Raw genomic sequence first — 55,353 nt, forward strand, 5'->3', positions numbered from 1 at the left:
GGCTCCCTCGTTTGAAGTTTGCAACAACCTCAATCTGGCACAATGCGATGCCGTTGGGGGCCGTCCACCCCATCACCCCTGCGTTCGTGTTGAACATAGGAGTTACACCGGCTGTGCCGACACGCACGCACAGAGGTTATGGATTCCGGGCCTGCCCCTTCATCGGCTTCGCCGACGAAGGGGCATCCCGGAATGACGAACGTTGAGGTGGTCGCTGACCATCAATTCGTCAGCGGCAGGATTTCGTCGCCTTTGAAGTAGGTGAAGATGTAGTCTTCGGGCGACAGCGCGTCGTGGTTGTCCTTGGTGAAGGGCTTGCTGTAGCTCTTGATCAGGCCGTCGTAGCTGCCGATCTCGTAGAAGCCGTCGCGGATCTTGGTGCCGTCGGTCGAGCCGGCCTTGGCGATCGCCAGCGCGGTGAGATGCATGGCGTCGTAGGCGTTGGCAATGCCGACGGCGGGGGTGACGTCGGCGGCCGATTTGATCTGCGGATACTTCGCCTTCAGCGCATCGAGCACCGCCGCCGCCTTCGGGCTGGGGTTGCCGGAGAAGCTGAAGGTCTGGATGAAGTGCACCTTCTCGGCGCTCGGCCCGGCGAGTTCGGTGAAGCGGCCGCCGGCCGGCCCCCAATGCGACACCACCGGAACGTTCCAGCCCATGCGGTCGAGCGACTTCACCACCTGCGCCGACGGGGCGACGTTGGCGACCATGAACAGCGTATCCGCGCCGGCGTCCTTCAGCCGGGTGAGCTGCGGCACCAGATCGACGTCGCCGCCTTCGAATTTCTCGACGCCGGCGTTCGGCATGTTCTTCGCGGAGAGTGCCGCCTTCAGTCCGGCCTCGTTGGACTCGCCCCAGGGATTGTTGATCAGGATCATGCCCGGCTTCTTGGCCGCGTACTTCTTGACCGCGTAGTCGACCAGCGCGACATCGACCAGCGCATCGACGGCGGAGACGCGGAACACGTAGTTCTCGGCGGCGCCGTTGCGGGTGATCGGCGTGCCGGCGGCCCAGACGCCGACGAACGGAACCTTCGACTGGTTGGCGAACGGCACGATCGCCATCGACACCGGCGTATCGATGCCGCCGAAATACGCCACCACTTTCTCGCGCTGCACCAGCTCGCGCGCCGCGATCACGCCCTTGGCCGGGTTGCTTTCGTCGTCGCGGACCACCAGCTCGACCTTCTTGCCGAGCACGCCGCCCTTGGCGTTGATCTCGTCGATCGCCAGCGACAGGCCGCGGACGATCGCCTCGCCCGACTTGGCCGATTGGCCGGACATCGCCGCGACCAATCCGACCTTGACGGTCTCCTGCGCAAAGGCCGGCACCGCGGCCAGCGCCAACGACGTTGCGCCTGCGGCAATCAGCAAGCGGCGCGAAATTCTCGGCAATGCGAACATGCTCACGGCCCTCTCCAATGGATGCGAGCTGGAGCTAGCAAGCGGTGTGCCATGTGACGGCAGAGCGGATTCGCAGCGAACACGCCCAAAAGCCCGTGAGATCGCAGCTTCCACGCTGGAGGCTGCTCAACATGCAGACAGCGGCCGCCCAAATCGTATACAATCTAAGCTAGGAACGAATACGATTTCTGGCACCGGGCTTGCTTGACCGGGCGTCAGGCAAAACAAGGAGACCCGCTCATGCCCCAAGCCCAGACGATTCCGGCGCCCGCCCGGAGCGACGACACGGCCGCCGCGGCGGCGCTGGTCGAGCGCTTTCTGGTCGCGTCGATGGTTCCTGATCCGGAGACGGCGGCGACCTTCATGGCGTCAGACGTCGCCATCACCTTCACCGGCGGCCGCAAGTTCACGCATCCGCGTGACGCCACCGCGTTCAACGCCAAACGCTACAAATGGGTGAAGAAGAAGATGGAGCGCACTGACGTCGCCCCCGGCGACAGCGAGACGGTCGTGTACAACACCGGCACGCTGTACGGCGAATGGCCCGACGGCACGCCGTTCGAAGGCAACCGCTATGTGGACCGTTTCGTCGTCCGCGGCGGCAAGATCGTCAAGATGGACGTCTGGAACGACAGCGCGGAGCGGCTGCTGACGCAGCGGGGGATCGAGGCGTAGGAGACGTTGGACGCATGCGCTTGAGTGGGACGAGAAACTCTCCTCGTCATTGCGAGCGAAGCGAAGCAATCCAGAAACGCCGTGCACGGCGCTGGATTGCTTCGTCGGCTTCGCCTCCTCGCAATGACGAACTGAGAGGCACTACGTCCTTCTCGAAGAAGCCTTCTTGCCCTTCACCTGCGCGGCATCCTTCACGTACGGCTCCAGGATGTCCTGGATGTCGCGCTCCGGCAGGGGATGTTCGAAGATCATCGCGCGGTCGGCCACCGCGTCGAGATGATGATCCATCAGCGTCATGGCCGCGGGAACGTCGTTGGATGACAGCGCCGCGATCAGGGCGCGATGCTCGCTGACCGCGCAATCCGACGAATGCGGCCGGCTGAACCGGGCCAGGATCAGTCCGCAACGCGACGCAACTTCGCTGACGTAGCGTGCGAGCACCGGATTGCCCGTCATTCCCGCAAGCTTGATGTGAAAGTCCGTCGCGAGCCGAATCGACAGCGGCACATTGCTGCCGCGCGCCTCTTCCTCGGCATCGACGTGTTGCTTCAGCTGCTTGATCTGCTCGCGCGTCAGCCGGCCGGCGAGCCGCGCCACCACCAGACGCTCGAGGCCGATCCGCACGTCGAAGATATCACGCGCCTCGTTCCAGCTCGGCGTCGCCACCGCCGCGCCGCGATTGCGCCGCAGCTCGACCAGGCCTTCGGCCGCCAGCCGCGTCAGCGCCGCGCGTACGATGGTGCGGCTGGCGCCGAACTTCTCGCCGATCGCATCCTCGGGCAGCTTGGCGCCGGGCTGCAGCGCCTGCTCGATGATGGCGTGCCACAGCGCCTTGTAGATCACTGCGCCGCGATCGGGCGCTGCTTGCTTGTCGGCCATGATGTTCTATGCCGCTGGACTGTTCGGATGAATTGCCACAGCCGCGATCCGAACGCAATTTGCGACGCGTAGCAAGCCTGATGCGCGATGCGGCAGATGCCGCAAAAATGCGATCGACACGCACGGCGCTTTGCTGCCATGGTCGAGGGCAAAGACACCAACAAGGAATGATGCGCGATGACGAGTGCCCGCCCCGCCGACCCCCGCAACACCTGGGCGCAGCTGTCGCAGAGCGAGCGTGACGCGGCCTATGACAACAACAGCGCGGTCAAGAACAGCCCGGAACTGATCGCCGAGCGCAACGCGTCATCGGCCAGGACGCGTGCGAGTTTGAAGTCGGTGCTCGACCTGCCTTACGGCGATCGCCCGAACAACAAGATCGACCTCTATCCGGCAGCCGAACGCGACGCGCCGTGCCTGGTGTTCTGGCACGGCGGCTATTGGCAGAAGAATTCGCGCGAGCTGTTCGCCATGCTGGTCGAAGGCATCGCGGCGCACGGCTGGTCGGTGGCGATCCCGGGCTATTCGCTGGCGCCGGACGTGACGCTGACCACGATCGTCGACGAGAGCCGCGCGGCGCTCGACTGGCTCGCGGCGCATGGTCCGGAGCACGGCGTCGCCGGTCCGGTCGTCACGTCGGGCTGGTCGGCCGGCGGTCATCTTGTTGCGATGACGCTGGATCATCCGCTGGTCACCGCCGGACTGTCGATCTCCGGCGTGTTTGATCTCGGCCCGATCCGCGACACCGGGCTCAACAAAGCGCTGCAGCTCACCGACGACGAGATCGCCAAGCTGTCGCCGCTGCGCCTGCCGGTGATCGACAAGCGCCTCGACCTCGCCTACGGCGCTAACGAGCTTCCGGCGCTGGTGCTGGATTCGACGAACCTGCACGCGCAGCGCGACGCCGCCGGCGCACCGGGACGGCTGCTGCCGCTCGCCGGTCACGATCACTTCTCGATCCTCGCCGAACTGCGCAAATCCGACGGCGCGCTGGTGAAGGCGGCGCTTGAACTGGTTGACTAAGAGCCCAAACGCTCCATTGAAACGATGGCGCCGACGTCACCTGAAGCGCTGAATCGCCATCCTAAGCGTCTGACTCAAAACTAAAGCCGACTGATCAGCCACATTTTGCGGTCGGCTAATCAGCTCACAAACTCCGTCATGGCCGGGCTTGTCCCGGCCATCCACGCCTTTGCTGCGTTTCCTTCAGCAAAGGCGTGGATGCCCGGCACAAGGCCGGGCATGACGCGTGGATAGGAAAGTGCCTGATTGCAAAGGCCGCATTTTCGGCCAGGCTCTGAGGTGCGCGCGCCTCAGAGTGACGGCAGTGAATATATCGCCGGCAGGATAACTGTTGTCGCGTTACGGCTTCAGTGCCGCGGCGTTGATGAAAACTTCGCCGCGCTCGACACGCACCGGATAGAGCCGTAGCGGCCGGCTCGGCCAGCCGTCGGAGATGGCGCCGTCGACCAGGCTGAACGAGGCGTCGTGGAGCGGACAGGCGAGCCGGCCGTTGACGACGCGTCCGCACGCCAGGTCAGCTTGCTCGTGCGGACACGCCCGCTCGCAGGCGGACACCACTCCACCAACCGAAACCAAGGCGAGATCGACACCGGCAACACGCACCGCGACGATGCCGGCTTCTGCCAGCCGCGGAAGGCTGCATACCGGCAGCCACTGCTCCCGTGACCGCGAGAGATCGGCCGCCCAGTCGTCAGCCACCGAGATACGCCTTGCGCACATGCGGGTTGGCGATGAGTTCCGCGCCGCTGCCCGACAAAACGATGCGGCCGCCCTCGAGCAGATAAGCGTGGTCGCACATGTCGAGCGCCGCAAACGCATTCTGTTCGACCAGCAGGACGGTCGTGCCATTGTCGCGGATGCGGCGGATGATCGCGAAGGTGCGCTCCACGATGTTCGGCGCCAGCCCGAGCGACGGCTCGTCGAACATCACCAACCTCGGCCTGCTCATCAGTGCGCGTCCGATTGCCAGCATCTGCTGCTCGCCGCCGGACAGCGTGCCGGCCGCCTGCTTGCGGCGCTCGGCAAGCCGCGGAAACTCCCCATAGATCCGGTCGCGGTCGGCTGCGACCTCGGAGCGGTCGCTGCGCAAGTAAGCGCCCATGTCGAGATTCTCTTCGATGGTCATATGCGGGAAGACGCGACGGCCCTCCGGACAATGCGCGATGCCGGCTTTCAGAATCCGCGGCGGTCGCGCGCCGGTCAGCACCTCGTTGTCGAACCGCAGCGCGCCGGCGCGCAGCGGCACCAGGCCGGAGATGGCGCGCAGCGTCGTGCTCTTGCCGGCGCCGTTGGCGCCGATCAGCGCGACCAGCTGACCGGCCTTGACCTCGAAGGTGATGCCCTGCAGCGCGGTGACGCCGCCATAGCCGCACTCGGCGTTGATGAGCTCAAGCATGCTTCACCCCTTGGCCGAGATAGGCTTCGATCACGGCGGGATCGTTGCGGATCACGTCCGGCGTTCCTTCGGCGATGATCCGCCCGTAGTTCAGCACGACGATCCGATCGGACACACTCATCACCATCGGCATGTCGTGCTCGACCAGCAGAATGGTGATGCCGCGATCGCGGATCTTGCGGATAAGCTGCACGAAGGTGTGCGTCTCAGACGCGTTCATGCCGGACACCGGCTCGTCCAGCAGCAGCATCGACGGCTCGGCGGCGAGCGCGAGCGCGACGCCGACCAGCCGTTGCTCGCCATACGACATCGACCCCGCAAGATCGTTGGCCCGACGACCAAGGCCGACCCACTCGACCAGCTCGGCGGCCTTCTCCCTCAGCTCCGCCTCCACCCGCCGCACCCGCGGCAGGCCGAGCACCGATGGCAGCACGCCGACGCGGCCGCGGCGATGCAGCCCGATCAGCACGTTGTCGTAGACAGTGTCGTTCGGAAACACGCTGGTGCGCTGGAAGGTGCGGATCAGGCCGAGATCGGCGATCGCCTGCGGCTTCATCCCGCGCAGCGACTGGCCGCGATAGGTGACGTCGCCGTGGGTCGGCGTCAGGAAGCCGGTGACGACGTTGAACGCCGTGGTCTTGCCGGCGCCGTTGGGGCCGATCAGGCTGACGATCTCGCCCTCGCCGACCGAGAACGTCATGTCGGAGATCGCAACCAGACCGCCGAAATGCATCGCGACTTTTTCGACGCTGAGCGCGGTCTGCACCGCAGGTTGCTTCAAAGCTGCTGCAGCCCCCATCACGCGCTCTCCTCGACGCCGCGCTTGGCAAAGCTCGGCGCAGTCGCCGGCCTCATGCGCGGAAACCACTGCACCAGCGCCGGCACGATGCCGCGCGGCATGATGAACAGGATGACGATCAACGCGCCGCCATAGGCGATCCATTGCGCCTCGGGTGCCATCACCGGCCGCAGCGCCACCGGCATCAGCCCGAAGATCAGTCCGCCGACCACCGGCCCGGCCAGCGTGCCCTTGCCGCCGGCCACCACCATGATCACCATCGTCACCGTATTGATGAAGGTGAACACTTCGGGATCGATGATCTTCATGTAGTGCGCGTACAGGCTGCCGGCAGCACCGCAGATGCCGGCCGAGACCACGGCGGCGAGCGTCAGCGTCTTGGTGACGTCGATGCCGATCGACACCGCCAGCGTCTCGTTCTCCATCAGCCCGCGCATCGCCCGGCCGACATGCGAATGCACCAGCCGCGCAATCAGGAGATAGCAGGCGACGGCCACGCCGAGCACCAGATAGTAGTTGTGCAGCTTGGTGCGGAAAATGAACTCACCGAGGCCCGGAAAGCCGACCTGCATCGGCGGAATGCTGGTCAACGCCAGCGGTCCCTGGGTCAGTTCGACCCAGTTCAATGCCACCAGCCGGACCACTTCGGCGAACGAGATGGTGACGATGACGAAATATGCGCCGCGCACCCGGAACGACAACCGCCCGACCAGATAGCCGCACAGTCCCGACACCAGCACGGCGATCGCGAAGCCGGCCAGCGGCGGCCACGGCTCGTGCACGATTTGCAGCCCGAACGGCAGGCTGACGCTGAAGCCGAGCGAGGTCAGCGCGCTGACATAGGCGCCGATGCCGAAGAAGGCGATATGGCCAAGACTGAGCTGGCCGGTGAAGCCGAGCAGCAGATTGAGGCTCATTGCCCCGATCACAAAGATCCCGGTGGTGATCAACGCGTTGAGCAGATACGGATCGCTCAGCCACATCGGAACGGAAGCGAGTGCAGCGATGACGACGATCGACAGCAGCAGTCTCATCCGACGCGCTCCGCACGAGGAAACAGCCCGGTCGGGCGGAAGATCAACACGGCGATGATGATCAGGAAGCCCATCGCGTCGCGATAGCCGGACGAGATGTAGCCGGCGCCCAATTCCTCAGCGAGCGCCAGGATGAAGCCGCCGATCACGGCGCCGGTGATGTTGCCGAGTCCGCCGAGGATGACGATGGCGAATGCCTTGACGGCGGCGAGATCGCCCATCGACGGGTAGACCACATAGACCGGACCAAGCAGCGCGCCGGCCGCGGCGGCGAGGCTCGAGCCCATCGCGAAGGTCGAGGTGTAGATCAGATTGACGTTGACGCCCATCAGCGCCGCCGTGTCCTGATCCTGGAACGTCGCGCGCATCGCGCTGCCGAGCCGGGTGCGGTTGATCAGCACGTAAGTCAGCACGATCAGCGCGCCGGCGGCGAGCAGCACGAACAGCCGCAGCCACGACACCGAGACCGGGCCGATCTCGAGTGGAGCATCCGGAAACGGCGTCGGCACGGATTTGGCGACGCCGCCCCACACCCACAGCGTCGCCGACTGCATCGCGATCCATGCACCGATCATCACCAGCATGGTGGTGTCGATGTCGGAGCCGCGCAGCGGTCGCAGCAGGGTCAATTCGACCAGGGCGCCGAGCGCCCAGCCGCTGGCGATCGCCAAAGGCAACGCGACGAAGAAGTTCAGTTCAAACTTCTGCACCACGATGAACATCACATAGGCGCCGAAGGTGTAGAGAATGCCGTGCGTGAAATTGACGACATTCATGATGCCGAAGATCAGCGTGAGGCCGATGCCGAGCAGCGCGTAGGTGCCGCCGAGCACGAGCGTGTTAATGAGATGCTGGAGAAACTCGCCCAAGGTCGATCCTCACGGCTGCAGGGAAAGACGAGGCGCTGGTCGCGCCTCGCCGGGTTCTCGCGTCGCGATCAGAGGTCCTTCATGCCGACTTTGCCGTCAGCGATCTCGATCAGGTACACGTTGGGCTGGCTCTGGCCGCTCTCCTTGCCGGTGGGGCCGGACTTCTGGAACGCGATGTCGCCGTTGAGGCCCTTCAGCTTGATGTCCCACAGCGCCGCCTTGATCGCAGCCGGCTCGGCCTTGCCGGCCTTCTCGATCGCCGCCGCCGCGGTGCGGATGCCGTCATAGCCGCGGAAGCTCTCGGTGCAGCCGGCGAAGTCGAAGCCGCGCTTTTTCCATTCGGAGACGAAGTACGTGGTCGCTTCCGGGTTCGGCGTCTTGTCCGGGAACCACGGCAGGAAGGTCGTCAGATGCATCGTGCCGTTGGCGGCAGCGCCGGCCTGGGCGATGATCTGGTCCGGGTTCTGCGAGCCGCCGGTGGTGATGATGCGCTTTTTGAGCCCGAGCGCGGCGGCCTGCTTGAACAGCAGCGTCAACTGATCGACCGCAGCGGTGACGATGATCGTCTCGGAATCCGAGCCCTTCAGCTTGGAGAGCTGCGCGCTCATGTCCTGCGCACCCTGGTCCATGGTCTCGACCAGGCCGACCGCGATGCCCTTCTCCTTCATCATCTTGCCGAAGTCCTCGGCGGCGCCGCGGCCCCAATCATTGTTGATGACCAGAAAGTCGACCTTCTTCAGGCTGAGTTTGTCGACGATCTTGGCGAAAGCCGCGGCCTCGATCGCCGACGGCGGCGAGATGCGGAAGATGTAGGGATTGCCCGTCGTGGTGATCTTGCCGGACGACGAGGTCTCGACGATCATCGGCACTTCGTATTCCATCAGCTTCGGCATCACCGCCAGCGTCAGGCTGGAGCCCCAGGCGCCCATCATCACCGGCGTCTTGTCGCGGGTGATCAGCTTCTCGGCGACCGCCGCCGCTTCGGTCGGGTTGCTCTTGTTGTCCTCGATCACCAGTTCGATCTGCTTGCCGAGCACGCCGCCCTTGCCGTTGATCTCGTCGGCGGCGATCTTGGCGCCGTTGACGACGTAAGTGCCGGACGCGGCGAAGGCGCCGGTCAAGGGCTCGTTGACGCCAATCTTGATGGTCTCGGCCGAGGCTGTGCCCATCAGCACAGCCGTCGCCAGCGCGATCAGTGAAGCAGTCCGCAGGTGTCGCATCATTCTCGTTTCTCCGTGATCGGTGTTGTTTGAGGACGCCATTCGCGGCATCCGTCCTTGCAACTTGCGCGCCGCTAGTGGCGCGATGGTCCTCCCAGCCAGCGCGGCAAACGCGCGCGCAGCACGGCGAGTAGCAGCGTCAGCCCGTTGAGCTGGTGACTTGCGGCGACGGCAGAGATGCTCTGACCCGACAGCCTGCGTTCGAGATTGCCGGCGAATTGCTCGACTAGGCGCCGCGCCAGATCGCGCACCAGGCCGCTGCGCCCGACCTGCGCCAGCAGGCCGGTGAGCGTGTAGCCGATGCTCAGCTCGACGCGCGTCGCCTGGCCGCCCTGCAGCGGCGTCAGCCGGTAGCGGATTTCGCCTTGGGTCGATGACCGGCTGCGGCGATCATTGCCGGCGCCGATGATCCGGCCCGACAGGCCGTCGGCCGAACGCTCGACGCGCGCCACCCCGGCGAACTGCGCGGCGATCGGCCCGACCTGCACGCGGATCTCGCCTTCGATCCGCGCCGGATCGGCGGCGTTCGTCAGCGTCACCCCCGGCAGGCACGCCGCAACGACGGCCACGTCGATGAACAAAGCGGCGACCTGCGCCGGCGGATGCTGCACCTCGAACGCCTGCTCGATCGTCGCAGCCGGGGTGAAGTCGGCGATGGTGATGCCGGCCGCGGGCGCCGCAGCGGCCGGCACAGCCGTCGCGGCACGTCCCTCGGTCGGCGTCGCGCCGTGACCGGAGCCGACCGGACCCAGCGCGGTGTGGCCGCCGCCGAGTTCGGGCGCGATGCCGCGCGCGCGGCGATCGGCGATCACGGCGGTCACCGCGCGAATGATGCCGACATAGCCGGTGCAGCGACAGAGATTGCCGCTCATGCCGACTCGAATGGCGCGGTCGTCCGCCTCCGGCAGCCGCAGCACCAGATCGCGCGCCGACACCAGCATGCCGGGCGTGCAATAGCCGCACTGCAGCGCGTGCTCGCGCGTGAAGGCGGCGCGCAGCTCGGTGGCGATCTCGTCGTCGTCGAGGCCTTCGATGGTGGTGACGGCGGCGCCGTCGCAAGCCGCCGCGAAGGTGATGCAGGACCGCGCCGGCACGCCGTCGATCAGCACGGTGCAGGCACCGCAGACGCCGTGCTCGCAGCCGAGATGCGTGCCGGTGAGATCGAGATGATCGCGCACGACATCGGCGAGGCTGGTGCGCGGCTCGGCAGAAAGATCGACCGCGCGACGATTGACTGTGAGCGCCAGCGTGCTCATGCGGCCTCCTGCAGCGCGCGCTTCAGCACGGTGAGATGGATGTGGCGGTGAACGGCGTCGGCGATGCCGGCTGCGCTCAGCAGTTGATCGGCAACCCGCGCGTCAAATCGGGTCTTGTAGTCGGCGGCGATGCGGCCGCCGAACAGTTCGGCCGGCTGCGCGATCAGGATCGGCGCGGCGTCGATCGCGCCGATGACAATCCGCGCGGTGCCCGCGGCCGGGTCGATCAGCACCGCGCATTGGCCGTGCGCGAACTCGCCGGTCTTGCGGCAGGTCTTGACGTAACCCCACTGCGCCGTCGCGGCGCGCTTGGGCACGTGGATTGCCGTGAGCAGTTCGCCCGGCTTCAGGCAGCTCTGCAGCGCGCCGGTGATGAAGTCGGCCAGCGCGATCTGGCGCGTGCCCGCGGCGCTGCGCAGCGTCACGCGCGCGCCGAGCGCGGTCAGCGCCGATACCCAATCCGCCGCCGGATCGGCATGCGTCAGCGAGCCGCCGAGCGTGCCGCGATTGCGCACCGCGCGATAGGCGATGTTGGCGGCGACGCCGCGCATCGCGCCGCGCGTGACGTCGGGGACGCGGCCGTCCTCGATATCGGCGTGAGTGATGCAGGCGCCGAGCACCAACTCGTCGCCGCTGATCTCCGCCTGCTTCAGCTCGGCGATCGCGGTGATGTCGACGATCTGCTCGGGCTGCGCAAGCCGCAGATTGAGCATCGGCCCGAGCGACTGGCCGCCGGCCATCACCTTGGTGCCGTCATGGCCACCGAGCAGCGTCAACGCTGCTGTGAGGTCGCGCGGACGCGCATAGTCGAACGCAACGGGCTTCATGCGGCCGCCCTCCCCGCATCGCGCGCGGCGATCAGCGCTTCGACCACGCGGAACGGCGTGATCGGCGAGCGCATCAGCTCGGTGCCGAGCGGGCGCAGCGCGTCGTTGACGGCGTTGGCGATCGCGGCCGGCGGAGCGATCGCACCGCCCTCGCCGATGCCCTTGACGCCGAACTTGGTGTAGGGCGACGGCGTCTCCATGTGATCGAGCCGCGGCGCCGGCACTTCGGTCGGTCCTGGCAGCAGGTAGTCGGCGAACGTCGTCGCCAGCGGCTGGCCGGCGGCGTCGAACGGCATCTCCTCGTACAGCGCGGTGCCGATGCCTTGCGCGAGGCCGCCATAGATCTGGCCGTCGACCACCAGCGGGTTGAGCAGCACGCCGCCGTCCTCGACGATCACGTAGTCGAGGATCTCGACATTGCCGAGATCGGGATCGATCGCCACCACCGCGGCATGCGCCGCGTAACTGAAGGTGCCGCTGTCGCGCTGCGGCTTGAATCCCGAGGTGACGTCGAGGCCGCCCGGATCGACATCCGGCGGCAGATCCTGTGGGCGGCGATACCAGGTGTGCGCGATCTCGCGCAGCGTCACGCTGCCGGTGCTGCCGCGGACTTCGCCATCAACGAATTCGACCTCGGCGACGTCCTGTTGCAGCAGCTTGGCGCCGATCCGCTTGATACGATCGCCGAGATCGCCGCAGGCGGTCGCAACCGCGCCGCCGGCCATCACCGCGCAGCGCGAGCCCCAGGTGCCGGTCGAATACGGCGTCATCGCCGTATCGCCGAGGATGATCCGCACCTTGGCGACGTCGATGCCAAGCATCTCGTGCGCCACCTGCGCAAGCGTAGTTTCCATGCCCTGACCGTGCGAATGCACGCCGACGCGAAGTTCGAGGCCTCCGTCCGGCGTCAGCCGGGCCGTCGCCTGCTCATGGCCCGGCACCATCGGAATGCCCCAGCCGGCGTACACCGAGGTACCGTGGGCGGCCTGTTCGCAATAGATCGACAGGCCCAGGCCGATCCGGCGGCCGTCCGGCTCGCCGCGCTGCTGACGCGCGCGCACGGCATCGATGTCGATTGCGCTCAGCGCACGGTGCACCGCCTGTAGATAGTCGCCGCTGTCGAAATGCTTGTTGGTGATGTTGTTGAACGGCATCTGTTCGGGCGGCACCAGATTGCGCAGCCGCACCTCACTCGGCTCCAGCCCGGCTTCGGCGGCGACCAGATCGAGCATCAGTTCGAGCGCGAAGCAAACGCCGGTGCGCGCGACACCGCGATACGGCAGGATCGGGCATTTGTTGGTAGCGACGGAGTACGTGCGGCAGCGATAGGCCGGCATCACATAGGGCCCGGGCAGGATGCTGGCGACCTGCGCGGCCTCGAGGCAGGCGGAGAACGGATAGGACGAGTACGCGCCGGAATCGACGGTAGCCTCGCAATCGATGCCGCGCAGCTTGCCGTCGCGATCGGCATAGAGCGTGATCTTGTAATGATGCTCGCGGCAATTGGCGCTGGCGGTGAGATGCTCGCGGCGGTCCTCGATCCAGCGCACCGGATGGCCGAGCCGCATCGTCAGCCACGACAGACAGACTTCTTCCGGCAGCAGAATGCCCTTCTGGCCGAAGCCGCCGCCGACATCGGGCGAAATCACGCGGATGCGGCCCTGATCCAGGCCGAGACATTCGGCGAGGCCGGTGCGGTTGATATGCGGCATCTGCGCCGAGGTGGTGACGATCAGCTGATCGACGCGGTGATCGTAGGTCGCGACCGCGCCGCGGCCCTCCAGCGGCGCCATGCACTGCCGGGCCGTGGTGATCTCGCGCGACACCTTGATCGGCGCGTCCAGAGCGGCGCTGATATCGACTTCGAAATTGGTTTCGAGGAAGACGTTGTCGCCCCAATGCTCGTGCACCAGCGGCGCGCCCGGCGCGCGCGCCTGCAGCATGTCGGAGATGGCCGGCAACTCTTCGAGGTCGAGCACGACCGATGCCGCGATATCTTCGGCCTCGGCGCGGGTCGGCGCCACGCACATCGCGATCATCTCGCCGACCTGGCGGACCTTGCCGCTTGCCAGCACCGGTTGTTCGGAGATCTTGAAGCCCGGAAGTCCGGACACCGCGCGGATCGGGTTGACATCGACGAGATCGGCGGCAGTGAACACCCGATCGCGATACGCCTTCGGCACGTGAATGCCGCGGATACGCGCATGAGCGACCGGACTGCGCACGAAGGCGACGTCCTGCATGCCCGCGAGACGGACGTCGGCCACATACTGACCGCGCCCGCGCATCAGCCGGTCGTCCTCCTTGCGCGGCAGCCGTGCGCCGACGCCCTGCCCGCTGCCTTGATGCTTGTCGACGCGTCCGTGCAACTTATCTTCTCCGAGGCAAGACGAACTAATCAAGAGAGCGCCCTCTCCCCGTCATTGCGAGGAGCGAAGCGACGAAGCAATCCAGCTCCGAGCACTGGGCTCCTGGATTGCTTCGCTTCGCTCGCAATGACGGGGAGATGCAGCATCTACTCGCTCACGTTCGTTATTTACGCAGCCACCGCTTCCGGCAAAATCGACGCGTCGGCGTCGTAGCGGATGCCGGCGCGGAGGCAGAACACGGGCTGCAGCAGGCTGTCGGCAATCACTTCGGTGCTTTCATTGTCGCGCAGCACGTAGCGGCCCGGACGCTGCGTCAGCACCGAGACGTCGGCGTCCATGCCGACCTTGAGAGCACCGATCTCGTCCGAGCGCGCGATCATCTTGGCCGGATTGGCGGTGACCATCGGCACCACCTGTTCGAGCGACAGACCGAGCGCCATCATCGAACTCATCGCCTGCACCAGGCTGAACTTGGCCTGGCCGGCGAACGGATGGTTCTCTTCGTCCTCGTGCTGATCCGGCGTGCCGGCCGGCGCCGGAACGTGGGTGTTGTAGCCATGGATGTCGGCGCCGAGCGTGTTCGGCACGATGCCGCCAGCGATTGCCATCTTGGCGAGGCGATAGGAGAAGTGACTGCCGTGACCGACGTCGACCTTGAGGCCGCGATCGAGCGCCGCCTGAATCACCGGATGAACATCGCCTTCGCGATTGATGAAGCCGCCGGGATGCCGCGTGAACGGATGCGCCAGCACGTCGCCTTCCTTGAGCAGCGGAATGACGCGCGTGAGGATCGTATCGGCATCCTCGCCATTGGCGCCGCTTTCCGGCAGCCCCCAGAGCTGGCCGAAATGCACATAGACCGGCAGCTCGGCCTGTCGGCCGATCTCGGCCGCCATCTCGATAACGCGAATGCCCCAGCGCGCGAAGCCGCCGATTTCGGCGTGAGCCTTGATGCCGCGCACGATGTCCGGATTGGCGCGCGCCGCCTTCACGGTCGCGTCGATGTCGACACCATCCGGGCTGTACAGCTGCGGATAGAAATGGCCTTCCAGACCGCCCACCAGATAAGCGGACAGGAACGCATAGACGCGCGACTTCGCCGGCTCGGCGATAAAGTGGCGGAAGCCCGGCAGCGTCATGCAGGACGGGCCGCCCTGATCGATCAGCGCGGTGACGCCGGAGCGGACGCCGACCATATCCGGCTCCATGCCGAACCGGCCGGAGACGTACTGATAGATATGCGCGTGGGTGTCGATCATGCCGGGCAGCACCAGCTGCCCCGAGACGTCGACAACCTCCTTGGCGCTCGACGGCAGAATGTCTTTCTGGACGGCGGCGATCTTGCCGTTGCGCACCGCGACGTCGAACGCGCCATCAATGCCGGACGCGGGACAAATCACCCGCCCGCCGCGCAACAGAACATCAAAGCTGGCACTCACCGACATCGGACCGCTCTCCTTCGAAAATCCGGATCAAATTACGAAGCATGCTTCGCATTTGCATCTAGCAAGGCTTATGCCAAAGTCTAAGATACGGATGGCAGCGCAAATCGCGCTATTGCGTTCGCCACCTCAACGGGCTTCGCGGCCTTGAAAAGAGAGAGAGAGAGAAACGGTTGCGGCAGAAGCATTCCCGCGCAGTCAAAGCGACACTTGAACCATGGCCGCTCGCCGAGCGGCCTGGCTTCCTGATCCGGCGACTGCATCAGATCCACGCCTCGCTGTTTCAGCAGGCCTGTGGTCAATTCGATGTCACGCCGCTGCAATACAGCCTGCTCTCCGCGCTTGCCGCGCGGAAGACCGCGGATCAGACCACATTGGCCGCTGATATCGCGCTCGACCGGACGACGACGACCGGCGCGCTCAAGCGATTGGAGGCTCGGCAACTCGTTGAGCGCCCGATCAACGAAGCGGATCGGCGCGCGAGGCTGTGCCGTCTCACTCGCGCTGGCGCGGCACTCCTTGCCAAAATTGAAGGCGCCGCGCGGGCCGCGCACCAGAGCACGCTCGACGGCTTGTCGGAGCGCGAACGAAGTCAATTCGTCGCGATGATGCAGCGCATCGTCGCCGCCAACGGCAATCAGGATACCGCGGCGCCTTTGCTCGAATAGCTCGCCTGCTGATTTTCTGAACGGGACTTGCCTAGGAGTTAGGCGCCCGTCGCGAACGGGCGATCATCCTCAGGCGAGAAACGCATCCGACGTCGTCAGCACCACGCCCCGCGTCGCCATGTCGCGCAGGAACTGATCGGCCAGCGCTGGGAAGTCGGGAGACCCCGGCGTCGCCGGGACCGGCGACATGCAATCCGTCAGCAGATGGATTCTCGACCAATGTCGCTCGCCGATATGGTCGACCAACTGATTGACCGTGGTGGCGACACAATGTGACGACGCTTCGCCGGCGATCGCGATGACGTCCGCCTGCTGCAGCGCCGACATCAGCTCGCGATTGAGCTGCGTCGACGGATCGGTCGGATCGGGCACCTCGGCCAGCAGCGCGCCGTAATGCTCGGTGAAGGTGTTGATGCCCTTGGTGACGAACTCGGTGGTCACGCCGTTGTCGCGTTCCCAGCGCGACAGGGCATCGCGAAGGCCATCGACGATGTTGTGTCCCCAACTCCCGATCAGACAATGCTCCGGCCACACCATCAGCACGAACCGACCGGCATTCTCCAGCTCGGCCGTATAGTCCAGCATCCGGCTCTTCCAGTCCGGATTGCGCGGCGCCCAGGTCCCGGCGACGACGTCCGCATGACTGATCATCGTGAACGGCGGTGGGGCATGACCGTTGCCGTCGCGCCAAAACGCCGGATGAGCAACATCGATCACCCGATGCGTATCGAGCGTCACGTGGACCCGGCTCAGGCGCGGCCCGATCCGGCCGATTGTTGTCGCGAGCCGATCCATATCGGTGAGCGCACCGGGCACCGGCAGCGCTGAGCGGAAACGCGGACCGTTCGACTGTTCGAAAAGGATCGGATCGGCATCCGCCGGAATATCCATGAAATCGTTCTGCGGATCGATCACCAGGAGATGAGTCTCGAGCACAAGCGACCTCCTTCGCCGGTCAGCCGATCGCCGCCACGAACCGCGAATAGAGTCCAACTGATCCCTGCCTCAACTGTCGACGATCGCCGGGATCAGGTCAATCGCAACTGGCCGGGTTCGCGTACTCCTGCCGCGTTGACGGGGGTCAGGCCGCTTTGGCATAACAGATAGGCGCAACCGGTAATTGATCGGCGCGCGGGGGACACAATGAGAAACGGTTTGTATTCGGTCCACGCGGACCTGCTGGACGGCCGCTCGGGCAAGGGCAGCGGCGTCGCGTTATTTCGAAACGGCAAGATTTTGGGCGGCGATGCATATCTCTATTACACCGGCAGCTATGTCACGACTGGCAATGCATTCAAAGGCGAAGTCACGATCAGCCAGCACACGCCCAGCCCCGACGCCAATCCGCTGTTCGGCGGCCAAAAGGAGCCGGTCGGCATTGGCGTTTCCGGCACCTGGACCGACACCTCGGCTGTGATGCAGGGCACAGCTCTGGTCGGCAAGTCGAGCCAGTCGTTCAAGGCGACGCTGCGCTGGCTCGCTGAGGCCGATTGAACGACTGCTGTTCAGTTTGGCCGACGCCAATTGAGCGAGCTACCTTGAGGCTCGAGCAGCCTCAGGCGCGGGCGCCGGCGACCGCGCTTTGATCGACCTCCATCGGAGCGACCCGCGGCAGGATCATCTGGATTTGCGTGCCGCCGCCCGGCTCCGACCGCAGTTCGAGCCGTCCACCGAGGCGATTGGTGACGATGCTGTAGACGATGTGCAGGCCGAGCCCTGTGCCGCCCTGGTCCCGCCGCGTGGTGAAGAACGGGTCGAACGCGCGCCGCCGCACGTCCAGACTCATGCCGCAGCCGTCATCCGCATAGAGGATCTCGACCTGATCGGCGTTGGCAGCGCGAACCTTGATTTCGACCATCCCCGGACGGCCGTTTGGAAAGGCGTGCGCGACCGAGTTCAGGAATAGATTGGTCAGCACCTGCCCGTACGGACCCGGATACGAGTTCATCGTCAGGCCGGGCTCGCAGTCGACGTTGAGCGTCAGGTTCTGCTTGCGCAGCCCCGGCCGCAGGCTCATCACCACCTGCTCGGTGAGGTCGCCAAGATCGAACATGCGCTGGTCCGAGTAGTTGCGGTCGGCGGCGACCTGCTTGAACGATTGGATGAGCTCGGCGGCGCGATTGAGGTTGGCAACCAGCTGGGCCGACGCATCGCGCGTGCTGGTGAGGAATTCGTTGAGCCGCGAGCGCTTCAGTTCGCCGCGCTCGACCTCCCCGGCGAACACCGCCGCCTTGCGGTCGAGCGCGGAGGCTACCGTCAGGCTGATGCCGACCGGATTGTTCACTTCGTGCGCGACGCCGGCGACCAGCCGGCCGAGCGCTGCCAGTTTCTCGGCTTCGATCAAGGATTGCTGGGTCTCGCGCAGATTGCGGAGAGCAGCCTCTGCGGCGTCCTTGGCCTGCCGCATCTCGAGCTCGCCGCGCTTGCGTTCGCCGATATCGAGCGCCACCGTCGCAATTCGCTCGATCCGTCCGTCCGCGTCCTTCAGCGGCATCTTGTTGACCAGCCATTGCCGCATGGCGCCTGTGGCGTCGCGATACTCCTCCTCGTAGAATCCGAGCCCTTCTCCAGTCGCGATCACCCTCTTGTCGTTGGCGTCGGTCTTGTGCGAGCCATAGCGCGACATCAGCTCGGTGGTGGTCCGCCCGATCGCCTCCTTCGGATTGATGCCGAAGATCGTGGCCATGTAGCGATTCATCAGCACGTAGCGCAGTTCGGTGTCCTTGACGTTGATCACAGCCGGAACGGTGTCGATCACCTGCTGCAGCAGCCGCCGCCCCTCGGCGATCGCGGTCTCGGCGCGCTTCTGATCGGTGATGTCGCGAACGGTGCCCTCGTAGCGCACCACCGTCCCGGTCTCATCGCGGATCGCGCTGGCGCTGTCCGACAGCCAAAGCACGTCGCCATTCCGCTTGCGGGCCTGGTACTCAAATTCACGTACCATGCCGTCGCGCTCCATCAGGTCGCAATACTCGGCCCGCTTGCTCGGATCGACATAAATGTTGCCGGCGACGTCGGAGGCCGCGCGCATCAGCTCGGCCGGGGTTTCGTAGCCCATCATCCTGGCCAGCGCCGGGTTTGCGTTCAGCAGAGCCCCCTCCGGCGTGGTGACGTAGATGCCGTCGATCGAGCCCTCGAACAGCTTGCGATAGCTCTCTTCCGCCAGCCGCTGCTCCGCCAGCGCGCGTACCGCGGCCTCGCGCGCCGTGTCCGCCTCCACCAGCGTGCGCCGAAACACCTCGGCTGCACGGGCGATGTCGCCAATTTCGTTCTTGAGGTCGGTGGCCGGAATCGCCGTGTACTGCCGGCCGGCGGCAAGCGAGCGGATCGCTGTGGTGATGGCCGACAGCGGCCCGACGGTCCGCCGCACCACGAAGGCGGCCGCCAGCAGCCCGACCAGCACGCCGGCCGAGCCGAGCACGATACTCTGCCATTTGTCCTCGGTCAGGGTCCGGGCGAGATCGCGCGACAGCACCCGGCCGCGCCGGGCGCTGATGTCCCGCAACAGCTCGGTCACCCGTCCGATCAGCCGCCCCTCGGCACCGAGGACATTGCGATCCAGCGTCGCGATTTCCTCCTCCACCGCAGTCGTGGAGACGATCACGTCCGCGTAGTCGCGCACGGCCGTTGCAGCGGCGGGATCGGCCAGTGGAATGGTCCGCATCCGCTGGGCCGCTTCGCTGGCGCTGGCCAGATCGCGCGACAGCAACGCCGCCGCGATCTTGCTTTGCTCGCCCTGCAACGCTGCGGCCAGGCTGCGATCCTGCAGTCGGGCGGCAACCGCCTCAAACGCCTCCCGCAGCGGCGGCACGGTTGCGATCATCTCGGCACGGCGCGGCATCAACGCCGTGATGCGCTCGAGGCCATCGCGATAGTTGCTTAGGCGCGCGGTCACGCCGTCGATCATTTCCTGCTGATCTGGATCGATCTCCAGCCGGGTCTTCTTGAGGAGCTGGGTCAGCGCCGAGGCCGCCTCGAACACCCGGCCGGCGGGCTGCGCGCTAGGATCGCTGACCACCTCGCGCGCCGCGAACCGCAGTTCGCTCATCCGGCGTTCGATCTCCTCGGCGAGGTCGCCGACGCTCTGCAGCCGCTGCAATTCGGCGAAGGTGTTGTCGATGTGGCGGATCGCGATGACGCTGCCGACGCTGGTCATCGCAATGATCGCCAGCAGCAGCAGGAAGCTGCCAAACGTCATCTGCCGGATCGAGAGCGTGCGCGATCTCACGCTCTGGATGAACGCTGACATGGCGTTTGGCATATGGCGAAACCGCTGCTCCCGTCGCGGCGACTATCCCACAAAGTCTTCGCGAAGGGTAGAGAGGCCGCAACGGCCCGAAACGCCAAACGCCGGGTCCCTGATCGGGCCCGGCGCCGGTGGGCGTTTCGGATGCATTCCGCCCCCTCGCAGCGGCGGGAGGACGGGATCACAACCTTTATTTCGGCCGGATGGCGTCGGCCGTGCCCTGAATGAAGGCCTGGATCTTGACGACGTCGGCGTCGGTCAGCTTGCCGGTGAAGTCCGGCATGCCCTTGTCGCGGAACGGCCCCTTGAACACGATCTGCTTGAGGTTCTGGATCTTGTCCGGGGTGCTATAGCCGAGATTCTTGACGTTGCCGCCGCGGTCGACGCCGGGCACACCATGGCAGGTCGCGCAGGCCGCGACGTAGATCGCAGTGCCCTCCGGCACGTCCTTGGGGTCGTACTCGATGCCGGCGAGCAGATTGCCCATCTGGTACTTGCTGAAGGCCGGCATCGGCGCGTTACCGCCGACCGCGAAGGTGTACACCGTGCCCGGCGCCTCGGTCTCGGTCGCCCGGGCGCTGATGCCGAACACGCCGCCCCAGCCGACCGCGATCGAGACGTATTGCACGCCGTCGACCATATAGGTCGCCGGCGCCGCGACCGCGCCGGTGCCGAGCGGGCTTTCCCAGAGCTTCTCGCCGGTCTTGGCGTTGTAGGCGACCAGACGGCCGTCGGCCGTGCCCTGAAACACCAGATTGCCCGCGGTGGTCAGCGTGCCGCCGTTCCAGGGCGAGACGTATTCGGCGCGCCAGGCCTCCTTCTGCTGCACGGGATCCCACGCGACCAGCCGACCGAACGGCAGGTTCTTCGGTGGCGTGGCGTTCAGCGCGAAGCCGACGTTCCACCCGGTCGCGCTGCCGAATTTGAACGGCTCGGTCTTGTTCTGGTTCAGCGCCTTCTCACCGGTGAGGTTCACCGGTACGCCCTGCGCCGGCAGATACACCAGCCCGGTCTGCGGATTGAACGACATCGGGTGCCAGTTGTGCGCGCCATACGGCCCCGGAATGCTGTCGAACCCCTTGTCCGCCGATCGCGCTTCGGGATTCTCGATCGGCCTGCCGTCGGCGTCGTAGCCGGTCGCCCAGTTCACATCGACGAAGTTCTTCGCCGAGATGAACTTGCCGTTGGTGCGGTCCACCACGAAGAAGAAGCCGTTCTTCGGCGCGTGCAGGATCACCTTGCGCGGCTGACCCTCGATGGTGAGGTCGGCCAGAATCATCGGCTGGGTCGAGGTGTAGTCCCAATTGTCGCCGGGCGTTTCCTGATAGTGCCAGATGTACTTGCCGGTGTCGGCGTTGAGCGCGACCAGCGAAGCGAGATAGAGGTTGTCGCCGCCAGCCGGGCTTCGTAGATGCCGATTCCACGGCGACCCGTTGCCGGTGCCGATGTAGACCATGTTGAGGTCGGGATCGAACGTGATGGTGTCCCACGCGGTGCCGCCACCGCCATTGACCCACCATTTCCCGGCCGGATCCCAAGTCTTCGCCGCCTTCTCCATCGACTCGTCTTCGAACGGCTTCGACGGATCGCCCGGCACCGTGAACCAGCGCCAGGCCTGATTGCCGTTCTCGGCGTCATAAGCCGTAACATAGCCGCGCGCGCCATATTCGGCGCCGCCATTGCCGATCACCACCTTGCCGTTGAACACGCGCGGGGCGCCGGTGATCGTGTAGGAATGTTCGTGGTCGATCAGTGTGTCCTTCTCCCAGACCTTCTGACCGGTGGCGGCGTCGAGCGCGACCAGGCGTCCATCATAGGCGCCGACGAACACCTTGCCCTTGTACAGCGCGACGCCGCGGTTCACCGTATCGCAGCAGCCGCGATAGCCCTTCGAGCGATCGACACCCGGATCGAAGGTCCACAGCTTCTTGCCGGTGCGGGTGTCGATGGCGTGCACCACGCTCCACGACGCCGTGACGTACATGATGCCGTCGACCACCACCGGCGTCGCCTCGACGCCGCGCTCCGACTGCAGGTTGTAGCTCCACTTCAAACCGAGCTGCTTGACGTTGTCGGTGTTGATCTTGTCGAGCTTGCTGAATCGGGTCTCGGCGTAGTCGAGGCCGTAGCTCGGCCAGTCGTTGGTTGTCGTGGCATTGGCGATGATCGCCGCGCCGTCGATCGCGCCGGTGACGGCGCGGATATGCTCGGCGGAGCCCTTGGCGCCCTGAGCGAAGGCCGCGCCATGCAGCAGCAACGTGGCCGCGACCGCGGCGACGCCGAACTTGAAGTCCCTCTGAACGATTGACGCGGAAGCAGGCGTGCGGAGGAATCGGCGCGCTGTCCGCGCGCGACCGGCAAGATCTATCATCGTTCACTCCCTTTGGCCTCTGGCGGGCCTGCCCGAGAGTGTCGCGCGCGTTCCGGAACGCGTCAACTGATCAGTCGATCGCAATGTCTGATTTGATAGCAACACTGCAGCGCAGCAATATCCACGCTGCATCGCGGGGCGCGTCGCATTCATACGTCTTTCAGATTGCAATTAGTCCCGTCATGGCCGGGCTTGTCCCGCCTGCGCGGCCGTAGCCGCTTCGGCGCGGCGAAGGCCCGGCCATCCACGCCTTCTCGCCGCTCGCGCCGCAAGGCGTGGATGACCGGCACAAGGCCGGGCATGACAGGTTGAGATGAAAGCGCCCATATCCGACCACGATATGCGCGGCTGGGCTCTGTGAGCCCCGAGCTAATTGCCGGTGAACTCGAACACTTCGCCGTCGTAGCCGGCATCGGCCGGGATCGTCAGCGTGCGCTTGTCGCCGTCGCGGCGCATGATCGGCATCACGGTGGGGACCGGCTTGCCGCGGCTGTCGTCGAGCGCAGCCCGGACGTTCGGCTGTTTGCCGAGCCGGATCAGATTGCGCGTGGTCGGGAACGGCAGCGTGAAGCGGCCGCTGTCGCCGCCGTCGAGCGCCTCGCGCGGGGACAGCCAGATCGAGTCGGTCGACTCCTTGCCGTCGTGCATGCCGAGCTGCTCCGGCGGCGCTTCGGCGAGGAAAAACCAGGTGCCGAACCGCTTCGGCAGCTTCTCGGGCGTGATCCAGTGCGCATACGGCACCAGCAGATCGAGCGCGAGTACCAGCTGATTGGTCTTCAGGATCTCGGCGAACGAAATCTTATTCTCGCAGAGTGCGGTGCGATGCGCGGCCTCGATCTCGGCGGCACGCGCCGCCGCAACCAGTTGATTGCTGCCGCGCGGCCGCGCCAGAAGAATGCCGCTCTCCTCGAAGGTCTCGCGGATCGCGGCAATCTGGAATTCGAGCGAAGGCCCCTCGCCCGCCGCGGCGCTGGCGTAAAGTTCGGGCCGGCCGATGATGTCGCGGTCGCCGCCGTCAACGCTGCCGCCCGGAAACACCAGTGCGCCCGACGCGAACTCGATCTGATAGTGCCGCACCATCATGAAGACGTCGAAGCCGTCGGCGCGGTCGCGCAACAACAGGATGGTGGATGCGGGACGTGCCGGGGCTTCGTTCGTCATTCAGTTACTCCGCAGCTTTGACGCGTGGTTCGAAATCCGCGCGCTTGTCGGTGTGCGCCAAACGCGACAGCAGATAGTCCACTTCTTCGCGCGCTGTATCGGTGAGGACCGAGCCCGGCTTGCGCTGCGCCGACGAGGCAAGGATACCGCGCTTCTTCAGCACGTATTTGCGCACGGCGAGGCCGACGCCCTGCTGCTGCTCGTAACGGATCAGCGGCAGATGCGCGTCGAACAGATTGTGCGCCAGATCACGCTGGCCAGCCTTGGACAGCTTGACCACGTCTACCAGCATGTCGGGGAAGCAATAGCCGGTCATCGCACCGTCGGCGCCGCGCTCCATCTCGAAGTCGAGGAACAGTCCGCCATTGCCGGTGAGGATCGACAGCGGCCGCAGCGAGCCGTCTTTCTGGAAAGCGCGCAGCTTGGTGATCTTCTCCAACCCCGGCCAGTCCTCGTGCTTCAGCATTACGCAGGACCGATTGTCCATCACGATCTGCCGGATCACCTTCGGCGTCATCACCACCGACAAGGTCAGCGGATAGTCCTGCAGGCACCACGGAATGTCGTCGCCGATCGCTTCAGCGGCCTGGCGGAAGTAGCCGGTGATCTGCTCGTCGGTGCGCAGGCTCGGCGGCGGCGCGATCATCACGCCGGCCGCGCCCGCGTCCATCGACGCCCGCGCCAGCGCGCGCATCGTGGCAAAGCCCGGCGCCGAAACGCCGACGATCACCTGCAGCGACTTGGCGCGCTTGACGAACCGCGTCGCCACCGCCTGCGCCTCGGCGGCGTCGAGCTTCGGCGCCTCGCCCAGAATGCCGAGCACCGTCATGCCGTCGCAGCCGACTTCGGCATAGAAGTCGGTCAGCCGGTCGATCGAGGCCTCGTCGATCCGGCCGTCGTCGTGGAACGGAGTCGGGGCGATGGCGAACGTGCCGGCGGCGTCGGGGGTGAGTCTCATGGAGTCGGCCTTTCTTCAGGAAGTGCGAGCACCGATACCACCCTCGACCACGGAAGTCTGCCACCTTGCAAAAGCGAGCGTCAGCCCAGCACGGTCCGTCCGCTCTTGATCACCGTGACGTCACGGGCTTTCACCCGTGCCTCGAACGAGATGACGTCGCCGTCCTTCCACAGATCCATCGTCACGGTTTCGCCCGGATACACCGGCGACGAAAACCGCACCGCGTGCTGCCTGAACGCCGCCGCGTCGTAGTCCGCATAGGTCTGCAGCACGCCGCGGCAGGTGATGCCGTAGGTGCACATGCCGTGCAGGATCGGCCGCGGAAAGCCGGCCTTGGCGGCGAATTCGGGATCGGAATGCAACGGGTTGCGATCACCGCACAGCCGATAGATCAGAGCCTGGTCGGGCCGCGTCGAGATGTCGATGCTGCGATCCGGCGCGCGGCTCGGCATCTTGTGCGGCTCGGGCTGTTCCAGCGCAGGGCCGCCGAAACCGCCGTCGCCACGGGCGAACCGCGAGGCCAGCAGCGTGGCGAGCTCCGTGCCGCTCTCATCGCGCAGCACGGTCTGGTGACGGATCACCACACCCTTGTCCTTGCCCTTGTCGTAGACCTGCACGACGCTGGAATCGGCGGTGATGTTCGCCGCCACCGGCATCGGCCGATGGAAGGTGATGTCGCGCTCGCCATCGACCACCAGCAGGCGGTTGAGATTCATCTCGCCCGGCCCCGCGCCCCACGCCGCGACCGACGCGAAGGTCGGCACCACTTTCAGCGGCCGCTCGGTGTAGGTCGCCTCGTTGACGAAGGCGAGTTCCTGCTCGTTCATCGGGTCAGCGCCCATGCCGACGCCATAAGCGTACAGCATCACGTCGCGATCAGTGTAGGTGTAGTTCTGACCTTTGGCAGTCAGGGCCATCAGTTCGTCATAGCGGGCCGACATCGGCTTCTCCTTTGTTTATGTCTTTGACGAAGAACGCGGCCTCGCCGTCATTGCGAGCCACCGGGTCGGCGCTCTGCGCCGCCCGATGACAGGCTCCGCGAAGCAATCCAGAGCGCCGAACACCGTGGCTGGATTGCTTCGTCGCGGAGCCTGTGCTCGGACGGCGCGTTGCGCCGATCCGAGTGCTCCTCGCAATGACGAGCGCGGCTAGGCCACCGTGAAAAACGGCAGCGGCGCGCCGCCGTCGCTGGGTTTGAACACCACCTTCACCTTGCCGCCGATCTTCAGCGCCGAAAACTCGCAATCGACGAAATTGGTCAGCACCGACGGGCCTTCGCGCAGCGTGACGTAGCCGATCGCGTAAGGCCCGGTCGCCGACTTTCGCATCAGGCTGAAGCTGTAGATCTCGCCCTCGCCCTTGCTTTCTTCCCAGACCGTCTGGTCCGAGAAGCAGAACGGGCACAGCGCGCGCGGAAAGTAGTGCGCCTCGCCGCAGGCCATGCAGCGCTTGATCAGCAGCTTGCCTTCGCTCGCCGCATCCCAGAACGGCTTGGTTTCCGGATTGCCCTGCGGCGCCGGATATTTCACGGGGCTGTTCATCACACGCGCTCCAGAATGCAGGTCGAGGCGGCGTGGCGGATGCCGAGCATGCCGCCGGTGCCGTGAGCCAAAGCGAGATCGCAGTTCGGCACCTGCACCTTGGGGTGCGCCTCGCCGCGCAGCTGACGCACCGCTTCAAGCAGCTTCGTCATGCCGCCGCGATTGACCGGATGGTTGCTGCACAGGCCGCCGCCGTCGGTGTTGAACGGCAGCTTGCCGACGCCCGAGATCAGATTGCCGTCGGCGACGAACTTGCCGCCCTCGCCTTTCTTGCAAAAGCCGAGGTCTTCGAGCTGCATCAGCACCGTGATGGTGAAGCTGTCGTAGATCGACGCGTATTTGATATCCTTCGGCGTGACGCCGGCCATCTCGAACGCCGCCGGCCCGGACCAGACGCCGGCCGAATAGGTCAGATCGAGATCCTTGCCGCCGCGCGGTCCCTTGATCGCCTCGCCCGCCCCGATCATCCGCACCAGCGGCCGCTTCAGACTGCGCGCGATTTCCTCGGTGGTGACGATCAGCGCGCCGCCGCCATCGGTCACGACGCAGCAGTCGAGCCGATGCAGCGGGTCGGCGATCATCGGCGAATTCAGCACGTCCTCGACGGTGACGACATCGCGCAGCATCGCATGCTCATTGTACTGCGCGTGATGCGACGCCGCGACCTTGATCCAGGCGAGCTGTTCGGACGTCGTGCCGTGGTCGTGCATGTGGCGAGCCGCGCACATCGCATAGACGTTGTGCGTAGTGGCGCCGTAGGCGAGCTCGAAATCACCTTCCGCTCCGATCGGGCGCGGTGGCAGCGCGCCGGTGCGCGGTTTGCCGGCCAGCGTGATCAGCGCGACCGAGCAGCGGCCCGCGGCGATCGCTTCGGCGGCATGGCCGAGGTGAACCAGATAGGAGCAACCACCGGTGTCGGTGGAATCGAAATGGCGAACCTTGAGGCCGAGATAATCGACCATCGCCATCACCCCGCCCGGCGCATCGCCGGCGCAGAAGTAACCGTCGATGTCGGCCTTGGTCAGCCCGGCGTCTTCAATCGCGCCCTTGGCGACTTCGGCGTGCAGCTGGGCGATGGATTTGTCAGGCGCGTGGCGCGTCGGATGTTCGTAGATGCCGGCAATGTAGGCCTTGCCTCTTATGGTCAACGCAGTTCTCCGCTGGCGTTTGGTCGGTTGGTTTTTCTGACCGCTCCAGAGGACCTTGGCAAGCGTGTTCGCGGAGGCTTGGAATTTCCGCGAGATGGAATGCAGACTTCACCCCGTCATTGCGAGCGCAGCGAAGCAATCCAGCGCAGTGCACGGCGCTGGATTGCTTCGTCGCTGCGCTCCTCGCAATGACGTGGAGAGGTTCGAGCGGAACTACTCCGCCGCCATCTGCCTTGGCGGCGCTGGCTGCGGATCGCGGAGGTTCGAACGCAGCTCCTGGTAACGCGGCTTGGTGTCGTCGACCGACTTCTGCTTGATCGGGCCGTAGCCGCGGATCAGGTCAGGCATCGACAGCAGGTCGATCGCGGTCTGCAGCGTGGCCGGCGACAGAAGCTGCAGCACGCTGGCGACGTCAGCCTCGTAGTCGGCGATCAGCTGCCGTTCGAGCTTGCGCTCGGGGTGATAACCGAACACGTCGATCGGCGTTCCGCGGACGAAGCGCAGCGCCTTCAGCACCCTGAACACCGGGCGCATGCCCTCACCGAACTGCCGCTTCTTCGGCCGGCCGGTGACGTCGTTGCCGGGAAGGATCGGCGGCGCCAGATTGAAGCTGACCTTGTAGTCGCCCTCGAACTGATCCTTGATCTGCTGTTCGAACGACGGCAGCGTCAGCAGCCGCGCCACTTCGTACTCGTCCTTGTAGGCGAGCAGCTTGGCGTAGTTGATCGCCACCGCGCGCGGCAGCGCTTCGTCGTAGCCACCGGCATCGGCGGCGGCGCGGACCCTGGCGACCAGATCGGCGTAGCGCCGCGCCAGCCGCTTGCCCTGATAGTCGGTGAGCATCGCGCTGCGATGCGCGATGATCTCGTCGAGCGACATTTCGCCCTGGGTCTTCGGCGCGGCCGGGCTGCCGGCACCCTGCAGCAGCGTCGCGAGCCGCTCCGGATCTGCGGCGGCAAGACGGCCGAGCCGGAATGCCTGGGCGTTCATCTTGATCGACACGCCGTTGAGTTCGATCGCCTGCTCAATCGCCGTGGCGGAGAGCGGCAGCAGACCGCGCTGATAGGCAAAGCCCATCATCATCATGTTAGTCGCGATGGCGTCGCCCAGCAGCGTTTCGGCCGCCTTTGTGAAGTCGAGGAACGACGAGTCCTTGGTCAGCGCCGCGGTCAGCACGCTGTTGACCTTGCGGGTCTGGAAATCGAAATCGCGATTGCGGATGAAGTCCGCGATCGGGATCAGATGGGTGTTGACGACGCCGTGGGTGCGGCCGTTGTCGCACAGCGAAATCGTCTCCTTGGAGATCGCCATCACCTCGTCGGCGACGATCAGCACGTCGGCCGAGCCGGTGACGATGCGCGAACAAGTGACCTCTTCGGGCTTCTCCGACAGCCGCACATGGCTCAGCACCGCGCCGCCCTTTTGCGCCAGGCCGGACATGTCGAGGATCATCGAGGCTTTGCCCTCGATATGCGCTGCCATGCCGAGCAGCGCACCGATCGTCAGCACGCCGGTGCCGCCCACGCCGCCGACCGCGACGTTGTAGGGCTTGTCGAGCCCCGGACGCAACGCCGGCTCGGGCAGATCGCCGAGCGAGCCGAGATCGACCGGCACGCGCTTGCGCAGCTGGCCGCCGTCGATGGTGACGAAGGATGGGCAGAAGCCCTTGAGGCAGGAGTAATCCTTGTTGCAGCTCGACTGGTTGATGGTGCGCTTGCGGCCGAGTTCGGTCTCCAGCGGCTCGACCGAGATGCAGTTCGACTGCACCGAGCAATCGCCGCAGCCCTCGCACACGGCCGCGTTGATCATCACCCGGCGCGCCGGATCCTCCATTGTGCCGCGCTTGCGACGGCGGCGCTTCTCGGCCGCGCAGGTCTGCACGAACACGATCGCGGAGGCGCCCTTGATATCGCGGCATTCCTTCATCACCGCGTCGAGTTCGTCGCGATGCCGCGTCCGCGTGCCCGGCGCGATGCTATCCGCTGGATAAGCGTCGGGATTTTCCGACACCAGATAGATGTCGCGGATGCCTTCGGAATGCAGCTGATAGGTGATCTGCTGCGGCGACAGATCGCCGTCGTGGCGCTGACCGCCGGTCATCGCCACCGCGTCATTGTAAAGGATCTTGTAGGTGATGTTCGCCTTGGAGGCGATCGACTGGCGGATCGCCAGCGAGCCGGAATGGAAGTACGTGCCGTCGCCCAAATTGGCGAAGATGTGCTTCTCCTCCGTGAACGGCGCGATGCCGACCCACGGCACGCCCTCGCCGCCCATGTGGGTGAAGGTTTCGGTGTTTCGGTCCATCCACAGCGACATGAAGTGACAGCCGATGCCGGCCAGCGCGCGGCTGCCTTCGGGCACTTTCGTCGAAGTGTTGTGCGGGCAGCCCGAGCAGAAATACGGCGTGCGTATCAACGGCACGACGTTCTGAACCTGCGAGGCGTCGCGGCCGTGGAACCAGTCGGCCCTGGCGCGCAGCATCTCGGCAATGGTCGGATCGATTTCCATCGCCAGCAGCCGGTCGACTACCGAGGTTGCGACCTTGGCGACGCTGAGCTCCTGGGCGAACGGCAGCAGGCGATGATCGTGCTCGTCCATCTTGCCGATCACGCGCGGACGCTCGCGCAGGCCGAACAGATGCTGCTTGACCTGGTTCTCGACGATCTCGCGGCGCTCTTCGATGACGAAGATCTCCTCGAGCCCGCGGGCGAACTCGCGCACGCCTTCCGGCTCGAGCGGCCACGGCATGCCGACCTTGTACAGCCGCAAGCCGATGCGGGCCGCGACCTGCTCGTCGATGCCGAGTTCGCGCAGCGCCTGGCGCACGTCTTCGTAGCTCTTGCCCGAAGCCATGATGCCGAACCGCGCGTTCGGCGAATCCATGGTGATGCGATTGACCTTGTTGGCACGCGCGAAGGCGATCGCGGCGAAGCCCTTGTAGTCCTGCAACCGGCGGTCCTGATCGTAGCGATCGTCAGGCCAGCGCAGATTGAGGCCGCCCGGCGGCATCTCGAAATCGCTCGGAATGACGAACGGCGTCATCTCGTCGGCGAGGTTGATCTCCGCGGTGGTCTCCACCGTCTCGGTGATCACCTTCATGCCGACCCAGCAGCCGGAGTAGCGCGACATCGCGATGCCGAGCAGCCCCATCTCGATGATCTCATGGATCGACGACGGATAGAGATACGGCATCAACGCCGCCATGAAGGCATGGTCGGACTGATGCGGCACAGTCGACGACTTGGCGCCGTGATCGTCGCCGGCGAGGCACAGCACGCCGCCGTTTTTCGCCGAGCCGGCGGCATTGCCGTGACGGAAGACGTCACCGCAGCGATCCACGCCGGGGCCCTTGCCGTACCAGATCCCGGTGATGCCGTCGTATTGCGCGCCGGGCGAGAGATTGAGCTGCTGCGTGCCCCAGATCGCGGTGGCCGCAAGGTCCTCGTTCACGCCGGGCTGGAATTTGACGTTGTACTCTTCGAGGTGCCGCCGCGCCGCGATCAGCTGCTGATCATAGCCGCCGAGCGGCGAGCCGCGATAGCCGGTGACGAAGCCTGCGGTGTTGAGGCCCGCAGCGCGATCGCGCCGAACCTGCGCCATCGGCAGCCGCACCAGCGCCTGAATGCCGGTGAGGAAGATGTGGCCCGAATGCTGCGTGTATTTCTGGTCGAGACTGATCGGTCCCTGGTCGATTCCCATACGGCCCTCATAGAGCGTTTCGACCGCGCAACCGTTGCCGCTGCTGCGGTCTTTGGAATCAGTCTAGCGGTTTATATCGCTGGCGCATCACAAAAAGCCGCGACGCAGCTCCGCCCTGCTTATTTGCAGCTTTCGATCCGTTCTGCGCCCGGTGCTTACGATTTCGTGCGTGCAGGGCGTTCTACGAGAACGAAGATGTCTCTACTGGCGCGTCCGCGACCACGGCGGAACAGATGAGGCCGCTCGGGATTGACCCGAAACGGAAAGGAGGAACTGCATGGCGCAAGCAAACTTGCAAGACCCGAACGATCCCACCGGTGCCGAGCCGCGCAACGCGTCGCGCTTTGATTCCGATCTGCAGATTGATCCGGAGTTGCGCGAAGGACGGATCGGGACCGGCCGGATCGTCGCATTCGCGGCTGCGATCGCCTTACTGTTCGGCGCCGTATTTTACGGAATGAACTCGACCGCAGTGGATCCGAAGACAGCGCCGGTTGCGACCACCGTACCGGATACGCCGCTCAGCCCCGCGGCGCAGGAAGCGCAGGCCAAGCAGGGAACCCCCGCAGCAAGCGATCCAGGGCCGCGCGTCAACGGACAAGCGGGCGTCACCACGGGCTCTGCGCCCTCGCCGGCCACGACGGCATCGCCGCCCTCGAGCCAGCCCAGCGGCAGCGAAATTCATCGCGATAACGCTCCCAAGTAGTCCCGGCCAATCGATCAGCAAACGGCGGATGCACCAGAATCCGCCGTTTTGCGTTGCGGCAATGCGACCGCAGGCGAGGTTTGACCATGCTGCGCAGGGTCGAATCGGCTAAGCGGAACCTGGGGCGCACCGCTCGCCGACGATTTGGCGGCGGAAGTTTCACCAGCCGCTTCGCGGCCGAAAGAGGAAAATCCGATGAAGATGTTGATCGCAGCAGCCAGCTTTGCAGCCGCGCTCGGTGCAGCCAGCGCCGCGAGCGCCATGCCGGTGGCACCGCTCGGCGCCGGCAGCGGCGCTGATGTCATCCAGGTGGCGCAGGGCTGCGGCCCGGGTTGGGCGCGCGGACCGATGGGCCGGTGTCGTCCGATGGTTCGCCGCCCGCCGGTGGTCGTCGTCCCGCCGCGCGTTGTTGCGCCGCGCGTTTGTCCGCCCGGCTATTTTTGGCGCGGCGGTCGCTGCCTGCGCCGTTACTAATCGGCAGCATCCAACGAGCATTCGAGCCCCGCTTCGGCGGGGCTTTTTGCTGTCATCGGCCAAATGCCTGCCGCAGCCTGCGCAGCGTGTAGAGCGTCGTGATCGGAAACAGGATCGGCACGGTCCGCACGTACTCCTGATACGCAGGCAGCGCGCCGTAGCGATCGTCCTGCTTGCGCTCCAGCCCAGCAGCGGCAGCCGTCATCAGCCCGAGAATGTAGAGCAGCCCCAGCGTCGCCAGCAGCCATGCGGCGCCTGACGTGTAGGCCGATAGCCCCGCCACCCAGACGCCGAACCAGAACAGCATCTCACCGAAGTAATTCGGACAGCGCACCATCCGGTACAGGCCTGTGTCGCAATAATGCCCCGGGTCGGCCTGCTTGTACTGATATTTCTGCCAGTCGGCGACGCTTTCGATCACCAGCCCGGCGGTCATCAGCATCACGCCGAGCGGCGTCGACGCCGGCCAGACGCCTTCTGCCTGCAGCGAGGCGGCCAGCAGCGCTGGCAGGAAAAGCAGCGTGAACAGCAGGCTGACGCCGAGCCAGATCGCTCCCTTCTGCCACAGCTGAACATCCGCGGTGCGTCGCTCCGCGCGGGCGAGTTCGCTGGCGTAGACGGGATTGCGCTCACGCATTGCCAGGAAGCCGCCGAGACGGACACCGTAGGCGAGCAGAACCAGCATCATCAGCAGCACCCACCCCTCGATACTGGCGTAGAACACCACCATGAACACCAGTGCCTGCGCCGCAATCGCGCCGGCATAGCACAGGCTGACGAAGTAATAGACCCGGCGGAAGCCGGCGGCCGATACGGCGAGACTGATCAGCAGCGCCAGTCCCACCAGATGCCACGGAAACGTCATGTCGCTCGCTCCGATGATCGCCGTCAGCCGGTCTCCCGCGACGCCGGCTAGTTGCTAAGGCACGAACATTCCAAAGCCCCCGTAGCACGGACGCAACCGCGCCAACCTGATCTGGATCAGACCGCGCGCAGCCGGCTATTTTTGCTGGCAGCGCTGACCCGGCACACGCGTGTCGCAAACCCGTGACGCGTCGAACAGCTTGGTCAGCGCCTTGAGCTGCTTGGCACCCGGCGTATAGCGCTGCGACTTCTGCAGAACGTAGAAGTTCTCCCGCCCCTGCACCGCCTTTGTCCAGGTCTGCAGCGGCGCCCCGCCGTCTTTCGGCTTGGCGCAGGTCTCGATCCAGGCCGCGACCGGATACAGGTTCTCGGTGCCGCCCTTCAGTTTCTCGAAGCTCGCGCCCGGACACTCGGCAAGCGCCGCCTTTTCGGCCCGCGCGCGGAAGACTTCGGGCGCCTCGTCGGTTTGCTTGAACAGCACCTGTGTCGACAGCTTCTCGGTCCAGTTCGCGACGCTCTGCCCTTGCGGCACCAGCACGGTCGTCTTTGTCTTGTCGGTGCTGGACTCCGCCACGACCTTGAACCCCTTCGGTGGCGTCAGCAGCATCCGCTCTTCGGCATGGGCAAACATGGTCGCCACTGTCAGCAGCGGCAGGGCGAGGACGAGGCGGATCATCGAAATGGGACCTGTGAGGACGCGGCGGCGATGATTTTGACGGAGAAGCACACGGGTTGCAACGAGGACGATGCCCACTCCGTCCAGCACACGCGACTTGACGAACGTATCGTACCGCGATACGTTCGTCATCTCTCGGAGCAGACGACATGATCCGCAGCTTTCGAGGAAAGTTCGCTGGGGCTATTTTCTCCGAACGCCGTGCACCAAAAGGATTTCCGGCCGATTTGCTTTCCGTATCTCGGCGAAAACTCGTTCAGTTGAACGCGGCCAGTGCTCTGGATGATCTTGCTATCCCGCCCGGCAATCGACTTGAGCCGCTTAAAGGCGTGTTGAGGGGCTCGCATTCGATCCGGATCAACGATCAGTGGCGGATCGTCTTCCGCTGGACCGATTCCGGCCCGGAGGACGTCGAAATCATCGATTATCACTAAGGAGGCCAAGATGACGAAGAAGCTTTCCCCGGTTCACCCCGGCGAAATCCTCCGCGAAGAATTTCTGACCCCGATGCAGCTGACGCCCTACTCGGTCGCCGCAGCCTGCGGCGTGCCGCGCACCCGCATCGAACGCCTCGCCCGCCAAGAAGCGCCAGTGACGGCCGACACTGCGCTGCGGCTGGCTAAGTACTTCGGCACGACGCCGGCGTTCTGGATGAATCTACAGGCGCAGCACGATCTCGAAGTGGCGGAGGATCGGAGCGCGGAAGAGCTCAAGCTAATCAAGCCGATCAAAGCGAAGGCCGCGTAGCAACGATCTCACTGTAGCCCGCATGAGCGCAGCGACATGCGGGTACTGAAAGCGCCCCGGATATCGCTACGCTCATCCGGGCTACCGGCCTAGAACGTTCATGCCCGGCACAAGGCCGGGCATGACAGTTTGAGATTCTCTTCGCACGTGAACTGCTCCTCACCGCGAAGTCGATGAATTGAAATCACCACTCACAACGGCATGTTGTCGTGCTTCTTGGCCGGGATTTCCATCTTCTTGTCGCGCAGCATCGCGAGCGCGCGGGCGATGCGGCGGCGGGTGGCGTGGGGCATGATGACGTCGTCGATGTAGCCGCGTTCGGCGGCGACGAACGGCGACAGGAAGCGGTCCTCGTATTCCTTGGTACGGGCCGCGATCTTGTCGGGGTCGTTCATGTCCTGGCGGAAGATGATCTCGACCGCGCCCTTGGCGCCCATCACGGCGATCTGCGCGGTCGGCCAGGCGTAGTTGATGTCGGCGCCGATTTCCTTCGACGCCATCACGTCGAAGGCGCCGCCGTACGCCTTGCGGGTGATCAGCGTCACCAGCGGCACGGTGCATTGCGAGAACGCGAACAACAGCTTGGCGCCGTGCTTGATCAGCCCGCCATATTCCTGCGCGGTGCCCGGCAGGAAGCCCGGGACGTCGACGAAGGTGACGATCGGGATGTTGAAGCTGTCGCAGAACCGCACGAACCGCGCCGCCTTGCGCGACGCGTCGCTGTCGAGCACGCCGGCCAGCACCATCGGCTGGTTGGCGACGAAGCCGACGGTGCGGCCGGCGATGCGGCCGAAGCCGGTGATGATGTTCTTGGCGAACGCCTCCGACATCTCGAAGAAATCGCCCTCGTCGACGACCTTGAGGATCAGCTCCTTCATGTCGTAGGGCTTGTTCGGATTGTCCGGGATCAGCGTGTCGAGCGAAAAGTCCTCGCGCTCGATGTCGTCGAAGCTCGGCCATTCCGGCACGCCTTCGGACGAATTGGCCGGCAGGAAGTCGACCAGCCGGCGCATCTGCAGCAGCGTCTCGACGTCGTTCTCGAAGGCGCCGTCGGCGATCGAGGATTTGGTGGCGTGCACCGAGGCGCCGCCGAGTTCTTCCGGCGTCACCACCTCGTTGGTCACCGTCTTGACCACGTCGGGGCCGGTGACGAACATGTAGCTGGTGTTCTTCACCATGAAGATGAAGTCGGTCATCGCCGGCGCGTAGACGTCGCCGCCGGCGCAGGGGCCCATGATGACGCTGATCTGCGGGATCACGCCGGAGGCCTGGACCACGCGGCGGAAGACGTAGGAGTAACCCGCGAGGGCCGCGACGCCCTCCTGGATGCGCGCGCCGCCGGCGTCGTACAGGCCGATGATCGGCGCGCGGGCCTTCAGCGCCATGTCCTGGATCTTGGTGATCTTCGCCGCGTGGGTCTCGGACAGCGAGCCGCCGAACACGGTGAAATCCTTGGCGAACACGAACACCTTGCGGCCGTTGACCGTGCCCCAGCCGGTGACCACACCGTCTCCCGGAATTTTGGTCTTCTCCATCCCGAATTCGGTCGAGCGGTGCTGGACGAACATGTCCATCTCCTCGAACGAATGCTTGTCGAGCAGCAGCTCGATCCGCTCCCGCGCCGTCAGGCGGCCGCGCGAATGCTGCGCGTCGATGCGCTTCTCGCCGCCGCCGAGTTTGGCCGCTGCCCGGCGTTCGTCGAGTGCTTCTAGGATGTGTTTCATGGGATTTCAGCCGCGCTTCTTGATGTCGTTGGTCTGCCGCAAGGCGTTACCGGACTTGTGCCCCCGGATCGCCCCGATAATCAAGGCCTTCTAGCACGGTTTCGGGGCGACGAAACCGCCTTGGCGCGGCAACGGAATAGCCCTTTCGGAGCGTTTCGCCGCCGCCGCAACCGGTTTGCAGATGCGCGGGCCGCCTGCGCCGCCAAAACTGCATCGGAAGAATGCGAAAGCGCGATGGCGCGGCGCAGCAAACCGACCTATACCGCGAGCCCTTTGAGGAGGCCGCGATGACCGAGCGCACCATCGACCCGAACAATCCCGGCGCAGCGACGGGCGGCATGACGTCACTGCTGCGCGGCGAAGGCGCAGCGCTGTTCTTCGGCACCACGCTGTTCTACATCATCTCCGACTCGCCGTGGGAGCTGTATGCGCTGCTGTTCTTTGCGCCCGATCTCGGCTTTCTCGGCTACCTGGCTGGGCCGCGCGCCGGCTCGCTGATCTACAATGCGCTGCACACCACGATCGCGCCGCTGCTGCTGGCGATGGCCGGCATCGTGATTTTGTGGCCGCTGGCCGGCACGATCGCGCTGATCTGGCTCGCCCATATCGGCTTCGACCGCATGCTCGGCTACGGGCTGAAATACGGCACCAGCTTCCACGACACCCATCTCGGCCGCATCGGCCGGCGCAAGGCGGCCGCCGCGCCGACGACCTGAGCGATCAGATCGCCCCGATATCGCCGAGCAGTTGCTGCGCCAGCGTCATGCGGCTGGCGACATGACGTGGCTCGCGCGTGTCGAGATTCAGCGCGAACACCGTCTGCTGATCGCCCTTTTCGGCCCAGCCGACCAGCCAGCCGAGCGACGGCTGTCCACGCTCGGCGCCGAGCAACCCGGACTTGGCGCGGATCGTCGCGTCGCCCACTTTGGTCACCGGCAGGATGTCGACGACCAGATCCTGGCTGCGTTTCGAAATCGGCAGCACGCGACGGCGCAGCCGGTCGAGGAAGTCGATCTGCTGAATGCAGTCGATCCGCAGATCGCCGGTCAGCCAGAACTGATCGATGCCACCGCCGATGTTGCGATTGCCGTAGTCGAACAGATCGACGTATTTCTGCATCCGCTCGGCGCCGATCCGCCGCGCGATCTCCTGATACACCGGCACCGCCGATGCGGCGATCGCGCTGCGCAGCGTGTGATCGCGATTCCATCCTTCAATGCTGCGGGTGACGCCGTCCCACTTGAACACGTCCTTGTCGGGATCGGCGACGACGCCGGTCTCGAGCGCGATCAGCGAGTTCGGCACCTTGAAGGTCGAGGCCGGCAGAAACGCTTCACCCGAGCGCTGCGCGTCGCTGGCGATGATCAAGTAATCGTTGGTCTTGTAGCCGACGAACGTACCTTCCGTGCCTTCGTCCGCGAACCGCTTGGCCAGGCTGGCCCGGATTTCGCTGCGCGGCGGCGCCACTTCGGCGAAGGCTCGCGGCGGGATCAGCGTTGCGGCGCAGAGGCCGAGGGTGGTGCGGCGGGTCAGCAAGACGATATCCTCAAGATCAGCAAAGCGAGGAAGATGCGCGCAGCTCATGGTGAAACGATGGCGAGACGAAGTACAAAGGTCTCTCGTCATTGCGAGCGCAGCGAAGCAATCCGGAAGCGCAGTGCACCGGAGTGGATTGCTTCGCTCCGCTCGCAATGACGAAAAGTTATCTCGGCGCCCTGCCCGACAGCTTCAGCACGAACACCAGTACTTCGGCGACGGCCTTGTACAGCTCCTCCGGAATCTCGTCGCCGAGCTCGACGTGCGACAGTGCGCCGGCCAGCACCTCGTTTTCCTCGATCGGAACGTTGTTGGCCTTGGCGACCTCGATGATCTTGGCGCCGATCGAGCCCTTGCCCTTGGCGACCACACGCGGCGCGCCGGACCGATCGTAGTGGAGCGCGACCGCGACCGGGTTTTTGACGTCGATCGTCATAGCGCGCGATCCAAAAAATGCCCGGCGCCGGCCGGGGGCGGCGCGTTCGGTGATCCTTCGCGAATGATGATGTCGCCGGGAATGAGATCGGCGCGGCTGAGCGCGGTGGTGAGCTGGACCGCGCCGGCGCGGAGCTGCGCCGCGGTGGACGGCCGCTCCGCCCACATCTTCACCGACGTCTTCTCCCCCTGCAATGAGATCAGTGCGTGCACCGGGCCGGCCGGTTCAACGTCGAGTGAAAACCGCGCACGCCACACCCGGCTCGCCGATGCCGCGGACTGCGCCTCCTCGCCGTCGCGCGAGATTTCGAACTGCGCCACCGCCGTGCCTTGCGGCGTAGTGAACGGGATCTCGAAGCTCCAGCGCGGCTGCAGCGCATCGGATCGCGCGGCGCCGTCGCTGCGATCGGGCAGCGAGGCGACCTGCAGCAGCGTCTGCCGCGCCAGCGAGCCCTCCGTCTCGGCCAACACCCGGCGCAGTGCGGTGTCGAGCGGAGTATGCGGATCGAGGCTCGCCGGCATCACCGGCTGAGCCGCGGGCAACGCACCGGCGATCGGCGGCGGCGGCGTGTTGGTGCGCGCCACCGCGTCGTCGTCGACCCTGCCGATCCGGGCGCCGCTGGTCGCGTTCAGCAGTGACAGCAGCAACGGGTTGGCGGCGAAGCCGGTCCTCGCCAGCATCGCCGCCGTCTGCGGACTGTTCTGTACCGCGACAAGCAGCGCGCTCGGCGTCTCGGCGGTGCCGGCGGTTGCCGCTTTCGTCGTGGTCGGCGGTGCGCTGACATCGCTGAGCTGATCAATGACGCTGCGTAGCATCGTCTGCTCGGCCGTCTCGGTCGCGGATGGCGCGGTCGTCATCGTCATCGCCGCCAGCGTCGGCGCAGTGGTCGCGCGGTCGGCGGCAATGAACGGCGCGGCGGGTCGTGCCGTCGTGTCGGCGTCGGCAGCGAGCAAATCGTTCTGCGCGGCGAGCAGCGTGGTCTGCGCCAGCAGCTGGCCGTTCTGCAGCAGCGGCGTCGGCATCGGCGTCGTGGCGACATTCGCCGCCGCCGTGCCGCCGAGCGCGCTGCCGAGGACCTGGCGCAGCACGATCAGCGCCGCCTTCATATCCATGCCGGCCGTCGCCGGCTGTGCGCTCGCCAGCGACGCTTCGAGGAAAATGCCCGAGCTCTGCACCGCGCGCTGGATGTCGGCGCCGGTCAGCGCCGGTGTCAGCGCGGTGCGCAGCGACTGCAGCTGCGCCACCGCCTGACGCACCGCTTGCGGCAAGCTTGCGACGTCGGCGATGGCGTCCAGATTGGCGAACAGCGACGACAGCCCGGTCTGCTGCGTCGCCGCGGTCTGCGCTGCGTTGCTGACGACTGCAACCTGCAGCGGCGTCAGGCCGCTGCTGGTCGGCACGACGCTCGGCGCGGCCTGTGGCGCCAGCGTGACCGTTTCCAGCGCAGCGCTCGTCGCGACAAGATTGGCCGGCGCGTTGGTCGTCACCGGCTGATTGACGATCGCAAGGCGGACGCCCTGATCGGTTTGTGAGACAGCGACCTGCAGCGTCTGGCCGGCTTGCAGCGGCACCTGCGTGGTTGCCTCGACGGTCTGGCCGCCGATCGCGATGCGGACCTGATTGCCGTCGAGCACCGCCAGCACTTTGGCCTGAACCACCGCGCCGGGCTGCAACGTGACGTCGGCCGTCATGCCCTGCAGAGCGACGAGGGGCAGGTTCGGATTGACGGAGATCGCCATGAGCACCCCTTCGCCGCGCGACAATCCGACCGAGGCTACCTGATCGCCGTAAACCCCTCGTTAACTTCCGCGCAATGCCGCGAGCACCTGGGCAGCGGCCTTGAACTCGATCGATCGTGCGGCGCGGCGTGCGGCGGCTTCGTCATCGAGGCCCCACTGCTCGATGTTCCAGTCCTCGTCGACATGCGCGGCGGCCCAGACCTGATCGGCGTCGCGCTCGCCCTTCGCCAAGGCCAGCGCCAGCAGTGCCGAGCCGGTGATGGTCGTCACCACGTGAAAGGCGCCGATCGACCAGGCGTCCTGCGGCATCGCCGCGCGTGCCGCAGCGATCGCCGGCTCCGGCTGCGCGACGTGCATGATGCCTTCGGCGAGGATGAAGTGCGCGTTGAGCTCGCTCGCCGCCCAATACAACACCGGATCCCAGTGCTGCGCCTCCATCGCGACCAGACCTTCGGGATGGCCGGCGCGATAGAACAGCAGATCCGAGCCGAAGTAATTGGCGACGTCGGAAGCGACCTCGTCGATGCGGCCGACCACGCCGTCGAGCACGCTGTGCGCGAGCCGCGTCATCGGCATCGTCATCGGATCGATGTGCTCACCCTGCGCCTGCCATTCGGCTGCGATGACGTCGGCGATTTCGCGTGTCGGCGCCGCCAGCGCGTTGCGCGATGGCGTCTTCACCGGGCGGCCGTCGAGCGTGATCGCGAAGCCGTCCGGCGTCTCTGCTACTTCGGCGCTTGTGTAGAACTTCTTCGGCAGCGCCGTGCGCGAGGTGCGCCGCACCGCCTCTTCCGGCTCGAGTTGTGACTTGCCGGCGACGTCGTCGATGAGGTCACGCATCGGCTAGTATCCTTGCTGAGCGCCCTACTGATTGGCGCAGGCGCGCGAATAGGCGGCGCGGTCGTTGGGGGAGAGCTGCGCGGCATTGCCGTCGCTGAGGCAATCCACGACGCGGTCGCCGAACGAGCGGCGGCTGCGGGTCGGCAGCTGGGCCCGGGGGGTGGGCTGCGGCGCGTCGAGCTGCGGCACCGCCGGTACCACCACGGGGGGTGGCGGCGGCGGCGGAGGTGGCGGCGGCAGCGTGGTCGGCAGCGGCCCCGGCGACAGCTGCGCCAGCGCGGCGCCGGGGGCGGCGATCAGCGCAAACACAAGAAGAACTGAAGCGATCCTTTTCATGGCGTGCATGTCGTGATCGCCCGCCGCTCGCGCAAGCCATACTGGCGCGCGTCGGCTCATTCCTCCGGCGCATGCTCGATCGGATCGAAGCGGTCGTGCTCCAGCCCGAGCAGGTTCCAGCTTTGCAGCATGTGCGCCGGCAGTGGCGCCGAGACGTCGATGACGCCGCCGCGCGGATGCGGGATGACGATGCGGCGCGCCAGGAGGTGCAGCCGGTTCTGCAGCCCGCCGGGCAACTGCCAGTTCTCGATGTTGAAATATTTCGGATCGCCGACGATGGCGTGGCCGATATGCGCCATGTGGGCGCGCAGCTGATGGGTGCGGCCGGTCACCGGCTTCAGCGACACCCAGGCCAGCTTCTGGCCGGAGGTCTCGACCACCGCGTAGTACGTGACAGCGTGGCTGGCGCCGTCGTCGCCGTGCTTGGCGACGCGCATGATCGAATCCTCTTCGCTCTCGTCCTTGGCGAGATACGTCGAGATCCGCCCCTGCTTCGGCTTCGGCACGCCGGCGACCAGCGCCCAGTAGATCTTGCGCGCCGAGCGGTGGCGGAACGAGCCGGTCAGCGCGGTGGCGGCGAAGCGGGTCTTGGCGACGAGCAGACAGCCGGCGGTCTCCTTGTCGATGCGATGCACCAGGCGCGGCTTCTGGCCCTTGGCGTCGCGCATCACCTCAAGCATCTGGTCGATGTGCTTGGTGGTGCCGCTGCCGCCCTGCACCGCGAGGCCGGCCGGCTTGTTCAGCACCAGCACATCGGCGTCCTCGAACAGCGTCATCTCCTTGAGCGCCACCAGCGTCTTCTGTTCGGCTTCGGACAGATGGCCGGGCAGCTTCGGCGTGTCGAGCTTGAGCGGCGGAATTCGGACGCTCTGGCCCTCCTCGAGCCGATCCTTCGAGTCGGCGCGCTTGCCGTTCACCCGCAGCTCGCCTTTACGGACGATGCGCTGGATGTGGGAGAACGACAGCCCGGGAAACCGCGCCTCGAGGAAGCGATCGACCCGCATGCCGTTCTCGTCGGCGGTTACGGTGACGGTCTCGACCTTGGTCGGCAGCGGCGCGTCAGGCTTGGCGGCTTCGGGCGCCGGCACAGGTTCGGGCCGCGGACGCGGCGCCGCGCTGGACCGTCCGGCAAAGCGCTCGGGGCTCGGCCGCTCGGCGGCAGGCCGTTCAGATCGCTTGCGCACCGGCCGCGCCGACAGCGGACGGCCATCCTCGCCGCGATTGCCGCGCACCGGCCCGGCCTTGGCCGCACCCGCCTTCGCCGGCCGGCCGGCCGCTTTGGCGCCGCCTTTGGGGCGATCGCCGCTAGCGCCACGTTTGGCGAGGGGTTTCTTGGTACGACGGCTCATCGATCAGGCGCTCCGGAGGTTGAGGCCGTGCCTAGCGCAAAAGCACCGTCCGGTCACGGCGGAATCTGAGTGGTCGGCCTGTAGCCTGGATGCAGCGAAGCGAAATCCAGGAGCACCGCACGCGGCCGTTGCCCGGATGAGCGCAGCGACATCCGGGACCGCCCCTGCTGCGCGGCTCGGAGCGCGCGCCCCGGCGCGGCCAAGCCGCCGCCGAACTGTAGCGCGCAAATTCGAATGTCTTGGTGCGCAAGTTCGGATGTCAGTGGGGTCTGAGGTCGAGTTTGGGGCCTTTCAGGCGGGGTTGAAGCGCGGTTCACGGCAGCTGGGCGCCCCAGAAATAGTTTTCGTCGGCCAGCACGCGGCCGGTGTTGCCGGTGAACAGGATCTTGCCGCGCACCGTGTCGCCGGCCGCCAGCTTCAGGCAGGCGGTGGTGGCGCAGGAGGTCTTGCCGCTGGTGATGGCGGCGTCGCCGGTCGAGGTGACGGTGTCGGGGGTCGGCGCCGCGTTGTTCACCGACAGGCCGATCTGCATCTTGGTAGGGATGCTGCCGGGTGTCTCGAAGGTAGCGCCGAGGCCGAACATGAAATAGCCGGCGATCGGCGCGGTGAAGATGCCGACATTGCCGACCGAGGCGAACGCCGCCTTGTCGTTGTGTCGGGTGTTGTTGGCGTACAGCTCCTGCCAGGCGCCGGCGGCGTAGTTCTGGCCGAAATTGCACCACGCCGAGAATTTGGCGTGCGCTTCGCAAGTGACCCTGCCGGTCGACCTGTCGACCGTGAGCGCGGTGCGGAATGTCGAGCCGTCGGGCGACACCTTGACGGTGAAGTTGTCGTCGCCGAGCAAGCCGAACAGCGCCCGGGTGCTGTAGCCGTCCTGGAATACAAAGCACGCATCGCGGGCCGCCGCGCTCTTGTTGAGCGTCAGGCGAAGATGCCCGGTGCCCGGCGTGACGTCGTCGTGGGTGAACAACGCGGCGTCGGACTTCAAGGTCAGGCGATTGGTCGTGTCCGCGGCGGCGTTGATGCCGAGCTTCTTCACCGTCCCGGCCGCCAGCATCGTCAGAAAACCGCTCGATGCACTGAGATCGATCCAGCCCGCAGCGGTCTTGACCGTGAACGCGCCGGAAGCTTCGTCGAAGCACAGCCAGCCGTTCTGCGGCACGATCTTGCTCCAGGCACCGTCGGTGAACAGCGCGATGTTCAGATCCCAGCCGGCCCAAGCGCCCGTCGCACCGGACGCGACCTTGTAGCGGTCGCCTTCGGCCGGCGACGCCGGCGGCGCGGCGTGGATCGAGTCCTTCACCGACAGCTGGACAACCGAGTCGAGCACGATGATGGCCTGGTTGTGAGTCACGTGCTTCTGCGCCTGGCTGGCCGCGATCAACGGCATGCCGAGATGAGGCGAACTGGTCATCGTCACGCTCTCCTGTCGTCGTAGAGTTGCGCGGTCGCCGCGGCGCCGCGCCCGTAGCTTGGGCTGATCTGAAAAACCCGGAGCTTCAAGGTGGTCTGCAACGCCCCGAAATCGGTGATCTGCATCGCTGCGGCATAGCCGAAATTCGGCGACGCGGTGCTCGCCGTGCGAACCACGGCGCCGGTTGCGGGATGCAGGATCTCGACGTGGTAGCTTTCGGTCTCCTCGCCGAGCGGCACCTCCAGCGCGTCCCAGCTGTCGCCATCGATCCGGGTCCGGCGAATCCAGCCGATCTCGATGCCGCCATCGCTGCGCCATAGGCCGCGCAGATGCGCCGGCGCGTAGGGTCGCAAGCCGATGCCGCTGAAACTGACATTGGTGGTCCGATAAGCCTCGTCGTCGATAGCGCGGCCTGCCGGTCCCCATTTCCAATTCAGCGGCGCGCCGCGCTGGCCTGCGCTGACGCCGGCGGGAACGACAGCGGAATCCAGCAACACGAAGGCAGCGCCGGCCGCCACCGGATCGCGCATCGCGGATTCGCTCCCGAGTTGGCCGCGCAGCAAATTGGTCAATCGGTAGAGACCTGCACCAATCAATTCGGCCGCGGCGAACTGCAGCACTTCCCATTCGCCGTCGCCGTTCTGCACCGCGCAGGCATTGGCGCCCGACAGAATCAGCGCTTCATCGGCCGACGCCAGCGCCTTGCTGGTCGGCACTTGTACATAAAGGCCGTTGACCCGATCCCACCGCCACAGCGGCCCTGAGAACAGCGGCGCAGTAGTGAGACCTATCGTCGATGCGTTCGGCAACAGCTGGTCAAGCACGTAGCCGGTGGTCGTCGGCGAGCGATACACCGCGACGCCGGCCCAGGGCTCGGCGAAAGCGGCGAGCCGCGGGCGGCCCGGGCTGTCGGCCGAGGTCAGCATCGGCAGGTCCATGATCTTCAGCACCGCCGGACCCGGTTCGGCCCGAGACGTCGACAATCGCGGCCGCGGCACGCCCTCGGTCGCCACATAGGTGGCGGCGTCACTCCGGCGCAGCACGGCTGCCCGTCCCTGATCGGTGCCGAGCTGCTCGATCCGCAGCTGTGCCCTGCGGCCGTTCAGCACCAGCTCGATCATGTCGGTGGGCTCCAGCGCGTAGGCCGACGGCGGCAGCGTGATCTGCGCCGCTTCGCGCATCACCCAGGCATCGACCAGCAGGACCTCGACAATGCCCTGAGCCTCCGCCGGGTCCAAAGCGATCGCCGGCGTGATCTCGATCGCCTTCTGGCTCGATCCCCGTAGCCGTCGCGCGTAGACATCGGCGACCTGGTAGTCGTTGTCAGGATCGAGAAATTTGAGGTGCGCGGTGCGCGGCAGATCGGTCTCCTGCGCCCGCGTCAGCGTGTAAAAACCACCGACGTCGCGCTGGTTGCCGTCGGCCAGATCGTCGGCGGTGAAGCTGGCGACGACCGGGCCGCCGCGGTGAATGAACCTGATTCGACCGCCGGATTCGACCGCGTCGAACATGTAGATCGTCATCAGCGTCGATAGCGCCGCACGGGCGCTCATGATCGCGTCGATCGTGTAGCCGCGCACGACGCCGTAAAGCGCGGAGACATCGACCTCGACGCCAAGGCCACGCGTCAGGTCGGCGACGACGTCGGGCAGCAGCGCGAGCCCGAGGCGGCCGGTCAGCCAATGGCCGCGGCGCCAATTGCCGCCATCGCGCCACACCGAGCTCTGCGCCGGGAACTGCGGGTATGGTCTCGCGTCCCAGGTCCAGGCGTAGCAGCAATCCGTGGCGATCATCGGTGCGTGATACACCGCCGAGGTCGGATTGCGGCCGGCGGCAGGGTCCCAATATTCGATCAGTGCCTCGAGATAGCTGCGCTGGCTGAGATCGTCGCGGCGGCCGCGCGAGAAATATGGGAGGAAGCTCTCCGACGATTTCGGGTCGTAAAACACATTAGGCTGGTTCGTGCCGCGGTCGATCGCGGGACAGCCGAATTCGGTGAACCACACCGGCTTGGATTGCGGCTGCCACGCGGTCGAAGCTGCGCTGCGGACGCCTCCGGGGCGGTTGTGGTGGGGGCTCAGCCACCATCCTCTGATGTCCTTGTAGCGAAACACCCAGGGCTCGCCATAGGCGGTATCGGTCACCGCTGTGCGGACTTGGGCGGTCCGGTCCGCCGCCGACGCGTAATACCAATCATAGAGTTCGCCGCCTTCGATGTTCGACTGCAGATAGTCCCGATCGTAGATCGAGCGTGCCTCTGCGGCGTCGATGTGATCGCCGTCGCGCCAATCCGACAGCGGCATGTAGTTGTCGATTCCGATGAAATCGATCGCGCTCGACGCCCATAGCGGGTCGAGATGGAAGTAGACGTCGTTGCTGCCATCGCGCGGACGATAGTTGGCGTATTCCGTCCAGTCGGCGGCGTAGCCGACCTTGCAGCCGCCGACGATCGCTTTGACGTCCGCAGCCAGTGTCACTAATCGATCGACCGCAGGGAACGAGCCCGCGCCGGAACGGATGGTGGTGAGGCCGATCATCTCGGACCCGATCAGGAATGCGTCGACCCCGCCAGCCGCTACGGCCAGCTTGGCGAGGTGCAACACCATGCGGCGATACGACCATTCCGATGGGCCGCTGTAGGCGATGGTGTCGCCGCTCCACGGTCCGAAATGCGACGCCGCCGCGGAGCCGAAGAATGCCGCGACCTGCGCGCTTGCTGTCGCCGTCTTGTCCACCGTGCCGGCAAAGCCCGGCGCCGGTGAGCACGTGATCCGGCCACGCCACGGAAATGCCGGCTGGCCGACGCCGGCCGCGTTGTCGCTGTAGGGATTGGGCAGATGGTTGCCCGGCGGCACGTCCATCATCACGAAGGGATAGAGCACCACCCGCAAGCCACGCGCCTTGAGTTCGGTGATGGCCTGCACCACCGAGCGGTCCGCCGGCGCGCCGCCGAGCAGCACGCCGACGGCATCGCGCGAAACCACTTCCGCCGACTCGCGGTCGATCCCGCTGACCTGCCAGCTCCAGGGTGTGGTGAATTTGAAGCCGGCCTCGACTTTCGGTTTGATCTGACAGTTGCCGCAGCGCAGGTCGGTACCGTGCCATGCTACGACCAACGACACGGTCTTGATGTTCGGCGCGACGGTCTGCAGCTGGTCGAGAGCGACCAGGAAATCCGCCTTGGCGGCGTTGGCGTAGCGATTTTGGGCATCGCTGTTGGCAAACAAGGCATTGTAGACGGTGTCGGTCGCATAGGCGAATTCGCCCAGCGAAGGGATCATCGACACGCCCTTCAACAGCTCTTCAAGCTGCGGACGGTCGCGACGCGGCCGCCGAATGGTTTCCACCGAGATCATCGGAATGCGATTGCCGAATTGCTCCAGCGGCAGCTCTTCGAAGACGATGTAGGCCAGTCCGCGGAACGCCGGCACCCTGCCGGCGCCCTCGACCGCTTCGATCTTCGGATCGGGTCCCTGAGCCTCGTCGCCATAGTACAGCCGCCAGGTCAGCTTGGAGACGTCGAGCCGGTTGCCATCCGCCCAGATCGCGCCGATGCCCATGATCGGGCCTTCGCACAGCCCGACAGCGATCGATATGTAGTAACTGTACGTTGTCGTGGTCGTCTGCTGGCTTGGCGTGCCGCCCTTGCCACCGCCGACCGTCTCCGAGCTGGCCACTTCGCGAAACCGGCTCGCCCAGATCAGCTGCGTATCGAGTCGCATCCGGCCGAACGTCCGCAGCACCGCCTCACCCTCGGAGGCCTTCATCACCGACAGTTTTTCGAGGCGCGGGCCCTCGGCCCGGTTTTCCTTGGTGCCGGCAATCGCGCGGTCGATCAGGCTGCCGGCGAGCGTGCCAAGCAGCCCGCCCACCGGACCGCCGAATGCCCAGCCGACCAATCCCAGGCTCAGCGCCGCCATCGCTCACTCCGCATACGGAAAGCGGAACGCATAGGCCGTCCGCCGGCGCCACGCGTCCGGCAGCGCGCACTCCTGAACCGCATGTCGATCGTAAGCGTGGACGATCCGCCCGGGCTCGACCAGGATCGCCGCGTGCTTGGCCGGGCCACGATCGCGCACGCGGATCAGGATCACATCTCCGGGCATCGCCGCGGCGACATCGATCTCGATCAGATGCCGGCGCGCCGCATCGCGCAGGGTTTCCTCGCCGCTCTCCTCGGCCCAGCTCTGGCCGTAGGCCGGCGGGATCTCCGGCTCGTGGCCGTACAGCGCCCGCCATACGCCCCGCACCAGTCCGAGACAGTCGGCGCCCGATCCCTTGCACGAGGCTTGGTGAACATAGGGCGTACCAATCCATCCGCGCGCTTCCGCGACGATGCGGTCTCTGATGGCAGCGCCGGCAATCACTTCTCGCTCTGCCACTGCGAGCCTCCTCCCTTGTCATTGCCGGTCCTGCCTGGGTACGAGGTCAGAATGTCGTTGCCGGGCAGGAATGGAAAACCGCGGAAGTTTGCGATGTTGCCGAACTTGGCGGCACAGCTCTCGGTGCTCTTGTCGCAGCCGGCGGCGACGTTGAAGGCGTCGCCCGGCGCGATGTCGTAAGGCATCGTCTCCCAAAGGGTGAACGATGTGTGGACGTCGTCGCGGGTATGAAACTTGACCTCCATCGCGGCGCCGCGGTTCTCGCCCGAGATCCACACCAATCGGCCGCGGTCAAATCGGCCTTCGGCGAAGCCCGTCAAGCCGCTTGCCAGGAATGTGCTGTTCGACGTCGCTGCCGTCACGGTCCCGGCGCCGGTGTTCGCCGGTGAGCCGAGATCAACGCCGCAGCGATCATCGCCAAGGTCGGCATCGCAGCAGCGTTGATACAACCGGCCCACTGGTTGGTTGAGCGCATGGGACAGTCCGCGCATCTCACACGTGAAACCGGTGCGGCCGCGAGATACTTCGCCGATCGAGCCAGCGAAGAGGATGTCGCGATTCTCCGGCGCGCTCCAGTCGACCACGAACAGCGTCAGCGCGGCATTGTCGTACAGCCCGCCAGCCAGATCGGCTTCGTTCAGGTGATCACTCTGCAGCGCGCCGGAGATATCGGTGGTGTCGATATTCAGTGCTCCGGTCGCGTTGATGGCCGACGCCGTCATGCCGGCTTCGGCCTCGTAGGTCACGCCATCGAAGGCCAGGTCGCGGTCGTGGTCGGTAAAGCCCAGCACCAGGCCGTCGACGCGTTGCAGTCGCCAGCACCGGCACAGCGTAGTCACCCCCGACAGCAGCGACGCCTCAAGGTCCGGCGGCAGAATCTTCACAGCCGTAGCTCCTTGAGTGGGATCGAAGGTATATCACCGATCGGACCGCGGATCTGTGTCTGGTCGAGGCGGCTATCGAACCGCACCGGCACGTGAAACTGGCCGCCCCATGTCAGCACTGCACCGGCGGGCGGCGCCGATCCGAACGTCACCACGCCGGACGCCAGGTCGACCACAAAACCGCTGAAGATCTGCGTGCCGTCGATGGCGATCAGGATCGAGCCGTAAGGCTTGGTGATGCGACGGTCGAAATGGTGCCCGGCGAACCGATAGCGCTTGCTCAGCGCAAAGCTGGTCGTCGTGCCGTCGCCGCCACCAAGGGCCTGGTCGATTGCGCGCGGCATCTGCTGCGGTGAGCAGGACCGGTAGTCGCTCCAATCCATCAGCCTGAAGCCGCGGAGCCGTCCCATCGCGACATGATACAGCGACAGGATTTCGTAGAGTTCGTCCAGTTTTCGAACACCGTACTTAGCGTCGTAGGTGCGCAGCGGCGCGCTCCAGCTGGTGTTGCGCTGCTCGGCCCCGGAGCCGAGCGTCACGATCTCGGCCGGCCAATCCGGACCGCCGGCCGATCCGTGCGAGATGTGAACCGGAAAGATGACGTCATCCATGAAGGAAGTATCCGCCATCAGCTGTACCGCTGCGCGCGCAAGATGGTGCGATTGACGCCGCGCATCATCGTGGCGCGATCTTCCGCGAAGGAGCGCGGATCGGGCGTCGAAATATAAAGATTCGTGACGTGGGCCGCACCTGGCTGGCGATCGGGCGCGGCTGATTGCTGCGGCGGTGTCGCGTTTGATCCGAGTGCGGCGAGAAACGGCGGTGCAATGCCGACATAGCCGCCGCCCGCGTAGCCCGGAAGCCGATTTTCGTTGATCGCCTTCAACAGCGGGTAGTGCCGCGCGGTCGACGCCGCGTTGATCACGAATTCCCGGCCGTGAACAAGACCCGCCACCGCAGTGGTCGGCATGTCGCCGGTGTAACCGCCGATCGCGAACAGTCCACCTGTCCCCGTCAACGACAGACCAGTGCCGGACGACGATCCGCCGAACAGGCTCCGCAGTACGCCACCGAGACCGCCGAGCGATCCTCCGAACAGACCACCCGAGCCGCCCAGCAGCGAGCCGAACAGGTTCGAGATCAGGTTGTCCAGAGCTTTACTGGCGAGTTTGTCGACCAGTCGATTGATGGCGTTCTCACCGGCCTTCTGGAAGGCTTCCCAAGCCGTCGCGCCGCTGCGCAGTTCGGCGCGGAAATCGGCGAGTGCGCCGGTAGCAATCTCAGTCGTGGTCGCCTTCAGCTCCTTCATGGCTTCGTTGAAGCGGATCGTCCCGGCGATCGCGCTGTCCATCTGGGCCGTCACGTCGGTGCCGTAGACGCCGCGTAACCGATCCGCCACCACCGCGTCAGTCGAGCTGCGACCGAGTTGGCTCGCTTCGAACGCGAGGTCGGACTGCAACCGCAATTCGGCAGCTTTCTGCGCCGCTGCGCCCATGCGCTCGGCCAGCTTTGTAATTCGTTCGGTGAGCTCGGATGTGACGCCGCTGCCTGAGCGCTGCGCGGCATCGAGCAGAACGGTTTCGGCGCGCAACCGCGCGGTCTCGCCGACGGACTTTCCAGCGGCCAGCGCCTCGGCCTCCTGCGCGGCGGTCTGGCGCTCGAAGGCCTTGATCAGCCGCTCGATCTCGCCGACGGCGTCGCCGCCGGTCTGGTCCCCGAGGCCGATGCGGCGGCGATCCTCGGGGCGCGGCTTGCCGTCGAGCAGGCGGCGGGCCGCTTCGTTCTGCTGGACGATCTTGTAGGCTTCGAACGCCTCCTTGCCGAGATCAACCACCGTGCCAGCGGCCTTGCGCAGCGCTGGATCGAGCAGCGCGATGCGCGCGACCTCGTCCATGAACGCCTTGACGTCAGGCGTTCCTGTTTTGAAGCCGTCCTGCAGCTTGAACAGCGCATCCTCGAACGCGACAAACTCCGGCTTCACCTGCTTGACCCCGGACAGGAAGTCGCCGATGTCGCCGAACGTGGTGGCGTTGGATATCATTTTGCCGACGCTGGTCTGCAGGGCGGCGGCATCCTTGATGACCTGCAGCTCCAGCTGAAGCCTGGTGAAGTCCTTACTTTGCTCGAAGAATTCGCCGGCGGTCCGGCCGGCGTCCCGATAGGCATCGCGCACCACGCCGATCAAACGGCCGTGCTCGTCCAATCGCTTCTGCGCGTTCTCGTTACCGGCACTGACGACGTTGAACAAAACCTGAGCCGCGGTGATCGCGAGGCCGATCCAACCCGTCAGGACCGGAATGGTGCCGGACGCCTTGCCGACATCGACGAGGCCCTTGGCGAGCGTTGCCGCGCCACCCGCGGCCTTGGTGAAAGCGCTCGCCGAACCTCCGGCGTTTTCGGCAAGATGGCTGAGCTTCTCGGCAAGCTCGACTGACTGATTGATGACGTTGTCGTTTGCCGCGTGATGCTTGTTGGCCTCCTCGCTGGACCTCGCGAGCGCGCCTGCCGCACGCTTGAAGCTCTCTTCAATCGATCTATTGGTGGCCTCGGTTTGCTTGCCAAGATCGGAAATTGCACGAGACGCAGCGACGGCGGCCTGTTCGGCGCCCTTGGCATCGCCGTCGATTTGTAACGAAACCCGCATGTTCAATCGTTACTCTCGTTCAATGCGGTGCACGCCTCCGCTTCCATGACCCGCAGCCCCGCCCATAGCGCGGGCGTCACCGCGATGGCCTCGGCGTCGAGTCCGGCGCGAGCGGCGGTGTAGTCCAGCCCGACGAAAACCGCGCGCGCCGGCGCGTCGCCGCCGCCAACCGAGACGACGCGCCATTGCGTGGCCACCGCGCAGAATGCTTTGACCGTGTCCCAGTTCTCCGGCCATACGCCGTCGGTCTCGTTCGAGGCTTCGAACTGCGCGCAGGCTCCGGCCAGCGCGTCGAGCAGCTGCGCGAGTGACGTGTCGTTCAGTCCGAGCGCGCGAGCTTCGTCCATTGCAGCGGCGGCCTCGGCGTCGATCGTTCGGGCCGCGGCAGGCGCACCCTTGGCCCAGCGCCGCGCGGCCCATCTCAGTTTCCCGCTTGCGCATCGCCATTGACCGCCGCGAAGTACGCCGTCGCAATCGCCTGCCGCACGTGGCCCAACCGCAGCACAGCGTCGCGCAACTCGGTGCTGTAGGGCAGCGGCCTGTCGTCGACATCTGTGAGATCGTCGAGCCGACGGACGATCGCTTTCAGGAAGGCGGTGGTGCCGTCCGCCGTTTTCAGATCGAAACGAGCGACCGCGTCGATGTCGAGATAGTTGAAGCTGACCTTGAGGGTTTCCTTGACGTGACCGCCATCGGCCGGTGTCAGCACCGTGACGTCGCGAGAGAAGATGCGGTCGGCGGCGACCTTGAACATGCGAGCCTCCTTGTCAGGTCAGCGTGATCGAAAACTGGTCGTTGCCGGATGCCGGCAGCGGCGTCAGCGTCAAGGGTCGCTCGGCAACGCCCTGGTTATTCTGATAGCCGGTCGGACGTCGGACTTGGCAAGCCGGCGTCGACACCGTGACGATGTTGCCGGCGGCGACGCCGTGTACGATGGTCGACGATGTCAGCGTCTGGGCGTTAGCCAGCACGTGCGGGTCGAACACCGACAGCGGGGTGACTTCGACCACGACATCGAGCGTTTCAGCCCGGTCGGTGATCAGGATCGACTCCTGACCCATCAGCAGCCGGGGCTCGACCTTGTTGCCGAACTTCAGGCTCCAGCTGCGCAGCACCAACGGCACCGCATCGATGGTGAAGGACGGTGTGTTGGCGGCGCTCGCGACCAAGGGCTTCTTGAAGGCCGTCAATGACGGAGTCGGCCGAGCGACATCGGTCGGCGCCACCCAAAGGCCGGTAAAGGTCCAGCGGATCGCCGGCACCCCTTGAGCGTCGATGCTGAGTGTGGCGTCGCCGCGGGCGCCTTTCAGCGCGTGCAAGGTGCCGCCGAGCCAGAACTTAATGGTCAAGCTCTCCATCGCTTCGGAGATCGGCGAGTAAGCGACCGAGACACCGGTCGAAATCACCTCGGCACAGCCGCAGCCTCGCAGCAATGGTCCCCAAGCCGGCGCGCTGCCGGCGGCGCCGGAGCCCGCCAGCTCGGTCGAGAACTCAATAATGGTGTGCAGACCAGTCGGGATTGTCGCCTGGCCACCGAGATAGTGCTGGATGAGGTCGCGCGAGACGTCCTGGCCTTCCATCGGCCGGATCGTGACGTCCTTGGCCAGGATCGCGTTGGCGGCACCGGTCAAAGTCGGGTCGACGCCGTAGCTGGATTCGAGCTTGGCCAGCAACACTTTTAAGCGGAAGAAGACGGGATCGACCATGGGTTCACTTCTCCGCCTTGCTGCGCTTCAAAGGCTGCGACGAGGCGCTCGCGGGTTCGGGTTGAACCGCCGGCGGTTCGGCCCGCTTCAGCGAACCGTCGGGCTGCCGGATGTAGCTGCCGCCGCGCTGTGGTTGTTCGTCGCTCATCGCTCGATCCTCAACTGATCGACCAGCACGAAGTCGATCTGGTAGATCACCAGCCCTTTGTTCACCGAGACGAGACGGCCGCGGCTGGTCCGAAACACGCCGACGACGTGGTCCGGCGCCCAGCCGACCAGGGCGTCGATCACCTGATCCTTCAAGCCGTCGACCGCCGGCACGGCGCGCCGCGCCTTGGCGTCGCCGAGCGACTTCACGCACAGGATGACTCCGACAGATTCGGCGATCAGTTGCGTATGCAGCCCGGCTGCGGCGTCGCCGCCGCGATCGTCGAACCCCAGCGGCACGACGAAGGCGGCGACGTCACGCTGCGGCATCGCTCCCTCGGACATCAGCGCTGCAAGATCGGCGATGGTTTCGATGCGCTTGTGCAAGGCAGCGACCTCGGTATCGAGGCGATCGGCTACACTTTCGATCAGCGTCGTCATTGCGGCGCTCCGGTTTGCTCGCCGCCGATCCAGTCGTCGGCGAGTCGCAGGATCTCGCGCGTGTCTTCGTCATCGAGACCAAGAAATGGCCGCGCCGGCATGTGAACGGTGCGAGCGCCGATCTCCGCCTTTCGGGCACGATCGGCCTTGCTTGGTGGAGCGAAGCGGCTTTGGCCGGTGCGCTTGTTGGTCTTGAAATGCAGCACGGCGGTCCGCGGCTGTTGATGGATGTCACCGCCGAATTGATGGATCGCCGCATAGACGACGTTGCTGCCAACCTCGACGCCCGTCGCCTTCGCCACGTAGCTGATCGAACGCATCAGCCGCGCCGTCAGCACCAGGGTCAATCCGCCTTCGTGCTGGACTCGCAACGACGGCGGCCACGGCGAACCGGTGGGTGCAACCGAAGTTTCGAAGCGGTGCTGCGTCGAGGTGACCAGCGACATGCCGATCTGTTCGAACAGCCCTTGTGGATCGCGCGCCCGTGCGACATAGCCGCCGAGCTCGGCCAGCGCCGCCTCGGTCTCGATCAGCTCGACACGAAAGCTGGCGCCGCTCATCAGATGAAGCCCCTGAGATTGTCGGCGGTCAGTGGGCGATCGCGGTCGGTGATGCGGACGCCGTGAGCGCCGCTCGCGGCCGGCTCGGCGCCGGCCACGTCGAGCTGCACGGTGCCGCTGGAAATCAGATTCAAGGTCTTCAGCGCGTCGACATAATCCGACTTGATCTTGTCGCTGACGGTGTCGCGATGCAGCTTGTAGACGGCGATGGCCTGGGCGAGATCGCGCAGCAATGGCGGAACGGTCGGCAGCGGCAAGGCATAGCGGCTCTTGAGATAGCCGTCGATTGCCGCGTCGGTGTCGGCCAGCGCGCGTGCCACCACCGCTGCGTCGATTGCGCCGACCGGCGGATCGGCGCGATCGGTCAGATCAATCAGCATCGCACCGCCGTAACGTTCGACCAGGTCGGCCTGGCTGGTGTAACTCATCGCCGCGCTCCGATGCATTCAACGGAGGCGCGGATGCGTGGAGCGGCCTCGCCGGGCCCCGTCGAAGCCGGACCGGCCGGAGGTTCGCGCAGATGATCGAGCAGCCCGTCGAGAAAGCCCAGCGCGCCGCTGAAGATCTGCCCTTCGGCAACGTCGTCGAGGTCGGATTTGGCGATCTGGTCGACGATCGCGCGCAGACTGCCGCCCCGCGCAAACGCGGCGCGGCCCTCCTGGTAGCTGGCATCGTCGATCTGCAATGGCTGATGAACAGGCATAAGGTCCTCGCGTGACATAGCCCGGATAGCAGCGCCGGTCGGCGCCGTCGGCTCGCGGAAG

Annotated in this window: 54 protein-coding genes; 10 read left to right on the top strand and 44 right to left on the bottom strand. The window is 65.8% G+C overall.

Going from position 1 to position 55,353, the window contains the following annotated elements; genetic code table 11:
* Window positions 1-221 precede the first annotated feature (221 nt).
* Window positions 222-1,403, bottom strand: coding sequence for an ABC transporter substrate-binding protein (locus D4Q52_RS14415; protein WP_119857270.1), 1,182 nt, complete (start codon window positions 1,401-1,403; stop codon window positions 222-224).
* A gap of 240 nt (window positions 1,404-1,643) precedes the next feature.
* On the opposite strand from D4Q52_RS14415, the gene D4Q52_RS14420 reads away from it, so the two are divergent.
* Window positions 1,644-2,078 (top strand): nuclear transport factor 2 family protein, encoded by a 435-nt coding sequence (locus D4Q52_RS14420; RefSeq protein WP_119857271.1) that lies wholly within the window; start codon window positions 1,644-1,646, stop codon window positions 2,076-2,078.
* Window positions 2,079-2,219: 141 nt separating this feature from the next.
* Here D4Q52_RS14420 and D4Q52_RS14425 read toward each other — a convergent pair whose 3' ends face one another.
* Window positions 2,220-2,957, bottom strand: a complete 738-nt coding sequence (locus D4Q52_RS14425; protein WP_119857272.1) for a GntR family transcriptional regulator — start codon at window positions 2,955-2,957, stop codon at window positions 2,220-2,222.
* Window positions 2,958-3,134: 177 nt separating this feature from the next.
* On the opposite strand from D4Q52_RS14425, the gene D4Q52_RS14430 reads away from it, so the two are divergent.
* Window positions 3,135-3,980 (top strand): alpha/beta hydrolase, encoded by an 846-nt coding sequence (locus tag D4Q52_RS14430; protein ID WP_119857273.1) that lies wholly within the window; start codon window positions 3,135-3,137, stop codon window positions 3,978-3,980.
* A 339-nt stretch (window positions 3,981-4,319) separates the two neighbouring features.
* On the opposite strand, the gene D4Q52_RS14435 is transcribed toward D4Q52_RS14430, so the two are convergent.
* From D4Q52_RS14435 to D4Q52_RS14480, 10 genes are all read right to left on the bottom strand, one after another.
* Window positions 4,320-4,679, bottom strand: a complete 360-nt coding sequence (locus D4Q52_RS14435; RefSeq protein WP_234831204.1) for a Rieske (2Fe-2S) protein — start codon at window positions 4,677-4,679, stop codon at window positions 4,320-4,322.
* On the bottom strand, window positions 4,672-5,376 hold the full coding sequence (locus tag D4Q52_RS14440) for an ABC transporter ATP-binding protein (RefSeq protein WP_119857275.1): 705 nt from the start codon (window positions 5,374-5,376) through the stop codon (window positions 4,672-4,674). The genes D4Q52_RS14435 and D4Q52_RS14440 overlap by 8 nt, the downstream gene beginning before the upstream one ends.
* Complete coding sequence (locus D4Q52_RS14445) at window positions 5,369-6,175, bottom strand: ABC transporter ATP-binding protein (protein ID WP_119857276.1); 807 nt, start codon at window positions 6,173-6,175, stop codon at window positions 5,369-5,371. Before D4Q52_RS14445 ends, D4Q52_RS14440 begins: the two co-directional genes overlap by 8 nt.
* Complete coding sequence (locus D4Q52_RS14450) at window positions 6,175-7,209, bottom strand: branched-chain amino acid ABC transporter permease (RefSeq protein WP_119857277.1); 1,035 nt, start codon at window positions 7,207-7,209, stop codon at window positions 6,175-6,177. Before D4Q52_RS14450 ends, D4Q52_RS14445 begins: the two co-directional genes overlap by 1 nt.
* Window positions 7,206-8,078, bottom strand: a complete 873-nt coding sequence (locus tag D4Q52_RS14455) for a branched-chain amino acid ABC transporter permease (protein ID WP_119857278.1) — start codon at window positions 8,076-8,078, stop codon at window positions 7,206-7,208. Before D4Q52_RS14455 ends, D4Q52_RS14450 begins: the two co-directional genes overlap by 4 nt.
* Before the next feature lie 68 nt (window positions 8,079-8,146).
* Window positions 8,147-9,301, bottom strand: a complete 1,155-nt coding sequence (locus tag D4Q52_RS14460; protein ID WP_182915318.1) for an ABC transporter substrate-binding protein — start codon at window positions 9,299-9,301, stop codon at window positions 8,147-8,149.
* Window positions 9,302-9,372: 71 nt separating this feature from the next.
* Window positions 9,373-10,554 carry a xanthine dehydrogenase family Fe-S subunit gene (locus D4Q52_RS14465; RefSeq protein ID WP_119857280.1) on the bottom strand — a complete coding sequence of 394 codons (1,182 nt, stop codon included), beginning with the start codon at window positions 10,552-10,554 and terminating at the stop codon, window positions 9,373-9,375.
* Window positions 10,551-11,381, bottom strand: a complete 831-nt coding sequence (locus D4Q52_RS14470) for an FAD binding domain-containing protein (RefSeq protein ID WP_119857281.1) — start codon at window positions 11,379-11,381, stop codon at window positions 10,551-10,553. The genes D4Q52_RS14465 and D4Q52_RS14470 overlap by 4 nt, the downstream gene beginning before the upstream one ends.
* Window positions 11,378-13,669, bottom strand: a complete 2,292-nt coding sequence (locus D4Q52_RS14475; protein ID WP_119857412.1) for a xanthine dehydrogenase family protein molybdopterin-binding subunit — start codon at window positions 13,667-13,669, stop codon at window positions 11,378-11,380. Before D4Q52_RS14475 ends, D4Q52_RS14470 begins: the two co-directional genes overlap by 4 nt.
* A 248-nt stretch (window positions 13,670-13,917) precedes the next feature.
* Window positions 13,918-15,195 (bottom strand): amidohydrolase/deacetylase family metallohydrolase, encoded by a 1,278-nt coding sequence (locus D4Q52_RS14480; protein ID WP_119857282.1) that lies wholly within the window; start codon window positions 15,193-15,195, stop codon window positions 13,918-13,920.
* 170 nt (window positions 15,196-15,365) lie between these two features.
* Between D4Q52_RS14480 and D4Q52_RS14485 the strand changes: the two genes are divergently transcribed.
* Window positions 15,366-15,860 (top strand): MarR family winged helix-turn-helix transcriptional regulator, encoded by a 495-nt coding sequence (locus D4Q52_RS14485; RefSeq protein ID WP_119857283.1) that lies wholly within the window; start codon window positions 15,366-15,368, stop codon window positions 15,858-15,860.
* Between the two features lie 69 nt (window positions 15,861-15,929).
* Here D4Q52_RS14485 and D4Q52_RS14490 read toward each other — a convergent pair whose 3' ends face one another.
* Window positions 15,930-16,796, bottom strand: coding sequence for a hypothetical protein (locus D4Q52_RS14490; RefSeq protein ID WP_119857284.1), 867 nt, complete (start codon window positions 16,794-16,796; stop codon window positions 15,930-15,932).
* A 207-nt stretch (window positions 16,797-17,003) separates the two neighbouring features.
* Here D4Q52_RS14490 and D4Q52_RS14495 point away from each other — a divergent pair, with 207 nt between their 5' ends.
* Window positions 17,004-17,354, top strand: coding sequence for a GrlR family regulatory protein (locus tag D4Q52_RS14495; protein WP_119857285.1), 351 nt, complete (start codon window positions 17,004-17,006; stop codon window positions 17,352-17,354).
* 61 nt (window positions 17,355-17,415) lie between these two features.
* On the opposite strand, the gene D4Q52_RS14500 is transcribed toward D4Q52_RS14495, so the two are convergent.
* The 8 genes from D4Q52_RS14500 to D4Q52_RS14535 form a co-directional block, all read right to left on the bottom strand.
* Complete coding sequence (locus tag D4Q52_RS14500; RefSeq protein ID WP_119857286.1) at window positions 17,416-20,121, bottom strand: PAS domain S-box protein; 2,706 nt, start codon at window positions 20,119-20,121, stop codon at window positions 17,416-17,418.
* 175 nt (window positions 20,122-20,296) lie between these two features.
* On the bottom strand, window positions 20,297-22,477 hold the full coding sequence (locus tag D4Q52_RS14505) for a PQQ-dependent dehydrogenase, methanol/ethanol family (protein WP_119857287.1): 2,181 nt from the start codon (window positions 22,475-22,477) through the stop codon (window positions 20,297-20,299).
* Window positions 22,478-22,846: 369 nt separating this feature from the next.
* Window positions 22,847-23,638 carry an NUDIX hydrolase gene (locus tag D4Q52_RS14510; RefSeq protein WP_119857288.1) on the bottom strand — a complete coding sequence of 264 codons (792 nt, stop codon included), beginning with the start codon at window positions 23,636-23,638 and terminating at the stop codon, window positions 22,847-22,849.
* Window positions 23,639-23,642: 4 nt separating this feature from the next.
* The gene (locus D4Q52_RS14515) at window positions 23,643-24,596 is read right to left on the bottom strand and encodes a dihydrodipicolinate synthase family protein (protein ID WP_119857289.1); all 954 of its coding nucleotides are present in this window, start codon (window positions 24,594-24,596) and stop codon (window positions 23,643-23,645) included.
* Window positions 24,597-24,676: 80 nt separating this feature from the next.
* On the bottom strand, window positions 24,677-25,537 hold the full coding sequence (locus D4Q52_RS14520) for a MaoC family dehydratase (RefSeq protein WP_119857290.1): 861 nt from the start codon (window positions 25,535-25,537) through the stop codon (window positions 24,677-24,679).
* Between the two features lie 207 nt (window positions 25,538-25,744).
* Window positions 25,745-26,137, bottom strand: a complete 393-nt coding sequence (locus D4Q52_RS14525; RefSeq protein WP_119857291.1) for a Zn-ribbon domain-containing OB-fold protein — start codon at window positions 26,135-26,137, stop codon at window positions 25,745-25,747.
* Entirely contained in the window at window positions 26,137-27,285 is a 1,149-nt protein-coding gene (locus D4Q52_RS14530; protein ID WP_119857292.1) for a thiolase domain-containing protein, read from the bottom strand. The genes D4Q52_RS14525 and D4Q52_RS14530 overlap by 1 nt, the downstream gene beginning before the upstream one ends.
* Window positions 27,286-27,498: 213 nt before the next feature.
* Window positions 27,499-30,984: an indolepyruvate ferredoxin oxidoreductase family protein gene (locus D4Q52_RS14535; RefSeq protein WP_119857293.1), complete on the bottom strand. Its 3,486-nt coding sequence runs from the start codon at window positions 30,982-30,984 to the stop codon at window positions 27,499-27,501.
* Between the two features lie 277 nt (window positions 30,985-31,261).
* On the opposite strand from D4Q52_RS14535, the gene D4Q52_RS14540 reads away from it, so the two are divergent.
* Complete coding sequence (locus D4Q52_RS14540) at window positions 31,262-31,690, top strand: hypothetical protein (RefSeq protein WP_119857294.1); 429 nt, start codon at window positions 31,262-31,264, stop codon at window positions 31,688-31,690.
* 14 nt (window positions 31,691-31,704) lie between these two features.
* Here the strand turns inward: D4Q52_RS14540 and D4Q52_RS26500 are convergent, their stop codons facing one another.
* Window positions 31,705-31,953: a hypothetical protein gene (locus tag D4Q52_RS26500; RefSeq protein WP_182915319.1), complete on the bottom strand. Its 249-nt coding sequence runs from the start codon at window positions 31,951-31,953 to the stop codon at window positions 31,705-31,707.
* Here D4Q52_RS26500 and D4Q52_RS26770 point away from each other — a divergent pair.
* Entirely contained in the window at window positions 31,886-32,164 is a 279-nt protein-coding gene (locus D4Q52_RS26770) for a GCG_CRPN prefix-to-repeats domain-containing protein (protein WP_119857295.1), read from the top strand. The genes D4Q52_RS26500 and D4Q52_RS26770 overlap by 68 nt on opposite strands.
* Window positions 32,165-32,216: 52 nt before the next feature.
* Here D4Q52_RS26770 and D4Q52_RS14550 read toward each other — a convergent pair whose 3' ends face one another.
* Window positions 32,217-33,029: a DUF1295 domain-containing protein gene (locus D4Q52_RS14550; protein ID WP_119857296.1), complete on the bottom strand. Its 813-nt coding sequence runs from the start codon at window positions 33,027-33,029 to the stop codon at window positions 32,217-32,219.
* Window positions 33,030-33,164: 135 nt separating this feature from the next.
* Window positions 33,165-33,836: a hypothetical protein gene (locus D4Q52_RS14555; protein ID WP_234831205.1), complete on the bottom strand. Its 672-nt coding sequence runs from the start codon at window positions 33,834-33,836 to the stop codon at window positions 33,165-33,167.
* Between the two features lie 17 nt (window positions 33,837-33,853).
* Here D4Q52_RS14555 and D4Q52_RS14560 point away from each other — a divergent pair, with 17 nt between their 5' ends.
* Together D4Q52_RS14560 and D4Q52_RS14565 are read left to right on the top strand one after the other, a co-directional pair.
* Window positions 33,854-34,138, top strand: coding sequence for a type II toxin-antitoxin system RelE/ParE family toxin (locus tag D4Q52_RS14560; protein WP_119857298.1), 285 nt, complete (start codon window positions 33,854-33,856; stop codon window positions 34,136-34,138).
* Window positions 34,139-34,148: 10 nt separating this feature from the next.
* Window positions 34,149-34,451 carry a HigA family addiction module antitoxin gene (locus D4Q52_RS14565; RefSeq protein WP_119857299.1) on the top strand — a complete coding sequence of 101 codons (303 nt, stop codon included), beginning with the start codon at window positions 34,149-34,151 and terminating at the stop codon, window positions 34,449-34,451.
* 191 nt (window positions 34,452-34,642) lie between these two features.
* Here the strand turns inward: D4Q52_RS14565 and D4Q52_RS14570 are convergent, their stop codons facing one another.
* Window positions 34,643-36,175 (bottom strand): acyl-CoA carboxylase subunit beta, encoded by a 1,533-nt coding sequence (locus tag D4Q52_RS14570; RefSeq protein ID WP_119857300.1) that lies wholly within the window; start codon window positions 36,173-36,175, stop codon window positions 34,643-34,645.
* Between the two features lie 287 nt (window positions 36,176-36,462).
* Here D4Q52_RS14570 and D4Q52_RS14575 point away from each other — a divergent pair, with 287 nt between their 5' ends.
* Complete coding sequence (locus D4Q52_RS14575; RefSeq protein ID WP_119857413.1) at window positions 36,463-36,891, top strand: DUF4260 domain-containing protein; 429 nt, start codon at window positions 36,463-36,465, stop codon at window positions 36,889-36,891.
* Between the two features lie 4 nt (window positions 36,892-36,895).
* Here the strand turns inward: D4Q52_RS14575 and blaOXA are convergent, their stop codons facing one another.
* From blaOXA to D4Q52_RS14665, 19 genes are all read right to left on the bottom strand, one after another.
* Window positions 36,896-37,711, bottom strand: a complete 816-nt coding sequence (gene blaOXA, locus D4Q52_RS14580; RefSeq protein ID WP_119857301.1) for a class D beta-lactamase — start codon at window positions 37,709-37,711, stop codon at window positions 36,896-36,898.
* A 166-nt stretch (window positions 37,712-37,877) separates the two neighbouring features.
* The gene (locus tag D4Q52_RS14585; RefSeq protein WP_119857302.1) at window positions 37,878-38,147 is read right to left on the bottom strand and encodes an EscU/YscU/HrcU family type III secretion system export apparatus switch protein; all 270 of its coding nucleotides are present in this window, start codon (window positions 38,145-38,147) and stop codon (window positions 37,878-37,880) included.
* Entirely contained in the window at window positions 38,144-39,886 is a 1,743-nt protein-coding gene (locus D4Q52_RS14590) for a flagellar hook-length control protein FliK (protein WP_119857414.1), read from the bottom strand. Before D4Q52_RS14590 ends, D4Q52_RS14585 begins: the two co-directional genes overlap by 4 nt.
* A 60-nt stretch (window positions 39,887-39,946) precedes the next feature.
* A complete protein-coding gene (locus D4Q52_RS14595) occupies window positions 39,947-40,726 on the bottom strand; it encodes an ATP12 family chaperone protein (protein ID WP_119857303.1) in 780 nt (259 codons plus the stop codon).
* A gap of 24 nt (window positions 40,727-40,750) precedes the next feature.
* Window positions 40,751-41,062 (bottom strand): hypothetical protein, encoded by a 312-nt coding sequence (locus D4Q52_RS14600; RefSeq protein ID WP_349627412.1) that lies wholly within the window; start codon window positions 41,060-41,062, stop codon window positions 40,751-40,753.
* 56 nt (window positions 41,063-41,118) lie between these two features.
* Window positions 41,119-42,411, bottom strand: a complete 1,293-nt coding sequence (locus D4Q52_RS14605) for an RluA family pseudouridine synthase (protein ID WP_119857305.1) — start codon at window positions 42,409-42,411, stop codon at window positions 41,119-41,121.
* Window positions 42,412-42,724: 313 nt separating this feature from the next.
* Entirely contained in the window at window positions 42,725-43,825 is a 1,101-nt protein-coding gene (locus D4Q52_RS14610) for a DUF2793 domain-containing protein (protein WP_119857306.1), read from the bottom strand.
* 2 nt (window positions 43,826-43,827) lie between these two features.
* Window positions 43,828-47,745 (bottom strand): baseplate multidomain protein megatron, encoded by a 3,918-nt coding sequence (locus D4Q52_RS14615; protein WP_119857307.1) that lies wholly within the window; start codon window positions 47,743-47,745, stop codon window positions 43,828-43,830.
* A gap of 3 nt (window positions 47,746-47,748) precedes the next feature.
* Window positions 47,749-48,207: a DUF6950 family protein gene (locus tag D4Q52_RS14620; RefSeq protein WP_234831206.1), complete on the bottom strand. Its 459-nt coding sequence runs from the start codon at window positions 48,205-48,207 to the stop codon at window positions 47,749-47,751.
* Complete coding sequence (locus D4Q52_RS14625; protein ID WP_119857308.1) at window positions 48,189-49,091, bottom strand: DUF2163 domain-containing protein; 903 nt, start codon at window positions 49,089-49,091, stop codon at window positions 48,189-48,191. Before D4Q52_RS14625 ends, D4Q52_RS14620 begins: the two co-directional genes overlap by 19 nt.
* Complete coding sequence (locus D4Q52_RS14630) at window positions 49,088-49,702, bottom strand: DUF2460 domain-containing protein (RefSeq protein WP_182915320.1); 615 nt, start codon at window positions 49,700-49,702, stop codon at window positions 49,088-49,090. The genes D4Q52_RS14625 and D4Q52_RS14630 overlap by 4 nt, the downstream gene beginning before the upstream one ends.
* Before the next feature lie 17 nt (window positions 49,703-49,719).
* Window positions 49,720-51,735: a hypothetical protein gene (locus D4Q52_RS14635; RefSeq protein WP_119857310.1), complete on the bottom strand. Its 2,016-nt coding sequence runs from the start codon at window positions 51,733-51,735 to the stop codon at window positions 49,720-49,722.
* Between the two features lie 2 nt (window positions 51,736-51,737).
* A complete protein-coding gene (locus tag D4Q52_RS14640) occupies window positions 51,738-52,082 on the bottom strand; it encodes a DUF1799 domain-containing protein (RefSeq protein ID WP_119857311.1) in 345 nt (114 codons plus the stop codon).
* A 74-nt stretch (window positions 52,083-52,156) separates the two neighbouring features.
* Window positions 52,157-52,489: a hypothetical protein gene (locus tag D4Q52_RS14645; RefSeq protein ID WP_119857312.1), complete on the bottom strand. Its 333-nt coding sequence runs from the start codon at window positions 52,487-52,489 to the stop codon at window positions 52,157-52,159.
* 13 nt (window positions 52,490-52,502) lie between these two features.
* Entirely contained in the window at window positions 52,503-53,441 is a 939-nt protein-coding gene (locus D4Q52_RS14650) for a hypothetical protein (RefSeq protein WP_119857313.1), read from the bottom strand.
* Window positions 53,442-53,445: 4 nt separating this feature from the next.
* Window positions 53,446-53,589 carry a hypothetical protein gene (locus D4Q52_RS26505; protein ID WP_182915321.1) on the bottom strand — a complete coding sequence of 48 codons (144 nt, stop codon included), beginning with the start codon at window positions 53,587-53,589 and terminating at the stop codon, window positions 53,446-53,448.
* Window positions 53,586-54,029: a phage tail terminator protein gene (locus tag D4Q52_RS14655; protein WP_119857314.1), complete on the bottom strand. Its 444-nt coding sequence runs from the start codon at window positions 54,027-54,029 to the stop codon at window positions 53,586-53,588. Before D4Q52_RS14655 ends, D4Q52_RS26505 begins: the two co-directional genes overlap by 4 nt.
* Window positions 54,026-54,589: a phage virion morphogenesis protein gene (locus D4Q52_RS14660; protein WP_119857315.1), complete on the bottom strand. Its 564-nt coding sequence runs from the start codon at window positions 54,587-54,589 to the stop codon at window positions 54,026-54,028. The genes D4Q52_RS14655 and D4Q52_RS14660 overlap by 4 nt, the downstream gene beginning before the upstream one ends.
* Window positions 54,589-55,017: a gp436 family protein gene (locus tag D4Q52_RS14665; RefSeq protein ID WP_119857316.1), complete on the bottom strand. Its 429-nt coding sequence runs from the start codon at window positions 55,015-55,017 to the stop codon at window positions 54,589-54,591. The genes D4Q52_RS14660 and D4Q52_RS14665 overlap by 1 nt, the downstream gene beginning before the upstream one ends.
* 92 nt (window positions 55,018-55,109) lie before the next feature.
* On the opposite strand from D4Q52_RS14665, the gene D4Q52_RS26255 reads away from it, so the two are divergent.
* Window positions 55,110-55,307 carry a hypothetical protein gene (locus tag D4Q52_RS26255; protein WP_147407799.1) on the top strand — a complete coding sequence of 66 codons (198 nt, stop codon included), beginning with the start codon at window positions 55,110-55,112 and terminating at the stop codon, window positions 55,305-55,307.
* Window positions 55,308-55,353 lie beyond the last annotated feature (46 nt).

It is taken from the genome of Rhodopseudomonas palustris, from assembly GCF_003591005.1.
Classification (GTDB): domain Bacteria; phylum Pseudomonadota; class Alphaproteobacteria; order Rhizobiales; family Xanthobacteraceae; genus Rhodopseudomonas; species Rhodopseudomonas palustris_K.

Bases quoted from the DNA above. Each gene is read 5' to 3' on its own strand.
- D4Q52_RS14415 (WP_119857270.1), bottom strand. From the start codon at position 1,403: ATGTTCGCATTGCCGAGAATTTCGCGCCGCTTGCTGATTGCCGCAGGC.
- D4Q52_RS14420 (WP_119857271.1), top strand. From the start codon at position 1,644: ATGCCCCAAGCCCAGACGATTCCGGCGCCCGCCCGGAGCGACGACACG.
- D4Q52_RS14425 (WP_119857272.1), bottom strand. From the start codon at position 2,957: ATGGCCGACAAGCAAGCAGCGCCCGATCGCGGCGCAGTGATCTACAAG.
- D4Q52_RS14430 (WP_119857273.1), top strand. From the start codon at position 3,135: ATGACGAGTGCCCGCCCCGCCGACCCCCGCAACACCTGGGCGCAGCTG.
- D4Q52_RS14440 (WP_119857275.1), bottom strand. From the start codon at position 5,376: ATGCTTGAGCTCATCAACGCCGAGTGCGGCTATGGCGGCGTCACCGCG.
- D4Q52_RS14445 (WP_119857276.1), bottom strand. From the start codon at position 6,175: ATGGGGGCTGCAGCAGCTTTGAAGCAACCTGCGGTGCAGACCGCGCTC.
- D4Q52_RS14450 (WP_119857277.1), bottom strand. From the start codon at position 7,209: ATGAGACTGCTGCTGTCGATCGTCGTCATCGCTGCACTCGCTTCCGTT.
- D4Q52_RS14460 (WP_182915318.1), bottom strand. From the start codon at position 9,301: ATGATGCGACACCTGCGGACTGCTTCACTGATCGCGCTGGCGACGGCT.
- D4Q52_RS14465 (WP_119857280.1), bottom strand. From the start codon at position 10,554: ATGAGCACGCTGGCGCTCACAGTCAATCGTCGCGCGGTCGATCTTTCT.
- D4Q52_RS14470 (WP_119857281.1), bottom strand. From the start codon at position 11,381: ATGAAGCCCGTTGCGTTCGACTATGCGCGTCCGCGCGACCTCACAGCA.
- D4Q52_RS14475 (WP_119857412.1), bottom strand. From the start codon at position 13,669: ATGCGCGGGCGCGGTCAGTATGTGGCCGACGTCCGTCTCGCGGGCATG.
- D4Q52_RS14480 (WP_119857282.1), bottom strand. From the start codon at position 15,195: ATGTCGGTGAGTGCCAGCTTTGATGTTCTGTTGCGCGGCGGGCGGGTG.
- D4Q52_RS14495 (WP_119857285.1), top strand. From the start codon at position 17,004: ATGAGAAACGGTTTGTATTCGGTCCACGCGGACCTGCTGGACGGCCGC.
- D4Q52_RS14500 (WP_119857286.1), bottom strand. From the start codon at position 20,121: ATGCCAAACGCCATGTCAGCGTTCATCCAGAGCGTGAGATCGCGCACG.
- D4Q52_RS14505 (WP_119857287.1), bottom strand. From the start codon at position 22,477: ATGATAGATCTTGCCGGTCGCGCGCGGACAGCGCGCCGATTCCTCCGC.
- D4Q52_RS14510 (WP_119857288.1), bottom strand. From the start codon at position 23,638: ATGACGAACGAAGCCCCGGCACGTCCCGCATCCACCATCCTGTTGTTG.
- D4Q52_RS14515 (WP_119857289.1), bottom strand. From the start codon at position 24,596: ATGAGACTCACCCCCGACGCCGCCGGCACGTTCGCCATCGCCCCGACT.
- D4Q52_RS14520 (WP_119857290.1), bottom strand. From the start codon at position 25,537: ATGTCGGCCCGCTATGACGAACTGATGGCCCTGACTGCCAAAGGTCAG.
- D4Q52_RS14525 (WP_119857291.1), bottom strand. From the start codon at position 26,137: ATGAACAGCCCCGTGAAATATCCGGCGCCGCAGGGCAATCCGGAAACC.
- D4Q52_RS14535 (WP_119857293.1), bottom strand. From the start codon at position 30,984: ATGGGAATCGACCAGGGACCGATCAGTCTCGACCAGAAATACACGCAG.
- D4Q52_RS14540 (WP_119857294.1), top strand. From the start codon at position 31,262: ATGGCGCAAGCAAACTTGCAAGACCCGAACGATCCCACCGGTGCCGAG.
- D4Q52_RS26770 (WP_119857295.1), top strand. From the start codon at position 31,886: ATGAAGATGTTGATCGCAGCAGCCAGCTTTGCAGCCGCGCTCGGTGCA.
- D4Q52_RS26500 (WP_182915319.1), bottom strand. From the start codon at position 31,953: ATGGCGCTCGCGGCGCTGGCTGCACCGAGCGCGGCTGCAAAGCTGGCT.
- D4Q52_RS14550 (WP_119857296.1), bottom strand. From the start codon at position 33,029: ATGACGTTTCCGTGGCATCTGGTGGGACTGGCGCTGCTGATCAGTCTC.
- D4Q52_RS14555 (WP_234831205.1), bottom strand. From the start codon at position 33,836: ATGACGAACGTATCGCGGTACGATACGTTCGTCAAGTCGCGTGTGCTG.
- D4Q52_RS14560 (WP_119857298.1), top strand. From the start codon at position 33,854: ATGATCCGCAGCTTTCGAGGAAAGTTCGCTGGGGCTATTTTCTCCGAA.
- D4Q52_RS14565 (WP_119857299.1), top strand. From the start codon at position 34,149: ATGACGAAGAAGCTTTCCCCGGTTCACCCCGGCGAAATCCTCCGCGAA.
- D4Q52_RS14570 (WP_119857300.1), bottom strand. From the start codon at position 36,175: ATGAAACACATCCTAGAAGCACTCGACGAACGCCGGGCAGCGGCCAAA.
- D4Q52_RS14575 (WP_119857413.1), top strand. From the start codon at position 36,463: ATGACCGAGCGCACCATCGACCCGAACAATCCCGGCGCAGCGACGGGC.
- D4Q52_RS14585 (WP_119857302.1), bottom strand. From the start codon at position 38,147: ATGACGATCGACGTCAAAAACCCGGTCGCGGTCGCGCTCCACTACGAT.
- D4Q52_RS14590 (WP_119857414.1), bottom strand. From the start codon at position 39,886: ATGGCGATCTCCGTCAATCCGAACCTGCCCCTCGTCGCTCTGCAGGGC.
- D4Q52_RS14595 (WP_119857303.1), bottom strand. From the start codon at position 40,726: ATGCGTGACCTCATCGACGACGTCGCCGGCAAGTCACAACTCGAGCCG.
- D4Q52_RS14600 (WP_349627412.1), bottom strand. From the start codon at position 41,062: ATGAAAAGGATCGCTTCAGTTCTTCTTGTGTTTGCGCTGATCGCCGCC.
- D4Q52_RS14605 (WP_119857305.1), bottom strand. From the start codon at position 42,411: ATGAGCCGTCGTACCAAGAAACCCCTCGCCAAACGTGGCGCTAGCGGC.
- D4Q52_RS14610 (WP_119857306.1), bottom strand. From the start codon at position 43,825: ATGACCAGTTCGCCTCATCTCGGCATGCCGTTGATCGCGGCCAGCCAG.
- D4Q52_RS14615 (WP_119857307.1), bottom strand. From the start codon at position 47,745: ATGGCGGCGCTGAGCCTGGGATTGGTCGGCTGGGCATTCGGCGGTCCG.
- D4Q52_RS14630 (WP_182915320.1), bottom strand. From the start codon at position 49,702: ATGGATGACGTCATCTTTCCGGTTCACATCTCGCACGGATCGGCCGGC.
- D4Q52_RS14635 (WP_119857310.1), bottom strand. From the start codon at position 51,735: ATGCGGGTTTCGTTACAAATCGACGGCGATGCCAAGGGCGCCGAACAG.
- D4Q52_RS14640 (WP_119857311.1), bottom strand. From the start codon at position 52,082: ATGGACGAAGCTCGCGCGCTCGGACTGAACGACACGTCACTCGCGCAG.
- D4Q52_RS14645 (WP_119857312.1), bottom strand. From the start codon at position 52,489: ATGTTCAAGGTCGCCGCCGACCGCATCTTCTCTCGCGACGTCACGGTG.
- D4Q52_RS14650 (WP_119857313.1), bottom strand. From the start codon at position 53,441: ATGGTCGATCCCGTCTTCTTCCGCTTAAAAGTGTTGCTGGCCAAGCTC.
- D4Q52_RS26505 (WP_182915321.1), bottom strand. From the start codon at position 53,589: ATGAGCGACGAACAACCACAGCGCGGCGGCAGCTACATCCGGCAGCCC.
- D4Q52_RS14655 (WP_119857314.1), bottom strand. From the start codon at position 54,029: ATGACGACGCTGATCGAAAGTGTAGCCGATCGCCTCGATACCGAGGTC.
- D4Q52_RS14660 (WP_119857315.1), bottom strand. From the start codon at position 54,589: ATGAGCGGCGCCAGCTTTCGTGTCGAGCTGATCGAGACCGAGGCGGCG.
- D4Q52_RS14665 (WP_119857316.1), bottom strand. From the start codon at position 55,017: ATGAGTTACACCAGCCAGGCCGACCTGGTCGAACGTTACGGCGGTGCG.
- D4Q52_RS26255 (WP_147407799.1), top strand. From the start codon at position 55,110: ATGATCGAGCAGCCCGTCGAGAAAGCCCAGCGCGCCGCTGAAGATCTG.